43 protein-coding genes and 1 pseudogene (1 of these 44 running past the window's edge) are annotated in these 57,671 nt (G+C 54.0%); 24 read left to right on the forward strand and 20 right to left on the reverse strand.

Annotated elements, in window-relative coordinates:
• The 6 genes and pseudogenes from BLX24_RS32860 to BLX24_RS26945 form a co-directional block, all read left to right on the forward strand.
• Positions 1–1,131 (forward strand): annotated as a pseudogene (locus BLX24_RS32860) (hypothetical protein); the annotation flags it as partial.
• A 1-nt stretch (position 1,132) separates the two neighbouring features.
• Entirely contained in the window at positions 1,133–2,341 is a 1,209-nt protein-coding gene (locus BLX24_RS26925; protein WP_071506336.1) for a zinc-dependent metalloprotease family protein, read from the forward strand.
• Positions 2,342–2,482: 141 nt separating this feature from the next.
• The gene (locus tag BLX24_RS26930) at positions 2,483–3,418 is read left to right on the forward strand and encodes a Kelch repeat-containing protein (protein WP_071506337.1); all 936 of its coding nucleotides are present in this window, start codon (positions 2,483–2,485) and stop codon (positions 3,416–3,418) included.
• Positions 3,419–3,519: 101 nt separating this feature from the next.
• Positions 3,520–4,398, forward strand: a complete 879-nt coding sequence (gene lipA, locus BLX24_RS26935) for a lipoyl synthase (protein ID WP_071506338.1) — start codon at positions 3,520–3,522, stop codon at positions 4,396–4,398.
• A gap of 64 nt (positions 4,399–4,462) precedes the next feature.
• The gene (locus BLX24_RS26940; RefSeq protein ID WP_071506339.1) at positions 4,463–5,614 is read left to right on the forward strand and encodes a lycopene cyclase family protein; all 1,152 of its coding nucleotides are present in this window, start codon (positions 4,463–4,465) and stop codon (positions 5,612–5,614) included.
• A gap of 451 nt (positions 5,615–6,065) precedes the next feature.
• Positions 6,066–10,241 (forward strand): hybrid sensor histidine kinase/response regulator transcription factor, encoded by a 4,176-nt coding sequence (locus BLX24_RS26945; RefSeq protein WP_071506340.1) that lies wholly within the window; start codon positions 6,066–6,068, stop codon positions 10,239–10,241.
• A gap of 69 nt (positions 10,242–10,310) precedes the next feature.
• On the opposite strand, the gene BLX24_RS26950 is transcribed toward BLX24_RS26945, so the two are convergent.
• The 4 genes from BLX24_RS26950 to arfB all read right to left on the reverse strand — a co-directional run bounded on the left by BLX24_RS26950 (position 10,311) and on the right by arfB (position 15,693).
• Complete coding sequence (locus tag BLX24_RS26950; RefSeq protein WP_143092827.1) at positions 10,311–12,098, reverse strand: hypothetical protein; 1,788 nt, start codon at positions 12,096–12,098, stop codon at positions 10,311–10,313.
• A 62-nt stretch (positions 12,099–12,160) separates the two neighbouring features.
• Positions 12,161–13,990, reverse strand: coding sequence for a LamG domain-containing protein (locus BLX24_RS26955; RefSeq protein WP_071506342.1), 1,830 nt, complete (start codon positions 13,988–13,990; stop codon positions 12,161–12,163).
• An 81-nt stretch (positions 13,991–14,071) separates the two neighbouring features.
• On the reverse strand, positions 14,072–14,707 hold the full coding sequence (locus BLX24_RS26960) for a hypothetical protein (RefSeq protein ID WP_143092828.1): 636 nt from the start codon (positions 14,705–14,707) through the stop codon (positions 14,072–14,074).
• 581 nt (positions 14,708–15,288) lie between these two features.
• Positions 15,289–15,693 carry an alternative ribosome rescue aminoacyl-tRNA hydrolase ArfB gene (gene arfB, locus BLX24_RS26965; protein ID WP_071506344.1) on the reverse strand — a complete coding sequence of 135 codons (405 nt, stop codon included), beginning with the start codon at positions 15,691–15,693 and terminating at the stop codon, positions 15,289–15,291.
• 186 nt (positions 15,694–15,879) lie between these two features.
• Between arfB and BLX24_RS26970 the strand changes: the two genes are divergently transcribed.
• The 8 genes from BLX24_RS26970 (at position 15,880) to BLX24_RS27005 (ending at position 24,786) form a co-directional block, all read left to right on the forward strand.
• Complete coding sequence (locus tag BLX24_RS26970; protein WP_071506345.1) at positions 15,880–16,830, forward strand: hypothetical protein; 951 nt, start codon at positions 15,880–15,882, stop codon at positions 16,828–16,830.
• 160 nt (positions 16,831–16,990) lie between these two features.
• Complete coding sequence (locus BLX24_RS26975; RefSeq protein WP_071506346.1) at positions 16,991–17,683, forward strand: hypothetical protein; 693 nt, start codon at positions 16,991–16,993, stop codon at positions 17,681–17,683.
• Between the two features lie 24 nt (positions 17,684–17,707).
• The gene (locus BLX24_RS26980) at positions 17,708–18,052 is read left to right on the forward strand and encodes a hypothetical protein (protein WP_071506347.1); all 345 of its coding nucleotides are present in this window, start codon (positions 17,708–17,710) and stop codon (positions 18,050–18,052) included.
• A gap of 12 nt (positions 18,053–18,064) precedes the next feature.
• Positions 18,065–18,409, forward strand: coding sequence for a hypothetical protein (locus BLX24_RS26985; RefSeq protein WP_229201903.1), 345 nt, complete (start codon positions 18,065–18,067; stop codon positions 18,407–18,409).
• 30 nt (positions 18,410–18,439) lie between these two features.
• A complete protein-coding gene (locus BLX24_RS26990) occupies positions 18,440–19,366 on the forward strand; it encodes a 1-phosphofructokinase family hexose kinase (protein ID WP_071506348.1) in 927 nt (308 codons plus the stop codon).
• Between the two features lie 340 nt (positions 19,367–19,706).
• Positions 19,707–20,324 (forward strand): leucine-rich repeat domain-containing protein, encoded by a 618-nt coding sequence (locus tag BLX24_RS26995; protein WP_071506349.1) that lies wholly within the window; start codon positions 19,707–19,709, stop codon positions 20,322–20,324.
• Between the two features lie 59 nt (positions 20,325–20,383).
• Positions 20,384–20,908 carry a phage tail protein gene (locus BLX24_RS27000; protein ID WP_071506350.1) on the forward strand — a complete coding sequence of 175 codons (525 nt, stop codon included), beginning with the start codon at positions 20,384–20,386 and terminating at the stop codon, positions 20,906–20,908.
• Between the two features lie 722 nt (positions 20,909–21,630).
• Complete coding sequence (locus BLX24_RS27005; protein ID WP_218160723.1) at positions 21,631–24,786, forward strand: beta strand repeat-containing protein; 3,156 nt, start codon at positions 21,631–21,633, stop codon at positions 24,784–24,786.
• A gap of 108 nt (positions 24,787–24,894) precedes the next feature.
• Here BLX24_RS27005 and BLX24_RS27010 read toward each other — a convergent pair whose 3' ends face one another.
• The 5 genes from BLX24_RS27010 to BLX24_RS27030 form a co-directional block, all read right to left on the reverse strand.
• Entirely contained in the window at positions 24,895–25,968 is a 1,074-nt protein-coding gene (locus BLX24_RS27010) for a phosphotransferase family protein (protein WP_071506352.1), read from the reverse strand.
• 58 nt (positions 25,969–26,026) lie between these two features.
• Positions 26,027–27,241 (reverse strand): acyl-CoA dehydrogenase family protein, encoded by a 1,215-nt coding sequence (locus BLX24_RS27015; RefSeq protein WP_071506353.1) that lies wholly within the window; start codon positions 27,239–27,241, stop codon positions 26,027–26,029.
• A 23-nt stretch (positions 27,242–27,264) separates the two neighbouring features.
• A complete protein-coding gene (locus tag BLX24_RS27020; RefSeq protein ID WP_071506354.1) occupies positions 27,265–29,058 on the reverse strand; it encodes an acyl-CoA dehydrogenase family protein in 1,794 nt (597 codons plus the stop codon).
• A 111-nt stretch (positions 29,059–29,169) separates the two neighbouring features.
• The gene (locus tag BLX24_RS27025; protein WP_071506386.1) at positions 29,170–30,378 is read right to left on the reverse strand and encodes an FG-GAP repeat domain-containing protein; all 1,209 of its coding nucleotides are present in this window, start codon (positions 30,376–30,378) and stop codon (positions 29,170–29,172) included.
• Between the two features lie 103 nt (positions 30,379–30,481).
• On the reverse strand, positions 30,482–32,275 hold the full coding sequence (locus tag BLX24_RS27030) for an acyl-CoA dehydrogenase (protein WP_071506355.1): 1,794 nt from the start codon (positions 32,273–32,275) through the stop codon (positions 30,482–30,484).
• Positions 32,276–32,401: 126 nt separating this feature from the next.
• On the opposite strand from BLX24_RS27030, the gene BLX24_RS27035 reads away from it, so the two are divergent.
• Positions 32,402–32,926, forward strand: coding sequence for a DUF2911 domain-containing protein (locus BLX24_RS27035; protein ID WP_071506356.1), 525 nt, complete (start codon positions 32,402–32,404; stop codon positions 32,924–32,926).
• A gap of 62 nt (positions 32,927–32,988) precedes the next feature.
• Here the strand turns inward: BLX24_RS27035 and BLX24_RS27040 are convergent, their stop codons facing one another.
• The 3 genes from BLX24_RS27040 to BLX24_RS27050 are packed head-to-tail and all read right to left on the reverse strand — an operon-like array spanning position 32,989 to position 36,064.
• Complete coding sequence (locus BLX24_RS27040; RefSeq protein WP_071506357.1) at positions 32,989–34,074, reverse strand: Gfo/Idh/MocA family protein; 1,086 nt, start codon at positions 34,072–34,074, stop codon at positions 32,989–32,991.
• Positions 34,071–34,331, reverse strand: a complete 261-nt coding sequence (locus BLX24_RS27045; protein ID WP_071506358.1) for a putative signal transducing protein — start codon at positions 34,329–34,331, stop codon at positions 34,071–34,073. The genes BLX24_RS27040 and BLX24_RS27045 overlap by 4 nt, the downstream gene beginning before the upstream one ends.
• Positions 34,332–34,363: 32 nt before the next feature.
• On the reverse strand, positions 34,364–36,064 hold the full coding sequence (locus BLX24_RS27050) for an ArnT family glycosyltransferase (RefSeq protein ID WP_071506359.1): 1,701 nt from the start codon (positions 36,062–36,064) through the stop codon (positions 34,364–34,366).
• A gap of 54 nt (positions 36,065–36,118) precedes the next feature.
• On the opposite strand from BLX24_RS27050, the gene BLX24_RS27055 reads away from it, so the two are divergent.
• On the forward strand, positions 36,119–36,595 hold the full coding sequence (locus tag BLX24_RS27055; RefSeq protein WP_071506360.1) for a Uma2 family endonuclease: 477 nt from the start codon (positions 36,119–36,121) through the stop codon (positions 36,593–36,595).
• A gap of 92 nt (positions 36,596–36,687) precedes the next feature.
• On the opposite strand, the gene BLX24_RS27060 is transcribed toward BLX24_RS27055, so the two are convergent.
• Entirely contained in the window at positions 36,688–38,664 is a 1,977-nt protein-coding gene (locus BLX24_RS27060) for a c-type cytochrome (protein WP_071506361.1), read from the reverse strand.
• A 6-nt stretch (positions 38,665–38,670) separates the two neighbouring features.
• Positions 38,671–40,524, reverse strand: a complete 1,854-nt coding sequence (locus tag BLX24_RS27065) for a 3-keto-disaccharide hydrolase (RefSeq protein WP_071506362.1) — start codon at positions 40,522–40,524, stop codon at positions 38,671–38,673.
• A 136-nt stretch (positions 40,525–40,660) separates the two neighbouring features.
• On the opposite strand from BLX24_RS27065, the gene BLX24_RS27070 reads away from it, so the two are divergent.
• From BLX24_RS27070 to BLX24_RS27080, 3 genes are all read left to right on the forward strand, one after another.
• The gene (locus BLX24_RS27070; protein WP_071506363.1) at positions 40,661–41,443 is read left to right on the forward strand and encodes a 3-keto-disaccharide hydrolase; all 783 of its coding nucleotides are present in this window, start codon (positions 40,661–40,663) and stop codon (positions 41,441–41,443) included.
• Between the two features lie 111 nt (positions 41,444–41,554).
• Positions 41,555–42,454 carry a ChaN family lipoprotein gene (locus tag BLX24_RS27075; RefSeq protein ID WP_071506364.1) on the forward strand — a complete coding sequence of 300 codons (900 nt, stop codon included), beginning with the start codon at positions 41,555–41,557 and terminating at the stop codon, positions 42,452–42,454.
• A gap of 1 nt (position 42,455) precedes the next feature.
• Positions 42,456–43,640 carry an MFS transporter gene (locus BLX24_RS27080; protein ID WP_071506365.1) on the forward strand — a complete coding sequence of 395 codons (1,185 nt, stop codon included), beginning with the start codon at positions 42,456–42,458 and terminating at the stop codon, positions 43,638–43,640.
• Here BLX24_RS27080 and BLX24_RS27085 read toward each other — a convergent pair.
• Complete coding sequence (locus BLX24_RS27085; RefSeq protein WP_071506366.1) at positions 43,637–44,086, reverse strand: GNAT family N-acetyltransferase; 450 nt, start codon at positions 44,084–44,086, stop codon at positions 43,637–43,639. The two genes, BLX24_RS27080 and BLX24_RS27085, sit on opposite strands and share 4 nt — an antisense overlap.
• Before the next feature lies 1 nt (position 44,087).
• Positions 44,088–44,744, reverse strand: a complete 657-nt coding sequence (locus BLX24_RS27090; RefSeq protein WP_071506367.1) for a Uma2 family endonuclease — start codon at positions 44,742–44,744, stop codon at positions 44,088–44,090.
• A 183-nt stretch (positions 44,745–44,927) separates the two neighbouring features.
• On the opposite strand from BLX24_RS27090, the gene BLX24_RS27095 reads away from it, so the two are divergent.
• A complete protein-coding gene (locus tag BLX24_RS27095; RefSeq protein WP_071506368.1) occupies positions 44,928–46,310 on the forward strand; it encodes a TolC family protein in 1,383 nt (460 codons plus the stop codon).
• A gap of 152 nt (positions 46,311–46,462) precedes the next feature.
• Here the strand turns inward: BLX24_RS27095 and BLX24_RS27100 are convergent, their stop codons facing one another.
• Positions 46,463–47,404 carry an alpha/beta hydrolase gene (locus BLX24_RS27100; RefSeq protein WP_071506369.1) on the reverse strand — a complete coding sequence of 314 codons (942 nt, stop codon included), beginning with the start codon at positions 47,402–47,404 and terminating at the stop codon, positions 46,463–46,465.
• 186 nt (positions 47,405–47,590) lie between these two features.
• On the opposite strand from BLX24_RS27100, the gene lacZ reads away from it, so the two are divergent.
• The 3 genes from lacZ to BLX24_RS27115 all read left to right on the forward strand — a co-directional run bounded on the left by lacZ (position 47,591) and on the right by BLX24_RS27115 (position 53,353).
• Positions 47,591–50,827: a beta-galactosidase, LacZ type gene (gene lacZ / locus BLX24_RS27105; RefSeq protein ID WP_071506370.1), complete on the forward strand. Its 3,237-nt coding sequence runs from the start codon at positions 47,591–47,593 to the stop codon at positions 50,825–50,827.
• A gap of 16 nt (positions 50,828–50,843) precedes the next feature.
• Entirely contained in the window at positions 50,844–51,881 is a 1,038-nt protein-coding gene (locus BLX24_RS27110; protein ID WP_071506371.1) for a WD40/YVTN/BNR-like repeat-containing protein, read from the forward strand.
• Between the two features lie 89 nt (positions 51,882–51,970).
• On the forward strand, positions 51,971–53,353 hold the full coding sequence (locus BLX24_RS27115; RefSeq protein ID WP_071506372.1) for a CotH kinase family protein: 1,383 nt from the start codon (positions 51,971–51,973) through the stop codon (positions 53,351–53,353).
• Positions 53,354–53,357: 4 nt separating this feature from the next.
• Here the strand turns inward: BLX24_RS27115 and BLX24_RS27120 are convergent, their stop codons facing one another.
• From BLX24_RS27120 to BLX24_RS27130, 3 genes are read right to left on the reverse strand one after another with little or no spacing between them, the layout of a single operon-like run.
• Positions 53,358–53,771, reverse strand: coding sequence for a Fur family transcriptional regulator (locus BLX24_RS27120; protein ID WP_071506387.1), 414 nt, complete (start codon positions 53,769–53,771; stop codon positions 53,358–53,360).
• A 55-nt stretch (positions 53,772–53,826) separates the two neighbouring features.
• On the reverse strand, positions 53,827–55,635 hold the full coding sequence (locus BLX24_RS27125) for an ABC transporter ATP-binding protein (protein WP_071506373.1): 1,809 nt from the start codon (positions 55,633–55,635) through the stop codon (positions 53,827–53,829).
• 44 nt (positions 55,636–55,679) lie between these two features.
• A complete protein-coding gene (locus BLX24_RS27130) occupies positions 55,680–56,684 on the reverse strand; it encodes a gliding motility protein GldB-related protein (RefSeq protein ID WP_071506374.1) in 1,005 nt (334 codons plus the stop codon).
• 40 nt (positions 56,685–56,724) lie between these two features.
• Here BLX24_RS27130 and BLX24_RS27135 point away from each other — a divergent pair, with 40 nt between their 5' ends.
• Positions 56,725–57,671 carry the 5' portion of an outer membrane beta-barrel protein gene (locus tag BLX24_RS27135; RefSeq protein WP_071506388.1) on the forward strand. It continues 7 nt past the right edge of the window, so only the first 947 of its 954 coding nucleotides appear in the window; its start codon is at positions 56,725–56,727; its stop codon lies off the right edge, out of view.

A 57,671-nucleotide genomic window follows, 5' to 3' on the forward strand; every position in this document is an offset into this window, starting at 1 on the left:
CATCTGGGCAGCAAAGGGCACTGGCTGATCCGGTCGGCGGCCGACTCGGGCCATGTAGTGATGCAGGACATCAATCGCGGGCGTGTCGGCATCGGCACGGCTTTTCCGAACTCGACGCTGTCGATTGTAGGGCGTCAGGCAACGAATGATGCTACCAACACCGTCGATATTTCGAATACGGCCGTTGGCCCCAACGTGAGTTTTATCCATTACGGCCGTTACGGCGACTGGTATATCCGGTCGGCGGCGAGTGCCGGTACGGTGGCGATACAGGATATGACCGGAGCCCGGACCGGCATCGGCAACGGGTTTCCCGGCTCAACGCTGAGTGTGCGGGGGCGACAAACGGGCACAGAAAGTAATACGGCCGATTTCTGGCACCCGGGGCTGGGGCCTAACCTGAGTTATATTCATTACGGCCTCAAAGGGGATTGGTTTATCCGGTCGGCAGCCAACGACGGGAAGATCGTGATTCAGGATGTTGGCGGAACGGGGCTGGTAGGCCTTGGCACGGCTTCTCCGATTGCTAAACTACACCTTTCGACCACCGGCGAAAATGCCATGCGCGTAGACGGAATCAACCCATACATCGTCTTCCGGAACGTAAACGATGCGGCCCGCACCGATAACGGCCATGAGCTGGGCTTTATCCGGACCTGGACCACCAACCCGTTTAACCCCGCCGGGTATTACGGCTTTGAGATCGGTGTGCCGCCTGCCGCCTCGGCTCAACCAGCCAAACACCTGATGTTCTCAACGTCCTATAACCTCCGGATGGTGATTCTGGACAACGGCAACGTCGGTATCGGTACCAATATTCCGACCACGAAGCTGGCGGTCAACGGGACAATCCGCGCCAAAGAAGTGATTGTTGATACCGACTGGGCCGATTTTGTATTTGCCCGCCGTTACCGGCTCCGGCCGCTGCCGGAGGTAGAGCAGTTTATCCGGACACACCGCCATTTGCCGGATATTCCGTCGGCCACCACGATTTCCGGTAATGGGGTCGCTCTGGCCGACGTAACGACAAAAATGATGCAGAAAATCGAAGAACTGACCCTGTATGTCATTCGGCAGGATAAGCAAATCCGGGCCTTACAGCGTCGTTTAGCTACGCCAAAACGCCGTTGATATGAAAACGATATGGATCCTTCTATGGCTGAGTAGTGCGTTAACGTCGTTTGCTCAGGTCGTTACCCCGCCGAATGTAACGGAGCCTGTGCAGCGGTTCGGGCAGTTGAGTAAGCCGGAGCAGGGGGGCGGACCGGTTCCCGGATGTGGTACGCGTCCGAAAAAGCCGCTGACCCCGATTCCGCCGGACCGGCAGGCGCGGATTGCCCAAAAAAGCGGTGCGCTCCCGTATTGCGTCAAAGTGGTACTGACTGTTTTTGCCGATAACGACGGCTCCAGCCGAGCGTCGACCGATGCCGATCAGCTGCGGCAGTTCAACGCGATGGTTAATTTCTACCGGCCACACAACATCTGCTTTGTGTTGATGGGCATCCGGCAGATCAACAACAGTGACCTGAACATTCAGGACAGTTCGGAAGAAGATGAGTTAACACCGTTTCTGCTGGCGAATGTCTTCAATATCTTTACCCATAAGGAGGTCTATACCGATGGTAAGCGCATTGGCGGGACCGCTTATGACATTCCGAATACGGGAGCGTATGTGAGTCTTGATCAGGGAAATGTCTCGAATGCCAGCGATAACAGCACCATGGCCCATGAAGTAGGCCATGCATTCGGGTTGCTGCATACGTTTGAGCGGCATCCGTGGGACCCGCTGCACGGTACCGAAAGTGTTGAACGAAACCCCGATGCCGATTGCTGGGATTGTGATGTCGACGGGGATTACGTCTGCGATACCCCCGCCGATCCGGATCAGGATGAGGACGATGTACGCTACCTCAGAAACAACACTACTATTCCGGCAGACGGTTGCCGGTACATGGGTAACCGGCGTGACGAATGCGATGTCCCTTATGTCCCTCAGACCTATAACATCATGAGCTACGGCCGGCCTGATTGCATCTCCCTGTTCACCAATGGGCAAGGCGCCCGGATGCGCTACTACCTGGCAGAAGAGACCGACTTTGCACCGGTGCTGGCACCGGAAGCCTTGTATATGCCGCTCTTTTTTTCGCAGACCTATGCGAGCGGATCGTTTGTCGGCGTTTCCCGCGATGTGTATACTCTCGGCGAGTATTATCCGTTGCGGGTACAGCAGACGGCAACCTTTACGGTGTACTCAAAACGGATTGTGGTTAAGCCCGGCACGCGGTTTTCGCCCGGCAGCGGCGGACGGGTCCAGCTGACAGGTAATCCGAACTGCCCGTAAAAGTAAGTTTTCGATTAAATAAAACAGGTAACAATACGCATACCCTATACCGGACTTCTACGCTAAAACCTACGTCTGAATGTATCGATTTTTGTAGTAAAAGTAAATTGATTTACAGGTGTTTAACGGATAGTCATGTGTATGAAAGCTATTGTTTTGTGTGTGCTGGCAGTAATCATTTTCAGCTGTAAGAAAAGCGGCGATGAGGCAGGGGTAACGGCAGCGAAGAAGCCGGATGATGTGGTGTTGACGCTGAAATCGCTGAATGTGCCGATCAGTACGTTTGATATCGGTAATTACAGTTTTCAGTCGGTCATGGTAGGTAACGATATTTACTATGCCAGCTACTCGAATACCGCAAAGACCCAGTTTTTGGTCCGGTATAATGTAAACAGCAATTCGTTTTCGTCGGCACTGGCCAAATCGGCCAATGTTTGCGCGTGTGGCTACATGAACCGCCTGTTGTCCGATGGCACCAATGTTTACTACATCGCCAACGATGCCACGAAGTATGTCGCTTCGTCGAATACCTGGCAGACCCTGACCTATCCATCCACGGCCAAAGATAATGCAGGTGAAGCCGGTTCGGTTTACTATAACGGGAACCTGTATTTTGTCGGTGGCCGTACGGCTTCGACCATGTTTAAGTACTATAATATCAGTCAGGACAAGTGGTTTACGGTGCCTAACTATCTGTATCCGACAAGCCGCAGCGAGCTGGCGGTATACAAGGACCGGATCTATGTATTGGGCGGCGACGGGGCTAAACGCAAGTTCGCCTGGTTCTCGGTAGGCAGCAACAGCTGGACGGCACTGCCGGATACGCCGTTCGACGTGTCGGCTTCTTACGAAGGGGTGTATTCGGCGGTGTTAAACAACTATCTGTTCCTGCTACAGTCGAAAAATGTGTATGTCTACGATCTGGTAAACGATGTCTGGGCCGCTGCGCCAATCACACTGAGTGAAGCGCCTGCCTACGCCAATCTGTTTTCAAACGGGCAGAAGCTGTACCTGTCCGGTAAAAACAGTGCCAATATTCCGGTAGCGTATGAGCTGACGATGTCGTTTAAACCCTGAACCGGCAATCGAGAAAACTGACCGGTTTTGCTGATTAACTGGCAATCGTTTCCGAACTTTACGGGCAGAAAATTCCTTTTGAGAGAAAGACTGAGGTTGCTATGATCGAACTACCTGTCATCCCCTCCACCGAACAACGGAAAAAACGCCCTGACTGGCTGCGCGTTAAGCTGCCAATCGGCCCTGAATATGCTAAAGTACGTAAGCTGGTCGACACGTATAAGCTGCACACCATCTGCGAAAGCGGCAATTGCCCGAACATGGGCGAATGCTGGGGTGCCGGTACGGCCACGTTTATGATTCTGGGTAACGTCTGTACCCGCAGCTGCACCTTCTGTGCCGTAGCGACCGGCCGCCCGAACGAATACGATACCGACGAGCCGCGCCGTGTGGCCGAAGCCATTGTGCTCATGAAGGTCAAACACGCGGTGATTACCTCCGTAAACCGCGATGAACTGAAAGACCGTGGTGCCGAAATCTGGTACCAGACCGTGCGCGCCGTAAAAGAGGCCTCCCCCGAAACGACCATTGAAACGCTGATTCCGGATGTGAAAAACAACTGGGATGCGCTGATCCGGATGATCGAGGGCGGCCAGGAAGTGGTATCGCATAACATGGAAACCGTCGAACGCCTGTATCGCCGGGTACGGCCACAGGCTAAATATGACCGAAGCCTGGAGCAGATCCGCCGGACAAAAGAGTATGGGCAGCGCACCAAGTCGGGCATCATGCTGGGGCTGGGCGAGACCAAAGAAGAAGTAGTCAAAGCGATGGACGATCTGGTCGTCAATGGGCTGGATATCCTCACGCTGGGTCAGTACCTGCAGCCGACGAAGATGCACCATGAAGTGATTGAGTGGATTCATCCCGATACGTTTGCCATGTATCAGGAAGAAGGCCTGAAGCGCGGTCTGAAATACGTGGAGTCAGGGCCACTGGTGCGGTCGAGCTATCACGCTGAACGACACGTTCATGTCTAAACAGAAATGAGTGGTTTGTGGTTAGTGAAGTAATCAAGAGCCACCAACCACAGACTACTCATTCATGAAAAAATACGACTTCATCATTGCCGGTGGCGGCATGGCGGGTCTGAGTCTGGCATATCACCTGAGTCAATCCCCCCTCCGCGACCGGTCAATACTGATACTGGATAAAGAAGACAAAAAACAGAACGACCGTACCTGGTGCTTTTGGGAGGAAGGTGAGGGGCCGTTCGAATCTATTCTATTCCGGAAATGGCAAACGGTCGAATTCCACGGAACCGGTTTTGCCGGCCCGCTTGACCTGGGCAATTATCAGTACAAAATGCTGCGCGGGATCGACTTCTACGATCATGTCCGGAGTCACCTTGCGCAATTTCCCAACATTGAATTTCGTCAGGCTACCATCAATCGGGTCAAGGAAACCCCGCAGGGAGGGTTCGTCATTGCCAATGATGAGCCCTACATGGCTACCTATGTTTTCGACAGCACCTTCCCGCTGGATCTGAAAGACCCCGACCGCCATAATCTGCTGCAACATTTCAAAGGCTGGGTGATTACCACCCAAAAGCCCTGTTTTGATACAGGCCGTCCGCGCATGATGGATTTCCGGACCGATCAGCGGGGCGACTGCCGGTTTGTCTATGTGCTGCCCTTTAATGAAACAACGGCCCTGGTTGAGTATACGATCTTCAACGAACGCCTGCTGCCCGAGGCAGATTACGAGCAGGCGTTAAAGCAATACATCGCCAATTTTCTGGACACAGGCAGCTATCAGATCAGCGAGACCGAGTATGGCGTTATTCCGATGTCGGATGTACCGACCAAAGAGCGGCCTTCGAAACACATTGTCCGGATCGGGACCGCAGGCGGGCATACCAAACCGTCGACCGGCTATACGTTTCAGCGCACCCAGCGCGCCATGCAGGCCATCGTCCGGAGTCTGGTTACCCGGGGGAAACCCCGCCGACGGCCTTCATGGCTACGCAAACGGTTTAAGTTGTATGATAGTATTCTGCTCAATGTCCTCGAACAAAACCGCTACCCCGCCGACGACATGTTTACCCGCCTGTATGAGGACAATCCGCCGACAAAGATTTTTAAATTTCTTGACGAGGACACGTCGTTAGGTGAAGAATTCCGCATTATCAATTCAATGCCGAAAAAGCCGTTCACCATCGCACTCTTACATGTACTGTGGCGCCGGGCGTTTTAGTCACCGACGCCTGAAGCCGGCTATCGGGCTTCCTCCGTCTTAGGCTGTGTTAACTTAATCAGTTGGCTGTCGATCCAGCGGGCAACCCGCGTAATGGCGTATGGAACAGGAATCATATCGGTAACATGAATTTAAACATAAACTGATGTGCAAATAACGTCAGGAGGCATGCTATTATTCTGCCAATCGATACCCCGATTCTGCCAAAATGCTTTTTAAAGCCATTTTTTTTTAGATTTCCTGCTGATTAGTTAAAGAAAGTTGGCGTGTGGTTACGAATCGGGGATGGATTGTTTGGTCGACAGGCAGGCCTTACATTCTTTACGTTATTTACTGATACATATACTAAAGTGAAGACATGAGAATGGATAGTTAGATTTAAGTAGCTTTTTCGGTTTACAGTTGTTTATTTAGATGCTGATTTGTACTGAACAACTACTGAATTTGCCGGATGCGGGTTTTGCTGATTGTGTTAGGCGTATTGTATACCTGGTTGGGTTATGCTCAGCCAGCAAATACGAATAGCCCTTACCGGGTGACTGTCCGGCACATCGGAGTCGATCAGGGATTGCCAAACCGTACAGTGTTACACATCGGTCAGGACGGTGACGGCTTTATATGGATCGGTACAATTGAAGATGTCTATCGGTTCGACGGGCGGCGATTGATTCCGCTACCCGCTTTAGATTCTTCGGCCAGAAACGTGAAGACGATCAACCTGGTCATGACAGATGATTTCGGAAATCTCTGGTTAAATGGCGGTGGTACTGAAGACGGGCGTAACCAGTACGTTATGTTAAAAGGCCATAAGAAGCCGGAGGTTATTCAGGAGGCCTTCAAAGGCACCCCTTTTACAAAGAGCCGGGTGAATATTTTTGCTGCTTCTCCCCACAACCGAATCCGGTTTTTCCGCACAAAAGATGGTACGATCTGGTATCAGAAAAAGCCCGGCACATTCAAAGCGGTATTCAGCCATCCTTATCTGCGTAATAATTTCAAAAATGGTTTATGCGAAACGACACGGAAAACCCTGCTCATCGCTCTGCCGTCGGCACCCGGGCAGCCATCAGGAACCATAACAGAAGTAGATACGAATGGCCGTATTCTTCATCAGCAGTTTATGCCGCAGTTGCTGAATCCGATTTATCAGGAGCCCGACGGAACCATTTACTGCAATAAATTTATCGATTATGCGCAGGCCGCCCTGATGCCTGAGGGTGCTGCTGATGTTGTCTTATACCGGTTGAGGCCATCCGGAGCGCTTGAAAACGTATTTATTCCCTTCATCCGGGATCATAAAGACCCCGTTTTTAATACGCTGGCCAACGTCAATTCAAGTTATGATGCGTTTCACGGGCTCTTCTGGCTCTGCGGGCCTAATAAGCTCATTGCCTGGCATCCGCAGCATGGTGTTGTATTTGATATCCGCCAGACAAACTTTCCGTCAGCAAACATCGGTGAATACCGGAATGTGTTTGTTGACCGTACGGGGGCGGTCTGGGTATCAACGCTGAACGGTGTGGTGGTACTGACACTGGAAGAAAACCATTTCCGCCGTTTTCTCTACCTGGATGAACCGAATAAGACCGGCGAAAAACTGGCTATCCGGGGCATGGTTCAGAACGGCCGGGACTTGTGGGTGAATGCCAGTAAGCCCTATATCGTTGATCTGAAAACAGGCACCGGCCGGCTGGCCCTGAAGCTGACGGATCCGAAGCTCATGTATACGCTGAACCTGTATCCGGCCATCCGCGATCCTAAAGGAAACATCTGGGCGTCGGCGGGCGATATCATCAAGGTGAATCCGGCGACGTATGCTTTCGAAACAGGAACGCTACAGATAGACAACAGTACGGTTTCTTTATGGCATGACGGCAAAAAACGGATATGGGTAGGGCACATCCATGGCATATCCGTCTTTGATACTGATACCAGGCAAGACCGGCTTTTTACGGGCTGTAATCAGTTTAAAAACCTCGCCGAAAGTCAGATCAACGGCTTTTTCCCGGACAAACGTTCAGGGAAACTTTGGCTGGCTACCACCTCCGGACTCTATCTGCTGGATACCCTGAAAGGTGTTGAAGCACGATACAGTGTTGCCGGGACGGGAAACCGTCATCTGCCATTCGATAACATTACGTTTTTGTATCCGGATCCGGATCAGCCTGATACATACTGGCTGGCAACCCGTGGGGGCGGTCTGCTGAGGTGGCATAAACGCACCGGACAATACCGGCAGTTTACCGATAAGCAAGGGTTATCAGATAATACCCTGTATGCTATTTACGAAGACCGTTTCCAGCGATTGTGGCTCCCGAGTAACCGGGGCCTGATGAGCTTTCACCGGAAAACCCACCAGGTGCAGATTTACCATAAGGCCGACGGAATTACCGATGAGGAATTTAACCTGCTGGCACACCTGCGTGGTGACGACGGGCAGTTATTTTTCGGTGGCCTCAACGGGGTGACTGCCTTTTATCCGGATCGTATCCGGCCGCAAAAACCGCAGCTGGTACCGTTACTGGTCACTCAATACCAGAAACTGGATACCGAAACCGGTGCCATGGCCGATCGTTTTGCCGATTATGAAGCTGATAAGGCCATTCACCTGTCTGCGTCTGACCGGTTGTTCACCCTGTCATTCTCTCTGCTTGATTTCCGTGAGCAGGGCACCAACCGGCTTTGGTACCGGATTGATGGCTGGCAGGATAACTGGGTGATGCAGGAGCAGCTTGATTTGCGGATCAATGGGCTACCGGCCGGTGATTACACGCTTCAGGTACGGGCTCAGGCGGGTAACGGTATGTGGGCGTCGGGCATAGTCAGTATTCCGGTCTCAGTAGATAAACCGGTCTATTTACGGACCTGGTTTTTATTGCTGAGCCTGCTGCTGCTCATGGGGGCCGGGCAGGCTCTTTTCCGGTGGCGGAACCGCCAGCTGGTGACCGAGAAAATCCGGCTGGAGCAGGAAGTCGCCCGCCGCACGGCCCGGATTGAACGCGATAAGGCAATTATCGAGCACGACAAAACGATTATTGAAAAACAGGCCGCCGATCTGCGGGCTAACGATACCCTTAAATCCCGTTTCTTTGCGAATGTATCGCATGAGTTCCGGACGCCATTGACACTGCTGTTGGGACCGATTCAGTTTTTGTCCCGTCAGGTCAGTGAGGCTAATGCACGCCAGCTGTTGCAGACGATGGAGCGCAATACCCGGCAGTTGCTGACACTGGTCAACGACCTGCTCGACTTAAGCCGTCTGGATGCAGGGGAGCTCGTATTAAACGAAAAGCCGGGTGATTTGTCGCTGGGTATTACGCAGGTTGCTGCCGATTTCAGGCCTGCTGCATCCTATGCAGGGATTGACCTGCAGATAGCCGGGACCGATGCCCCCGTCTGGATGTTAGTGGATCTGCCCCGGTTTGAAACCGTTTTACGGAATCTTCTGAGTAACGCTGTCCGTTATACGCAGGCAGGTGGTTCTGTCTGTGTCCGGCTTTTGTGTCGGGAGGGGGTCGCAACGGTGGCGGTGGCAGATACCGGGCCAGGTATTCATCCGGATGATTTACCCTATATCTTCGACCGCTATTTCCAGACCAGACAGGTCGACAAGCCGCTCCAGGGCGGTACCGGAATAGGTCTGGCTTTGTGCCGGGAATACTGCACCCTCTGGGGAGGCACCCTGACGGTGAGCAGTGAGCCAGGGCAGGGGAGTACGTTTACCATAACCTATCCGATCCGGCAGGTGTCTCCTCCCGTTCTGCCGCCGCGAAGTACCCCGGCGGTTATAGAGGCATTCTCTCTACCGGAGAGCGCAGGTCCTGAGCAGGAGCCAACCGCCGGACAAGTGACTGTGCTGGTGGTTGAAGATCATGCCGATCTGCGGTTTTACATCCAGACCGTTCTGGCGCCTTACTACGATATTCAAACGGCCCGGAACGGGAAGGAAGCCCTTGACTGGCTGAAAGCACAACCTGACAACCAGTTGCCGAAACTCATTGTATCCGACATTATGATGCCTGAAATAGATGGTCTGACGATGAGCAGGCTGCTGCGCGAACAGGCTGTCTGGCGCCATATCCCGATTGTGCTGCTTACGGCCCGCGCCGACCTGGACAGTCGTTTACAGGCCCTTCAGCTGGGCGTTGCCGATTACCTGACCAAGCCGTTTCAGGAGGCAGAGCTGATTGCCCGTGTCCGCAATCTGCTGGTGCGCAGTGAGGAGCTGATCAACTGGCGTACCTACGCTGCTGAACCGGAGCCGGCTTTTGCCGCAGAAGCGCCCGGGGATGACCGTTCGCAGGATACCGGCTGGATCAGTACGGTACAGGACATCATCCGGCAGCACCTGAGCAGCTCAATGCTGAATGTCAGATACCTGGCAGAAGCCGTCGGTATGAGTGAACGCCAGTTCTACCGGCAGTGTAAAGCCCTGACCGGCATGTCGCCCAACCAGCTGATCCATGAGGTCCGGTTGCAGGTTGCCCATGAGTTGCTCCGGAAGAATCCGGAAGCGCTGGTAAAAACGATTGCGCTGGAAGTCGGGTACAGCAAATCATCCTACTTTATTCAGCTCTACCGCGAACGGTTCGGCGTTCCGCCCGGGCAGTATCTGACTCTTCTTTAGCCCTTGTTGCAGAGGAGGCCGGCAGTTCTGTGTTGCCGGGTTTAACACAGAACTGCCAGACCCCTGAACTTATTTACATGCTGTTCCGGTAACGACGTATGTTATGGTATCATCACTGATTTCCCCGCAGGCATTCTGGTAGCTTACCTTAAAGGTATAGGCACCCGGCTGTTTCACATGTAACCCGGTAATGGCATAGGAGCCGACCTTGCGATATACCGCACTGAATACGTAGCCATCCGGTCCTGTGATGGTATAGCCCGTCCCGAAACCCGAGCCGGTGAGCTGCACCTGACAGTTATCGGGGCCAAGTATGGCGCTCTGGGTGATGGAGACGGCATCGGCAATGATGGTTTGGTCGCAGGCAACCGAAACGGTGGTAGAGGCCGTAGCGGAACACTGACCGGTGGTGCCGGTGACGGACAGTGTGCTGGCAGACGTGACATTGCTGACGGTGATGGCCGATCCGCTCATGCCGTTGCTCCAGGTATAGCTGTCAGCACCTGAGGCTGTCAGCGTAACACGCTGCCCGATGGCCACAGCCGGTGCTGGTGTCGCGGTGATGGCCACAGAAACACCGCTACCGCCGAGCGGCCCGCAACCCACGACAATTTTAACGCCATATCCTCCGAATTCACCACAAGGCAGGGCAGATACAGATCCGGCTTGTGTAATGCCTGCCTCATTTATAGAGGACTGATAAAACTCCCAGCCGCTGCCGTTCCAGCGCAGCTGATTGCCGTTTAGTACCCACGAAGGAGCCCCCTGGTAGGTTTCGCCCGGCGTGTAGGTGCCGCCCAGCCCGTTTGTCTTATCGCTTACGATTATGGTACGGGGAACATAAGGGGCACAGGGGTCGACCGGCGGAGTAAAGCGAACCGTGCCATCAGCCGTAGCGGAACATGTACCACTCGTCCCTGTGACGGACAAAGTGGTCACTGAAGTAACATTGGTCAATGTAATACTTGAACTTTGAACACCATTGCTCCAGGTATAAGACGTTGCACCCGAAGCGGTCAGCGTCAGGCTACCACCCGATGCAATGGTCAGGCTGGGTGTTGCCGAAATACTGACCGCAGGACACACAACCGTAAAAAGGCCGGTAACCTGCTCATGTGAAAAGTCATGGTTTGAGACACCCAGCCGGCGGTTTGCTCCGACAGCCTCCGGGGTGAATTGCAGCACCCACTGCCCCTGAGTTGTGCCCGAACTCCAGACAACTGTGTTGCCGGGGTGCTCTACACCCTGTACCAGCAGATTCAGCGAGATATCATTGGCGTCGGAAGCCGTGCCATTATAAAGCGAGGGATAATAGGTTTCCCCTGTGATGCCTCCGGTTATGGTTGCTGTAACACTTTGCCCGACGGTATAACTGGTTGAGGCCGGAGAAAGGGTAAGGTTTAGTGCTGGTTTGGGCTGCACCGTAAAACCGTTCAGGTCCGTGTCGGCAAATTCGTTATTGACCGCATTACCAACGTCGAAGACACGATTACTTCCGGCCCCTTTAAAGCGTACTGCGAACCAGACGGATGTTTGCCCGCTTTGCCAGGTAATGTTATTATTGGTGTTTCCTTCGCTGTTTCCGAGGATTATTACATCAGAAACAGGCTGTCCTGATGTATTCGGATCGCCTTCATACAGCGATAAGGTATAGTTACGGGTACCGGTACCGCCTGTCACCGTTACGGTGACGCTTTGCCCGACGGTATAAGTACCTGAAAGGGGAAAAACCGAAACAGACAGCGAGTTTGGCGCTGAGCGTTCAGGAGCGGTATGTAGGCTGGACCTTTGGTCTGCCAGACTGACTGTGGCCGTGATCAGCCACAGTAAAAAACAAGAAAGAAGAACTGACTTCATGGAGGGCGAAGTGATTAACACGCGTGATGATTGAAGCATGAGATCGGTGGAGCCTGTAAACCTTATGGACAGCTGCCGGTAACCTGAAAAGATGTGATATAAGGCGGTATGCCCGGCGTATCATACACCACGATATAGTACGTACCGGCTGTCCGCAGGTCGCTGATGCCGAGGAGCCGGTTAATTACGGGGCTGCGGAAGCCCTTAATCCCGAGGTAGTTTCCGGGTCCGGTAACCGCAAACCAGCGCCCTGTACCGGTAAACGTAGTCCGGCCGGGACAATTGGTGCCGCCGAGTACCACTGATGCCGGCGGTGTCGCTGTCAGTGACAGGGTACCCGTACAGGTAGCTGATGAGGATACTCCCCCTGGCGCAACCCAGTTGGATGTACTGCCACTGAGGCTGAAGTTTTTTAGTGTTCCCGGGCTCTGGGCATTGGCCAGATTGGTCAGACTGGTGATACCGGTATTCGCACCGCCGTCGTCTCCCTGATTGAAGGTGTAATAAGCCCGTAAACCGGTCTGCGTTGCCGGATTGAGCTGGCAGGCATAATTCAGGGCCACTTCATAGTCAGCAAGCGCGCGGTCCCAGATGCGTACTTCGTCCATCGTACCCACAAAATAACTGCCCATCGATTTGGTGGCACCCAGATAGATTTCGTCGCCAACCGTATTCAGGGTTGTCAGACTGGCGGGCAGGGGTTTGGTTTCTTTCAGAACGCCGTCAATATAAAACGCGACGGCTGTGCTGGCGGATGGGTCGGTACTAACGGCTACATGATGCCATTTTCCGTCGTTTACCGCGAAACTGCCTGTTACGTTGGCACCACCGAGGTAGACGGCCAGATACCCCGTATTCCGCATCACAAAACCCCAGCGACCACCGGTGCCGGTATTTCCCCAGTCCATGATGTAAGAATCAGCAGTCGCTGAGGTTTTAATCCAGGCTTCAACGGTCCGTGCCGAATTCCCGGCAATACCGTTTACGCCCGTTGCGACATAATTGCCGCTGGCGAAGTTAAGGGCCGCACCTTTGGCGCGTACGGTGATAGCCGCTGTTGCGGTTGCCACACAGTCGCCGGTCCGGGCTGTTACAGACAGGGTCGTTGTGCTGGCTGGAGCGACAACTACTTCGGTACTGGTCTCGCCATTGCTCCACAGATAAGCGGTTCCTGTACCGGTTGCGGTGAGGGTGACGCTTTGCCCGGCGCTAATCGTCGGGGCGTTGGGCGTAACCCGTACCGACGGGCTCGACAAGGCACCGCAGCCTACTGTCAGGTAGGGAGAACCGGAGCCAGACCAGCCGTCACAGGGAATATAAGACGCCGATCCCGTTTTATTTGTTGCCAGGATGGTATTGCCGATATTCCGGAAAATCTGCCATTCCGTACCTGTCCACTGAATAATCTGGTTATCCATTTTCCACGAAGGAGCACCGTTAATGGTACCATTGACGAGGTATGAACCATTATAATTGTCATTACCAAAACCATATACGTCAATCCGTGTGAGTGTGACCGCACACGACGATGTCTGTAGATTGGCGGTGTTATCTGCTGCACGGGGAGTCGCAGGCTCATTCGGGCGTATGGTCTGCCGCTGTGCCACGGCAATTCTGCTTCCCGGACCTGATACAAGCATCAGTATAAAAACTGACAGCCGCATCAGGTTGGCAGGCGCGGTATTGCTGCGGGTAAGATGTTGAATGAGAGGATAGATACTGTTAATTCCGGACATAAAGTCTGTTCCCTTGTTTGATTCGTGAAGATGTTTGTGGCCTGTACGGCCATCGTTGTCGGTGCTGAGTGGCTGATGGTTCGGTTTCAGGACTATCAGCCACTCAGCACCGACAGAAACAAAAGGTTTATTTACAAGCCTCGCCTGTGACGACATAGGTCATGGTGGAGTCGCTGCTCTCACCACAGGCATTTATATAGCTTGTTTTTAGTGTGTAGGATCCCGGCTGAGTCACGTTTAAGCCGTTGATGGTGTAGCTGCCCACCCGCCGATAGCCACACCACGGCCGCCGGTACAATAACTGCCACCGCCCGTAACGGTGTATACCGTAGGCGGAACGCATGAAACGGTGACGGTGGCCGTGCCGGTACAACCATTGGTGGTACCGGTAACGGAGTAAGCGATTGTCCGGGTTGGCGATACGCTTATGATTGACTTGGAACTGGCGGGTGTGGTATCCCAAAGGTATGTATCAGCCCCGGATGCTGTCAGCGTTGCCGACTGACCGCCAGGGATGGTTTGTGAAGAAGGGGTTATACTGACATTCGGCGCATCAGGATTTACCAGAGCCCCACACCCACCGCTGAGCGTAAGTGCACCAAATCCACCCCAACCCGTACAAGGCAGGTTGGTTATTGACCCTGAATTGTTGGTCGCAAATGTCCCGTACTTGTTGTAAACAATTTCCCATTGGGATCCCGTCCAGCGGATGGTAAACAGTTCACCCTGCCCTGGGGTGCCGGAGCTGGTCCATTGGGCGGCGCCGTTGTAAGTACCGGCAGGCGTGTAATCTTCCCTTACATTTTCTGGTAGCTGATCACTGGACAATACAATTTTCCGGGGTACAAACGCACACGGAGATTGAACGTTCATCGCAGCGAGCGCGATGAGCATAATAAGAAAGGTAGCTGTTACTTTTTTTAGTAACCGGTACTTGAGTAAGTATCTGTATTTCATTGTGTTAAAAGTGGAATTGGGTTGGTTGCTTACCGATTTGGCCAGTGACCACGCAGGTCATGTGTTGTCGCTGATTTAGCCACAGGTGTTCTGATGGAGCAGCAACCAGAACGCCTGCATCTGTAAATAATACCAGGTCGTTTGATTTCACAAAGTAACATCATGTGTACCTGAGTTGGGGGGAAATCGATACCAGGATCCTGCCAATCGGTACCCGAATCCTGCCCGCGATACCCGAATCCTGCCAGGCGATACCAGAATCCTGCCAAATTATATTTTAAAGATACTTATTGCGTTAAAAGGAGACTTATGGGAAGGGTTTGTCCGTGTGGGATAGCAGTGTGAGTTTACTGTTTCGTGTATTACGAATAGACTAAGTGAACAGGTGTGGCGGGGCTAAAGACTCACAAAAAAAGCCGTGGTATCTTGAGCGGAACCACGGCTTTCAGGAGCTTGTCGAAGGAATACGGTTGTCTGGTGTTCATTGGTAGAGCTGGTTAGTCGATGGAAACTCTGCGGCGGTTGGCTTTAAGGTCGCCGCGCTTCTTCTTGTCGGTCTTGCGGGCCTCCTGCGACGCCCGGGTTGGCCGGGTGGCCTTGCGGGGCTTCGGCACCTCAAACGCCTTTGCAATCAGCCGGAGAAATTTCTGCGTCACCTTCTCTTTGTTGGCCAGCTGCGTACGCTCGGTCTGGTGCGTCAGTACGAGCTCGCCTTCGGTCGTTAATTTGCCGGCCAGTTTCTCCAGCAAAACCGCCCTTTCCTCGTCGGTCAGTAAGGCGGAGCCCGCTACGCTGAACCGTAGTTCGGCTTTGGTCGAGACCTTGTTGACGTTCTGGCCTCCCTTGCCGCCGCTGCGGGCAAACTGGTACGTAATGTCGGGTACTAATTTTTGTGTATCCATAAATAGCCTGTTACGGCAGGAGAACACCATAAGCCCGCCAATATGTTTCAACCTGAAGCACCTGAGCCGTTACTTTTTTCAGTTCAGGCTGCCGGATTGACGCTTCAGCAACAAGGGCGCTGGGAATCCACAGGCCGCACGCCAATTTTGAGCCATCAAACAACAAATACTTTCCTCTTTTTTACCATGAATAAGTTAATCGGTCTGGGCGTGGCGCTGGCAGCCACGTGGCTTATGGCGGCCCGTGTCGCCGATGTGTTGTCCGACACAGGCGTCACCATGGACAACGTGCGTCAGGGAACGCTGCAAAACCTGACCGAAGAACGCTGGTTTCGTTTCAGCAGCACAGCGGCCATGCGCCAGATGGCCCGCCGGATTCCGGAGGGCTCCCGCGCGGCGGCAGTACGGGCTCTCGGTAAGGTGGTCCGCTCTTACTGCGAGTCAGCGGCCTTTAAAAAAGAGTTTCTGGGTTGGGTAAAGCAAAAATACCCCTACGATGACCGGTATAGTGATGAAAGCATGGCGGCGCAGGAGCAGGCCGTCGGGCAGATGGATGGCATGGTGAGCCAGCAACTGGGTATGATGCAGCAGGCCTATGCGCAGATTGATCCGGCGATGTTGCAGCAGGTAATCCGGACGCAGCTTCAGCAACAGGAGCAGGAACTGGCGTCACTGGAAGGCGACGAACGGACGACACTCGCCACGGAAATCAGCGATGTAAAGAAAATGCTGAGCGCCACGGCCGGTAAACCGGCAGAATTTAAAAAGCAATACCTGGCCTACCAGAACCGCAAACTACAGAAGCAGGCTGCGGGCAACATCGCAGGCGAAAAGGAAAAAATAGCAGATGCCAAAGTACAGAATGCAGAATATCACCGGCAGAAGGCTGCATTCGATGCCCACTCGGATGCCCGTCCGTTACTGAAAAAACGCTTAAACGAATTTATTGCCCTGTGTAATGATGTGGATTTCGGCGCGCAGACCGTACAGAAAGGCTACCGGCAGGAGTTTGTGAACCCGATACACCAGCGTAAACCGGCGGAGTGGAAATTCCTCTACCGTCTTGGCAAAGAACCGGTAACCGAAGCTAAAGCGGTTGCACAGGCGTGGCTGACCGATCTCGGAAAAGAACGATAAACGCTATTTATTTTCATAGGTTAGGGAGTTTCTACAGTCCGTCGGCGCTTATCGGCGGACTGTTTTGTTTTTACTCTACCATTTATGTAGTCATTGACTCGGAAACAAAAACAATCGTTCCCGGAACGGGTTCTGTCTGCATAAACAACAAAACAACGTTATGAACCCGAATCCGCATACAGGTCAGTTAGTAGACCGTACGATTGATGCCTTCAACGGAGATGTAATTGCCGTTTCGGCTCAGGATGGAATCTCCCTGATTGATAACTGGATCAGCTTTCTGCATAGCGGCGACGCATCGGCAAACCCGGTTGCGAGTCTGCTGAGTGAGCTTAAACTCGAACTTCAGCGGGGAAATCCCGACAGCAATCATATTCAGGACGTGCTGCTTCAACTGTCTGACCAGGCCTATGAGGCTGCGAAGGAACAGGAAGAACTTACGCAGCATCAGCTGAAACAGCTCAGTGCGGCGCTACGGGAGTTCAGCCGGCAACTGGGCGGCGAACGCGGAGACGCCAATACTGCTGGCCGTGCCCCAATGACCAGCACGGTCGGTCAGACAGGCATCGCCGGTGTCGCCAATATAACGACAGAAGAATCGACCCCGACCAGTACTCTCAGCCAGCAGTACCGTACGCAGTCGGATGCCGGAAATACGCTGGCTAAACCCGGCGAAGATGATGCCATGACCGGAAATACACAGGGGGGCGGAGCATATGGCTCCGGTTACGGCACGGGTTCTTCGGCAGAAGACGGCAACGAAAACTCAGGTACCGACCGTAGTACGGCCGGTGATATGGACGACAATGCCATCCGCCGGGAGGAAAATACAGAACTGCACGGAAACGAGTAACAGAAACCAAAACACATCATTAACATGGCATCAAACGCAGTGGCGTCACGTTTGTTTGAGGAAACAACGGCGCTTTTCCATACAAAAGACAATCAGTACCCATCGGCCCATGCCGGTGCGGCGCTGGTAGAAGACTGGCTCAACTTCCTCAAGGAGGTCGATAATACCGGTACTCTTTCGACATGGCTCGAAGAGCTCCGGACACAGTTGCTCAACAACCATCCGGATCCGGACCGGATCGAAGAAATTATGTTTACGCTGGCCGAGCAAACCTCGCAGTTGTCGCAGGGCGCCAATGTACAGGAGGATACGGCGGCTAAGCTGGAACAGGTGGCAACGGCGCTCCGGCAGGTAAATCAGGAATCGTAAAATCAGATCACTATGGGCTCAAACATCCTGGAACAAAGCATGCTCGACGATACGCTGACCCTGTTTCGGGAAAACGAATCGTCGGCTATTTCGTCGGCTCAGGGCGTCATGATGATTGACGGCTGGTTGCAGGCGCTTGATAAAGACGCGAATCTCGGCCACATCAAAGACGGCCTGACGGCGCTTCGGAATCACCTGAATGCCGGTCATCCCGATCCGGGAAAAGTCAGGGAGCTGATGGGCCAACTGGCTAATCAGGTCGAAGACGTAGCCCAGGGGCCTTATTCGCAGGGACAATGGACCGGTGGTTTACAAAGCATGGCCCAAATCATACGTCAATTCGGGAATAGCCTGTAATTTGGGGCTTCATATCAACCTCCCGAACACATGATTGTTACATTAACCTTAAACCCTGCCGTTGATACCAGCACAACTGTGGATCAGTTTGTGCCGGAGCAAAAGCTGCGCTGCGCCGCTCCGCGCCATGATGCGGGCGGGGGCGGGATCAACGTCTCAAAAGCCATCCGGCGGCTGGGCGGCGATTCGCTGGCCTTGTTTACGTCGGGCCGTACGCAGGGGCTGCTGCTGCAGGAACTGGTAGAAACCGAAGGGATTACGCACCAGATTATCGGTATCGAAGGCAGTACGCGGGAAAATTTCATTGTTACAGAAACATCGACCAATAACCAATACCGGTTCGGGATGCCCGGACCGGTGCTGACCAGTGCGGAGGCAGATGTATGTCTGGCGGCGCTGCGCAGCCTGAAAGAGGCAACCTATGTAGTCGCCAGCGGGAGTATGCCTGAGGGATTACCTGCTGATTTCTATGCGGTTGTTGCCCGCGAGGTGAAAAAGCTGGGCGCCCGGTTTATTCTGGATACCTCCGGCGAACCGTTGCGGGCTGCGGCCAATGAAGGTGTATTTCTGCTGAAACCCAACGTCGGCGAACTCGCGAAAATGGTGGGGGCCGACAAACTCGAACTGAACGATGTCGATGATGCGGCGCTTGACATTATCCGTCGGGGTAATTGTGAGGTCGTGGTGGTCTCGCTCGGTCCACAGGGGGCCATGCTGGTCACGAAAGATGGTTATGAACACATTCCTGCCCCGCCGGTGAAAAAACTAAGTACCGTCGGAGCAGGGGATAGCATGGTTGGCGGTATGGTGTATGCCCTGTCGCAGGGGAAAACGTATGCTGATATGGTGCGTCAGGGGGTTGCCTGCGGATCGGCGGCCACGATGAATCCCGGCACCGAATTATTTAAAAAAGACGATGCAGAACGGTTGCTGGCCTGGATAAACCGGGGTCAGTAACTACCGCATCTGCTGCTCAAAAAAAGAGCGCCGGCTTTGTCTGACAAAGCCCGGCGCTCTTTTTTTGAGTACTGGCAGAATTGATCCGCACGGTTTTAAGAGTATAGATCGTCTTTCCGGTAACGAAGTATTCATGCTTTTACATTACTAATTTGACTATATCGGTCTTTGAATTCGTATTTATGTAATATAAAATCTTGTATTTGTTTATATATAAGTATACATTGCTAAGATTAACATAATTTAATTTAAAAATTATGACTATATGTTAAAAAATACTTGATTTTAATTAATGGAATACTCACTTTTGGTGCAGTATTGCACCCATTAAGAACCAAAAATGGACACCATTAAACCTTGTCCGCCCATTGCCGATACGTTTGCCAAACGGTATATGTGGTGGACAAACTTAACACCATCCTGGAGAGCGGCTTTCCAGCAAGTACTTTCCATACATGGATCATCACCATCTGACGAAGAGTTGTGCCGCATCTGGCAAGCACCAGCCCTGCGCTTTGCAGGCCCGCGGGCGATGTATCCCAACATGAATTTTGAACTAACAGATTGTAGCGGGTTGGCCGGCTTAACTAATCTGGACATTCTGGTGGTCATCAACCATCGTGTGGAAAGCATTGCCGAACTCAGCACACTGACTGATCTGAAAGGTCTGTTTGTCAATAATAATGCGCTGACCAGCCTGGCAGGAATAGAATCAATGAGCCAACTGGAACAGCTCTACGCCCATATAAATAAACTTCAGAGTTTGACGCCGGTTCGGAAGCTGACCCGGTTGCGCGAATTGTATGTCAGTTTCAATGCCTTGAACTCGCTGGAGGGCCTCACCTCGTCGCATACAAAACAATTGAAAAGGCTGGTCTGCCTACCCAATGACGAATTGCCTGACCGGGAAGTGATCCGGGTGGAGCAGCGGCTGGGTATCCGGTGCCAGCGTGGTTGATGGATCAGTACAGTGCTGATTATATAGCTTACTATTTTTAAACCCAACATTTTATCATCATGGATCCTATTCTTGGTACAATCGTCATGTTTGGCTTCAACTTTGCCCCTGTCGGCTATTTGTCCTGTAATGGACAGCAGCTGGGTATCCAGCAGAATGCAGCGTTGTATTCTCTGCTGGGAGTTACCTACGGAGGAAATGGTACCACAAATTTCAACCTGCCTGATCTGCGGGGCAGGTTGCCGATCGGCTTCGGGCAAGGTCCTGGATTATCAAACTATCCATTGGGCCAGAAAGCCGGTTCTGAAACGTCAACGTTAACGGTAGCCAACCTGCCGGCACATACGCACGCGCTGAATGCGTACGCAGAAGGCCCGGCTGGTAACGTAGCGGGCCCGGCCGGGGCTTTACCAGCTAATACTGGCGGTCTCGACCCTGAATATCGTACATCAGGAACGATAGTGCAAATGGCTCCGCAGGGAGTAGGCTTGACGGGTGCCGGCCAGGCTTTCAGCAATATGCCTCCCTATCTGGCTGTTAATTATTGTATTGCTTCAGAAGGGATATATCCTCAACGACCTTGATAACCGGTAGGTCCGGTGTAAAATAGCCGCCGGCCGGGATAACTCCCCGGCCGGCTTTTCCTATCCTGTCTCTCTGACCATTGATTGACGTGACGTTTTGGTTTAACAACTGCAATGGTCAGCTAAATCGTAATAAGGGATTTATAGATCACTAATCCTGAAATAATCCCCGACGCGTAGCGTGCAAAGTCTGAATTCGTATTCATAATTAGGTAGCTAGCCCGGCTGGTATATGAAGAGTCAGAAGCCTTGATTACGGCCATTGTAGATATTGTGGGTCTTTCTTTTGATAAGCCATAGAACCAATTATGCTCCATTCTTTACAGAAAAAAAATCGTCAAAGGCTAGTAACGCCCTTTAGTAGTATCCTGATCATTACATTGTTGTTTTGTTGCCTGACTCAGACTGTTTATGCGCAAACGATTAACTGGAAAGATGCCAGTTGCTCTGGATCAGGGGTAAACGGAGACGTATTAACAAAAACCGGTACGGTGGGTTGTAGAAACACATTTGAAGGTTTATCGGGTAATGGAAATATTCCTTTCCGGGTTATTTGGAGTACAGCCAATAACCGTTGGGAGATGCAGGCTGACCCTAACTGGCAAGGTACAGGTCCTAAATCATACGATGTGTTGGCCTGGTATAATACATTCGCTTCTGCACCTAATCCGCCAGATCTTGGAAGCGGTACATGGGTTGATGCAGGCGTTCCGTGCGGGCCAATGTCCAAATTCGATGGTACAGGTACACAAAATACGCTTGGAACCTGTGGGGGTGGCTCTCCTGCCCTCACCCTCACCCCGGCCTCGGCTACGTATACCGAAGGGCAGAACGTAACCGTTTCTGTTTCAAATCTCAGCGGCAATACCGGCACTAACTATGGCGTTGACCTGACGCTCTTTGATGATGATTTTACCAGTTTTCCGTTTACCATACCGGCAGGGCTAGTTGTTCCGGTCAGTGGTACGTTTGTCGCAACAATAGGTGTAGGGGCTGCCGGTAGCACGCTCCGCAAGTTCCTGATTTATGAGTCTGGTAATGGGGGAGCGACCGTTGCGTCCTCTTCCGGTTTTTACATCATCCCCTGTCCGTCTCTGACCGTTACGGCGACACCGTCGTTCACCATCGGTAGCGGACAGAATGTAACGCTGACTGCCGCAGCCGTGGGCCAGGTAGTCAGTCCGGTCGTATTTCAGTGGCAGGGGCAGCCGGTAAGCAGTACCTATGCCATCAGCAACCTGACGGGCTCGAACACCTATTCCGTAACCGGAACAACCGGCAACTGCAGGGCAACAACGACGGCTACCGTAAGCGTAACAACAGCATTTAATCTGACCACTACTGCCGGTTCGTCGAACCTGTGTGTAGGCGCGACAACCACGCTGTCGGTATCTGCTGCCGGCGGCACTGCTCCCTATAGCTATACCTGGACAGCACCGGCAGGTGTGAGTATTACTGCCGGCGGCAGCAGCAGTGTCGTCTCGGTCAGTATGCTTACGTCGGGGACCAAAACGTTTACGGTTACCGTTGCCGGTTCGGGGGGCAGCCCTGTGAGCACCACCACTATCGGGATTACGGGATATGCCCTGCCCACGCCCGGCATTACGGTCAGCCCTGGCCTGACGTTCTGTTCGGGAGCCAGTATTACACTGACGGCTACCGGAGCCGGGGCCGCAGGCAGCTACTACTGGAGCACCACCGAGCAATCGAGCGCTATCAGTGTAAGCCTCGGCCAATTGTATAGTGTCACCGTAATCAGCTCGGCCAATTGCCAGTCAACAACTTCCGTGACCACTGTGCGCCGGTCGCTGCCAACGGCGACCGTTAGTGCGCTGCCGTCGCTGACGGTGTGCCCCGGCCAAAGCCTGACCTTAACGGCCAATGGCCTGGCAGGTGCTCCCGAAGCACAGGGCGGAGCGCGTGTGGCAAACGTACTGGCCCCCGCGGGCTTGACGTATAACTGGTCAACGGGCAGCAATGCGGCGTCAACGATACTGACACCGGGCAGCAGTACGGTCATTAGCCTTACCGTTAGTGACGGGTACTGTTCTACGTCGGCCATCAGTACGTCGGTGGTTGTGCGGAATCCGGTTTCGGTAAGCATTACCGTGCCCGCATCGCCGACGCTGACGTGTAGCCAGACTAATCTCTCGCTGACGGCTGTTGCCGGTAATGGCAGCACGTACCGGTGGGATGACAACAGCACGAACGCTACCCGTGTGGTGAGTGCCTCAGGCGTTTACTCGGTAACGGCTACTGAAGGGGGCTGCTCAACCACGGCGACTACGTCGGTCAGCAGTAATACCACCGCTCCGTCGCTCAGTATCAGCGGTAATCTTACCATTTGTCAGGGAGGTACTACCACCCTGACGGCATCCGGCGCAGGGGCAGGCGGGAGTTATACATGGGATCTTCCGGCCTCAACGTCGGCGATCAGCGTTAGTCTGGGCAATACCTACTCGGTAACCGGTGTGGCTTCGAATGGCTGTCGGTCAACCACGGGGGTAACGGTAACCGTAATTCCGGCAGTGACCGCTACCATCAGTGGCAATCTGACCGTCTGCCAGGGAATGAGTACGACGCTGACTGCCGGTGGCGGAACGTCGGCACTTTGGTCGGATAATTTTAATGGTTTGGTTAATACAGTCAGTCCGCAAAGTACGACGCCTTATACCGTCACAGTGAGCAGCGGGGGCTGTTCGGCCACGGCCACGGCTACCGTAACGGTGAATCCGGCGGTGACGGCCACCGTATCGGGTAATCTGACGATCTGTGCGGGGCAGAGTACGACCTTAACCGCCACGGGCGGCAACAGCTTCCAGTGGTCGGATAATGTTGCCGGTTCTGCTAATGTGGTGTCTCCGGTCAGCACCACAGCTTATTCGGTAACGGTGAGCAATACAACTACGGGCTGTTCGGCTTCCACGACTGTAACGGTGACGGTCAACCCGGCAGTGACGGCCACGGTGTCAGGCAATCTGACGATCTGTGCGGGGCAGAGTACGACCTTAACGGCGGCGGGCGGCAACAGCTTCCAGTGGTCGAATAGTGCAGGCAATGCGGTTAATGAAGTGACCCCCGCCAGTACAACCGTGTATTCGGTGACGGTAAGCAATACAACTACGGGTTGTTTCGCGCCCACAAGTGTAACCGTGACGGTCAATGCGGCCGTGACAGCCAGCATTAGTCAGAATCAGACGATCTGTTCGGGTAAGAGTGCCACCCTAACGGCCGGCGGCGGCAGCACCTACCGCTGGTCAGATAACGTTGCGAATGCCACCAACATCGTGAGCCCGGTGAGTACCACCGCTTATTCCGTTACGGTGAGCAGCGGAAATTGTTCGGCTACGGCCATTGCTACGGTAACGGTCAACACCTCGCCTACGGTGAGTATCGCGGCTTCGTCGACGAGTCTGACCGGCGGCCAAAGTGCGACGCTGACGGCATCCGGAGCGGATAGCTATACGTGGAGTACGCCCTCAAACGCAACGGCCATAACAGTATCGCCCGTCACCACGACGGTATACTCGGTAAGCGGTACTCAGAACGGGTGTTTGGGAGAGGCCAGCACAACGGTATCAGTAAGCTGTGTAGATGCCATAGCGAGGGCAATCTCAGTGACGCTGGCGAGTGCTCTGGGGCCGGGCAACTGTACGGTAAGCCTGCAGGGCCAGGGTACGGGTTCGTCGTTTATCTTTACGGGCCCCGGCGGGTATGTCTTCAGCACAGTATACCGGCGTACCGGCACGTATTCGCTCAATGCGGTAAACGTTACCCAGCCGGGAACCTACACAATGACGGCCCGGGCAACCAATGCCTGCGGTAAGGAGAGTGTTGATACCATAACGTATGTTGTGACAGGAACCGCGTGTCCGTAGAAAACCGGTTGGCCTGAGCAGCACGCATGAAATGAGAAGTCTGAAGGTATCCGGGATATCGCCGGGGTCTCCGGACTTCTCATTTTTTTGACCCCTATACGGCAGTAACTAACGCATCTGCTGCGCATCGAGGGAGCGCCGGGCTTTGTCGGATAAGGCCCTGACACCCATCAACAGGCCGGCAAAGCGCGGGTCGCTGGTCAGCCCTTTCTTGTAGCGGCTGTAAATCTGCTGCAACACCACACTGTTTTTGAACAACCCGAATACATAGTAATACAAAATCCCCGACACATCGCGTCCGCTCTTCGCCGCATACCGGTCGGCAAATGCCTGACGGGTCAGGTTGCCGGGTAGCCATGACAGGTTGAAGCCCTTTTCAAAATCCTGATCGGTAGCCTCGGCCCAGTAGGAAAGGGTGGTGCCCAGATCCATCAGCGGATCGCCGACGGTCGTCATTTCCCAGTCCAGTACGGCTTTGATCCGGGTCAGGTTCTGCGCATCCAGTACCACGTTGTCGTATTTGTAATCGTTATGAATCAGCGTGGGTGCCTGTCCGGCCGGTACATGCTGTTGCAGCCAGTGAGCTAGTTGGTCCATAACGGCGATTTCGTCGGTTTGGGCGGCCTGGTAGCGTTTGTGCCAGCCCTCGACCTGCCGCTGCACATAGCCGTCCGGTTTCCCGATCTGAATCAGCCCCGTTGCCTGAATGTCAATGGCGTGCAGTTCGGCCAGGTTGTCGCAGAGTGCTTCGGACAGATGGCGCATGGTATCGGCCGTCAGCGTTTGGGCCAGCTGCCGTGCCTGATGCGCCCGCAAAATAACCCCTTCCACCCGTTCCATGATGTAAAACGGGTAGCCCAGTATGGCTTCGTCATCGCAATAGAGTAAGGGCGCGGGTATTTTATGGTAGCCGGTCTGTTGCAGGGCCGACAGAATCCGGAACTCGCGGCCCATGTCGTGCCCGCCCTTGATGGCTTTAGCCCCGGCCGGTGGTCTTCGCAGGACATATTCCGCCGCATCGGACCGCAGAAAATACGTCAGGTTGGAATAGCCGCCCGGAAACTGCGCTACCGACGCAACAGGCCCGATGGCCGGGTTTGCCTGTGCCAGGTACTGATTCAGCCGGCCGGTATCGAGTTCTTCGCCCGTCCGGACCGACACGGGTTGATCCACAGAAAGCATATAGCTGATTTACGAATTACGAATTACGAATTACGAGGTACGAATTACGAGGTACGATTTACGATTTAAGGTCCGATGCTCTAAACTGTTTCAGGATGGTTTTGGCCAGCGCCATTTTATGAACTTCATCGGCGCCGTCGTAGATACGGGCCGCCCGCTCGTGCGAATACCAGAATGCCAGCAGAACATCACTGGTCATACCGAGGGCTCCGTGGGTCTGAATGGCCCGGTCAACAACGCGCAGCATCATGTTGGCCGTAAAGAACTTGATCATCGAAATTTCGCCCCGGACGGCGGCGGCTCCCTGTTCGTCGATGTGTTTGGCTGTGCGGAGCACCAGCAGGCGGGCGGCATCAATCTCAGCACGACTTTCGGCAATGAATCCCTGAATAAACTGCATGTCGCCCAGGAATTTATCGTCCGACAAGCGGCGGCTCACGGCATACTGACACATCAGCTCAAAACTCCGCTCGGCGATACCGATAAACCGCATGCAGTGGTGAATACGGCCAGGGCCGAGCCGTTCCTGCGCCAGCAGAAAACCGGCACCTTCCGGCCCGATCAGGTTGGCCTGCGGCACCCGCACGTTTTCATAGCGCAGTTCGGCATGGCTGGCCCAGCTGTCGCCGGCATGGCCCATCACCGGGATGTTGCGGATAAACTGCACGCCCGGCGTATCCATCGGCACCAGAATCTGGCTGGCGCGTTTGTGGGGGGCAGCCTCCGGATTGGTCACGGCCATCACGATGGCAAACGCCGCACCGTCGGCGGAGCTGGTAAACCACTTGTGACCGTTGATGACGTACGCATCGCCGTCTTTTACGGCAGTTGTGCCCATCATGGTTGGGTTTGAGCCGGCAAACTCCGGTTCGGTCATGCTGAAACAACTCCGGATCTGCCCGTCCATGAGCGGATGCAGGTAGGCTTCCTTCAGGTGGGCGGGGGCGTATTTGTGCATGAGTTCGGTGTTGCCGATGTCGGGCGCCTGCGTGTTAAACACAAAATGCCCGAACGGACTTTTCGCCAGAATCTCGCTAATCTGCCCGAACTCGCACAGGGTCAGGCCGAGGCCACCGTCTTCTTCCGGCAGGTGGAGGCCCCACAGACCGGCGTGTTTCACCCGTTGCCGTTTTTGCTGCAGGACCGGCTCAATGGCCGAGAAGTTATGCGTCAGGTTATCAGTCGTTTCGAGGGGGTACAGTTCCTGCTCAACGAAGGCCTTTATTGCAGGCAGCAGCGTTTGCAGCCGGTCGGTAAGGAATAGCGTTTCCATATGTTAAAATGACTTATATAAAATCAGAACCAGTCGGGTTGCATCGCCAGCGTAACGTGGGCCGACGCGCTGAGGCGGTGGATCAGTGCGTCGGTTTTAATCAGTTCATAGTCAAAGAAATAGCGGACGGTCAGGATCTTGCCCTGATAAAACGGCTGATCGGCCGCATGGGCGTTGGCCAGCGCCTGACTGGCCGTGATGGCCTGTTGCAGCCATCGCCAGCCGATGGTTACGAGGCCGAACAGTTCCAGATACAGGGTGGCGTCGGCCAGAAACGCTTCCGGATCCTGCCGTGCCTGACCGAGCAACTGACCGGTTAGTTGCTGTACGCGCCCGCAGACGGTGTTCAGCGTATCGGCAAGGGGTTGCAGGGACGGTATTTGCTGCGCTTCCGCGATGGTTGTCATCACGGCCTGAAAATAAAGCTGCGCCGCTTTTCCGTGTTGCAGACTGATTTTCCGCCCCAGCAGGTCCAGCCCGTGAATGGCCGTGGTTCCCTCGTGAATCGGGTGGATCCGTGCCTCGCGGTAATATTGTTCAACCGGAAAATCGGTCGTATAGCCTGCCCCGCCCAGAATCTGAACCGCCGCTGAGGTTGTCAGGCAGCACATTTCGGACGGATACGACTTGGCAACCGGGGTGAGCAGGTCGAGCAGGAGCAGGGCATTGTCCCTGGCTTCGCCCGTTTCGACATGGGCAAGGTCAGCGAGGTAGCTGCAATACAACAGCAACGACAGGGAACCCTCAACAACTGATTTCTGGAACAACAGCAGCCGTTTGACATCGGCGTGGTTGATGATGAGCGTTTGCGGCAGGGCAGGGTCCTTTTCCGTAATCCGGCGCCCCTGCGGCCGCTGGCCGGCATAGGCGAGCGACGCATGGTACGCGGCCGTACCAATGGCCGTCGCGTTCATGCCGACACCCACGCGGGCTTCGTTCATCATCTGAAACATGTAGGAAAGCCCCTTATTCGGCTCGCCGACCAGATAGCCTTCGCAGTTGCCGTTGTTGCCCATACTCAGGTGCGCAATCGGTGCGCCCTTGTAGCCCATCTTGTGGTAGACTCCGGCCGTCAGCACATCATTGGGTTCCAACTGCTGACCGGCCCCGATGCGCTGCTGTGGCACCACAAACAGCGAAATACCTTTGACGCCGGCCGGTGCGCCGCTGATGCGCGCCAGCATGAGGTGCACCACATTAGTGCAGGCATCATGGTCGCCGCAGGAGATAAAGATTTTTTCGCCCCGGATGTGATACACGCCTTCCTGACCGGTTGGCGTGGCGGAGGTAGTGATGTCGGACAGCGAGCTACCCGCGCCGGGCTCAGTCAATGCCATAGTGCCTTGCCATTCGCCGGTATACATACGGGGCGTGTAGGCGTCGATGAGCGCCCGCGATCCGAACGTCCGGATCAGATTGGCGGCTCCGGTAGTCAGAAAGGGATACACACTGGCCGAATAATTCGCGGCCTGGAAGATAAATCCGGCGCTGTTCTGGATAGTCACCGGCAACTGTTGTCCTCCTTCGTCATAGCTGAAGGTGGCGTTAATCCAGCCATCAGCCCCGAACTGCTTTACAATGGCTTTCATCCCCGGATGCACCCTGATTTTTCCATTGGCCAGCTGTGGTTCGGCGCGGTCCATTTCCGTAAGCAGGGGATACAGGAGCTTCACGGCAATCTGATCGGCGGCGTCGAGTACCAGGTCGAACGATTCCCGGCTGTGATCCTGAAAGTAAGGATAGTTCAACAGGGTTTCAGCGTGTTGTACTTCGTATACATGAAAACGGAGATCCCGCTTCGAATAAAATAAGGCCATACGGGTAAAGCATAAACCATAAAGGTAGTATGCAAGCATACTTAAGTAAAGCCACAAAGGGATTTTTTGGACTTTAGAGCCAAAAAACTAAAAAATACGGGGAGGGGGTAGTTAGTTTTCGTTCCAGTAGATCAGCACATTCAGCGTCGCTCGGCCGGAAGCAATGAGGTCGAGATCGCCGTCGCCGTCCAGGTCAGCAGCCTGTAAGTCCTCACAGGCCATCCGCACGCTGTCGTTCACTACCTGTTCGGTCCAGCGGCCATCGGGTTGCGGCACAAAGATCCGGATACCGACCTGCTGCGCGGCATTCGGGTTACGCCAGCCCACCACAATCTGGTCACGTTCCATTTTCAGAAAGTCCCCGCAAACAAGCGCGTGGCCCTGACTGAGTTTGTCGGTAATCTGCGTCGGCGCCTGAAAGGTGGAGTCATCGTCCATTTCGATCAGCGGCGCGTCGGCATCGTCATCGTGCATGGTCTGAATAAATTTAAGCTGATTGCCATGCATGGGCATGATGGCGGCAATGCCTTCGTCATAGATTTTGACTTCGCCGACGCCCTCGCCTTTAAAATAGTCGTCGTTGCTGTCGGTGCGGTTCCATTTTTTATTCCGCCATGCATACACAGCCGTGCCCTCCTTTCCGCCAACGATGATGGCCGGATGCGGGAGGTATTCCTTTTCCCAGACTTCGAAATTATGGGTCATGTGCATGGTGGAGTCGATGAGGTGGCGTGGCCACGGCCCGCGCGGGTCTTTCGGGAACTCATAGCCCCAGATGCGGACACCGGCGCCTTCGCCGTTTTTGTTATGGCGGCCATGCAGCGGAACCACAATGAGCTGGTGGTTATTTTTCCCGAGCCTGGCCCAGCGCATGCGGTGAGTGGTCACCTCGTGCGGGAGCCGGATGGCTTCCCACTGTTGGGTCGGGTCGGCGGGGCGGTTGAGGTAAAACACGGCCCCCGATTTGGTCGTATCCGACGTCTCGGCCGGATTCCAGCCCGCACCGACGGCGACTTCCACCTTGCCGTCGCCATCAAGGTCGCGGGCCGCAATGCAGACATTGTCCTGCGGTGTCAGGTTACGCGCCATGATGTAGCGGGCCCAGTTGCCGGTTTTGTTGCCCGGGTTTTTGTACCAGACAACGTCCTTCTGATCGGCCAGCAGAATATCAGGCAGCTTATCTCCGTCGACATCGCCGATGGCCAGGCCATAGCCGATGTCGATTTTGTTATCAACGACCTGAATCCGGAAATTCGGGGTTTTCGGTTGGGCCAGTGTTAGGCATGGCCACAGCAGGAGGGCGCAGAGACAGGCTTTCATGAGTTGATACATGTAGGGGCGACCCCACGTGGTCGCCCGCTTTACGGATGTTATTCTTATTTTAAATATGTACGTACAATCGGGCGACCACGTGGGGTCGCCCCTACGGGGTTACGATTGTCAGCACCTCGGGGTCTTTCAGGCGTCGGGCCAGGCCGAGGGTTTTGGGCACTTCGTAGTGGAAATAAAACTTCATCGTGTGCAGTTTGCCTTCGTAGAACGCCAGCTCGTCGCCTTCGGGATTGTGGGTCAGCAGGGCTTGTTTGGCAACCGTTGCCTGTTTCAGCCATTGCCAGGCCACGCACACCGTGCCGAACAACTCCAGGAAAAGCGTGGCATCGGCCAGATACCGCTCGATGTCGCCGGCCATGGCGTGCGGCATCAATACCGCCATAACTTCCTGAATTTGTTTTAGTTCAGCAGCCATCTGTTCAGCATAGGGCTTCAGGTCATCATGCGTGCCGGCCTCGGCAATGGTTTTGCCGATCTCGGCAAAGAGCAGTTTGGCCGCCTTGCCGCCTTTCATTGTCATTTTCCGCCCCAGCAAATCCTGGGCCTGAATACCGGTGGTGCCTTCGTAAATCGGCGTAATCCGGATGTCACGGTACAACTGCTCGACCGGGAAATCTTCGGTGTAACCATAACCGCCGAACGTCTGCATACTCTGACTTACCGACTGCACCCCCATTTCGGACGGGAACGTTTTGGCCACCGGCGTCAGAATTTCCATCAGCAGCGTGTACGTTTCCTTGTCATCCCCTTCGGCTACCGACGACAGGTCGAACAGCCGGGCCGTTTCGAGCAGAATCGAGAGGGAGCCTTCCGTAACGGCTTTCTGGAACAAGAGCATCCGGCGCACATCGGGATGGTTGATAATCGGCGTTTGCGGGGCATCCAGCAGGTTTTTCTCGTTCAGACGGCGGCTTTGCGGGCGTTCTTTGGCGTATTGCAGGGCGGCGTGATAGGCCGCCGTCGCAATCGCTGCGGCGGTCATACCCACCCCGATCCGGGCTTCGTTCATCATCTGAAACATATACGACAGACCGTGGTGCGGTTGCCCGACCAGATAGCCGGTGCAGTCGTCGCGTTCGCCCATGGTCAGGTGCATGGCCGGTACGCCGTGCTGCCCCATCTTGTGGTAAATGCCCGTTGACGTAACGTCGTTGTCCACGAACTTACCCGATTCGGTTGGCCGGTATTTAGGGACGACAAACAGCGAAATGCCCTTTGTGCCTTTAGGGGCTCCGTCGATGCGGGCCAGCATCAGGTGGATGATGTTGTCGGTGGCGTCGTGGTCACCGGCGGAAATAAACACCTTCTGGCCGCGGATTTTGTAGACACCGGCTTCAGCGTCGACCGGCGTAGCTGAGGTGGTAACGTCGGACAGCGAACTGCCGGCCTGTGGTTCGGTAAGGGCCATCGTACCCTGCCAGACGCCCGAAAGCAGGTTAGGTACATACTGCTCCTGCAATGCTGCTGTTCCGAACGACGTAATCAGGTGGGCCGCTCCGGAGGTCAGGCCGGTATACATCATGCCGTTATTGGCTGCCATCAGAATAAAGCCGACGCTGGAACTGATCAGTTCAGGCAGTTGCTGACCACCTTGTTCAAACGAAAAACCGGCACCGATCAGGCCCGACTCGCCCATGGCTTTCAGATAAGGTTTTATTGCCGGATGTGCCTTTACCCGACCGTCTTTCAACTCAGGTTGGTCTTTGTCAACGGCCTTAAGGTGCGGGTGCATCAGGTTCTCGGCAATGTAAGTCGCTGAGTCGAGCGCCATGTTAAACGTTTCGCGGTCGTGAGCACTGAAGTAAGGATATTGGGCCAGTTTTTCGGCCTCAAACACCTCATGTAGCAGGAATTGTAAATTTCGTTTGCTAAAAAAAGTAGCCATGGCGTAAGGTTAGTTAGTAGGGGTTCGTAGTAAAAATACAGGTATTTGCCCGAATTATACCATTGGGTCAGGAATTATAGCTTACTTTATGGCGTTAATGCAGCGTTAAACAAACTAATTTCTATCATGAGAAAGCTAACCGCTTTTATCCTTGTTTTCTTGTCAGCCTTTTCCTTTGTGATGGCGCAAAATCCATCAAGTCCTAAGATTACGGCCGAGAGCCCTAACAAAAACATTAAAGTAGTATACGGCCAGCCTTCGAAGCGTGGTCGGGTGATTTTTGGTGAAGAAAGTTCAAGTAGCCTGGAAAAATTCGGTAAAGTGTGGCGTACCGGTGCCAATGAGGCCACGGAGATTACGTTCAAAAACGACGTAATGTTTGGTGGTAAGCACGTAAAGGCGGGTACCTATACGCTGTTTACGATCCCGAATCCGAAAGAGTGGACCGTTATTCTGAATAGCCAGCTGGGTCAGTGGGGGGCTTATGACTACGAAAAGATTAAAGGCAGCGATGTGGCGCAGGTGAAAGTACCGGTAACCGCCAACAAAGCTCCTGTAGAAAAACTGACGATTACCCCGGCCAATAACAGTGTTGCCATTGCATGGGATAACGTGAGCATTTCCGTACCGGTGATGGATCACGGCAAGTAATATCTATGAACTTCCAGGAACAGGGCCGTCTGGCGGTTTAAAACTTCCTGGAAGTTCTTAGATTATAGGTGCACTACCTTACCGGTCTTCGCCGATTCGCGGGCGGCCGACAAAATCTCGACGACTACTTCATTCACCGGAAACGACGACAGGTCTTTGTCCGGCTTTATCTCTCCCCGCACCACCGCCGCCAGATACGCAAACACATTGGCCCGCGCGTGTGGCAATGGCTGTAAATCGAGCCAGGTTTCTTTCCCGAAGCGTTCGCCGGAGACGTATTTCATTTTGCTTTCCCTATTCGCTACCAGCGTGCCCTTTGTGCCGTATACTTCGGTGTCCTTACGGTCGAACGGCCAGTTCCACGACGCCTGAATAATGGCCTGGCAGGTCGGATAGGTCAGGACGATGGTCGCTTCGTCATCTACCTTAGGGTATATGGCCGGTTTCAGTTGCTGGGTAACAGCCATGACCGAAGTCGGGCGCTGCCCGTCCATGAGCCACGTCATGATGTTGGCACCGTAGCAGCCAAAGTCGATCAGGGCTCCGCCGCCGTTCTGCACCGGATCGGTGAGCCAGCCGGTGAAATCACGGCTGCACCCGATCTCAACCGGACCACGGTGGCCGTCCATAATCACCACTTTACGCAGGGTGCCGAGGCTTTGCTCGGTTTTGACCATGTCCCACACTTTTGCGTGTGAGGGGTACCATGTGGTTTCAAAGTTGGTCAGCAGGTGAATCCCGTACTTTTTCTGAAGCGCCCGCATCTGGTTCAGGTGATCGACGCTGACCGCCAGTGGCTTTTCGACAATCACGTGCACCCCTTTCGGCGCACAGGCTTTCACCACCTCAAGGTGCTGATAAATCGAGTTGAACGCGCAGACTGCTTCGGGTTTTGTTTTCTGAATCAGCTCATCCAGGCTGGCAAACCACAGTGATTCGGGCAGATTGTGCCGTTTCAGCAGGCGCATGGCCAGTTCTTTATTGGGTTCGGCAAAACCGATGATCTCCACATCGTCGGGGTGTTTCATGTAGTCGAACACCAGGTTGATGTGGTCGTGGGTCATACCGGCAACACCCACACGGACCGGTTTGGCGTAGGTGAGGCTGGCAATGAGCAGGCCGCAGAGAAGCGATACGATTGTTTTCATGATTCCGTGTCTTCAGGCTCGTTTTGCTGATAAGCCTCAATAATAGCTTTCGCTTTGTCCACGTCTGTTTTTGACACAATTACCTTAACGGCTCCCATGCCGCCCGGCGACGCCCACCACGGAGCCAGCGTTCCCAGAAATCCGTCTTTCAGGAACGCGTTGATTTCTTCGTTTTCCAGCAGGCTTTTCACTACTTCGGCCTGCATGATGCTGCCGGCATAAACCTGTACAAACTCGATATTGTTCGGTGTTTCCATATGCTTTAAATCAGAAGGATACGCTGTTCTACTTATTTCCGGACTTCGGCCACAACAAACGGTTCCACGGCAGACGCCCGCGTCTCGTAGTTGAGGAAATTGCCCTTTAACTGACTGACATGGAAGTACGAAAATGACTTCAGTTGTTTCACCGTCCAGCCCTGCTGCTGAAGGGAATCCAGCCGTTCGGGACGGGTAAAGACAATGACCGGTTGCCTGGAAGCAGCGGCCTGTAAGGTATCTGTATTGCGCCAGTAATGTACCGGCTGATTGAGGTAAAATTCAAACGAATACGAGTTGTCGCGGTACATGCCGATGGGCTGGTTTTTCGGGCCGGTCTCGTTGAGGTAAAACGCCGCCTCGCCCCCCGCCTGATACGGCAGCAGCTCAGGCAGGAAAAACAGGTTGTAGAAGCCGAATGTCAGCAGGGATGCACCGACCGTACGCCCGACCAGGGTCGACAACAGGCTCGTATGCCCCCAGACCGGGCTGATGGCTCCGGTACGGAACACGACGAAGATAACCAGGAGAAACACGCCGATCCAGATGGCCGCACCGGTCAGCTGCGAGGGCCGGAAAAAGAACAGCAGCGCGATAGCTACGATGGCCAGCAAGACGGCAATGCCGGTCTGTACCCATAGCCAGCGGCGCAGCACCGGCTCCGAACGCAGGCCCGTCAGGTAATGGGCCGTCAGGACGGCAAAGAACGGGAAGACGATGTTCATGTAGTGCGGCAGCTGAAAACCCGACAGCGAGAACAACAGAAACGTCATCAGCCCCGACCCGAAGGAAACGTATTCGGGCAGCGGGTTTTGCCGGCGAACCAGCCTTGTGAAGACCTTCCCGACGCTGGCGTACAGCAGCAGCGACCACGGCAGAAAGGCCCAGAGCAATGTATGTACAAAAAACAGTTTATCGCCCTGGCCTTTGATCGGACCGGTATTAAAAAAGCGCCCGAACTGACTGTCCCAGAAGAAAAACCGGATGCCCGACACATCGGTTTTGCCAAAGACAATTTTCTCCGGATGCAGGTCAAATTGTTGATAAAGGGTGTATAACTCCGGCAGGGTAAAGGCAATGGTCAGGACAATGGCCGCATACCAGCGCCATTTCAGGAGTTCTTTCCAGTTTCCTGTCAGGAAAAAGTGGATCACCAGCCCCGCTCCGATCGGGACAAGCACAAACGGACCTTTGGTCATCAGCGCGCAACCCGCCCAGAACGAGCCCGCCAGCAGGTCGGTCGGGCTCGTTCTGGGCCGCAGGGACATACGGTAGAAATGGAATACACTGCCGATGATCTGCCCCAGCAAAAACGGCTCGGCCCGCACGTCGTTGTTGGACATGATCAGGTGCATGGTCGTCAGCAGGATCAGGGTGGCGACCTGCGCAACGAGGCGGCTGTACGCCAGCAGGGCAAACCGGTAGGTATACCAGACGCCGATGCCGAAAAAGAGCAGGCCCGGCAGCTTGTAGGCAAACGAGTTGATACCGAACAGGTTGTAGCTTATCGCCGTGATCCAGAACGGGAAATGCGGTTTGTCCAGCCAGTCGTAGCCTTCGACATAGAGGTTGATAAAGTCGCCGGATTGCGCCATGGTTTTGGCAATGGTGGCGTACAGGGCACCGTCGGGTTCGAGGATGTACGAGCCCAGACCAAGTGCATTCAGGATGACGCCCAACGCGACAAGGCTGTAGAAAAGCCGGTCCGGAATATGGTCGGAATGGTTATTCATTTTTTGTTATATTTGACCTATAATCAAAGTTGTCATCTTGAAACCGGTTGCGTTATGGAATCTGTAATCGAACAATTGTCGGAATACGAACTCGAACGCGGGAAACCTGTGCCAGATACAATACATGGGATTGTACAAACCAACATTGCCGGAGAACTTTTTATCCGTTACCGGTCTGTCTACCGGATCATGTCGGAGGTGACTCTGGATACGCAACCCGTCGGCACAACGCCCGATGTACTTGTCTATCCAACATTTGAGCCGGACTTTCAGAATCGTTCGGCCCGGCGTTCAGACCCGCCTTTGCTGACTATCGAAATTCAATCGCCTTCGCAAAGTTTGGAGGTTATGGTGGAAAAAACAGCAATCTATTTCCATTTTGGTGTAAAATCGTGTTGGGTGGTCTTACCGAGTATCAAAGCCGTGATCGTGTATACAGCGCCGGATACCTACCGGTTCTTCCATGATAAAGACCTGCTTACGGACGAAAACGCAGGTATTGAGCTCCCGGTTGACCTGCTTTTTGCCTGAATAAAATGCTTTAACAAAAAGGTCGGTTTAGGGCGTAACTTTCTGGAAGTTACGCCCTAAACCGACCTTTTTGTTATTAACTATGCCGTTGGTTACGGCTTTGGTTCCGCCGGTTTTGACGCTTTGGCCGGGGCAGCCAGCGAGTTAATCCAGGCGGCAATTTTCAGCGCATCGGCGCGGGGAACCTGTGGCATCGGCGGCATTTCTGTCGCGTAGTCAGGCCAGTTCGCCGGCTTCGGATTGTAGATCAGGTCTACAATCTGCTCGTTGGTATAGCCCCGTTTGGCTACGTCGCGGTAAGCCGGTCCCACCTGCCGTTTGTCGGCCTGATGGCAGGCCAGACAGGTGTGGCGGGTCAGGAGGCCTTTGACTTCTTCGTAGGTCGGGGCTTTGGTTGCTGCCGCTGCTGTGGCAGGGCGACCACTTGGGGTCGCCCCTACGGATGTTTTGGGGCCTGGTTTTACCGTTGGCCTGGTGGCCGGCCGGACAGGGGCCAGTTCGCTGGCAGGCAGTTTGGCACCGTCGGGAATGTTGTTCAGCGTGTAATAGGCAATCGGGTGTACCAGTGAGTGTGACCCTTCAACGGCGCGGACACCGTCGATTGTCAGCTGATGGATGTAGTATTGGCGCAGGTTATCGACCACCAGACGGGCTTTCATGCCGTCTTCCGATACTTTGATGCCTTTAACCGCGTGCTTTTCCTTGTTGATCGTCGGGCTGCCGTATACGGGATGGTACTTGTAGATAAAGCTTTCGACATTGTAGGAGGCCGGATCTTCGGCTGATTTGCGGTCAACCGGTTTGGTGAACTCTACTTCAAACCCATCCGGCATAGCCCGTACCGCCCGCATTTCAAACGGTGTCTGCCCGTTCCAGACCAGGCGCTGAAGGCCTTCATTGGCTTCACCGGCCGAGCCCCAGCCCCGGTTGGTTTCACCGACAAACAGCGAGCCGTCTTTGGCCCATGCCATCCGCAACACACCCGACTGGAAACCATTCCGGAACTCGATGGCCGCACCCTGGTACTCGCCTTTAACTTTTTCCAGGAATACCCGCGAAATCTTGCTCATGCCCTGGTCACCGACCAGCAACTGACCGCCAAACGGCCCGAAGTTGCCTTCCGGAATAGTCAGGATTTCAGAGTTTGAAATACCCAGGATACCGTGAGGCAGCCAAACCGCCGGCAACTGCACCTGCGGAATCGACTTCTTAACCTCAAACAGCAGGTCCGGCGTTTCATTAACCACGTTTTCCGGTTTGATATACCGGCCGTTGGCGTCCTTGTTTTGACGCGGGCTTACTTTCGCATACAGCTGCTCGGTTGTCAGGTTCAGCGGAGAGCCCGGCATGTTGGTCCAGCGCAGACCACCCGGATGACCGGTAAACGCGCCTTTCTTCACATGGATGATCCCGCCCGATCCCTGCCAGTCGCCCTGATTGTCGGCGTAGAAAAGCTCCCCGTCAACAATGCCCAAGCCACACGGAGACCGCATACCGGTTGCCCACGGCTCCATTTTACCGTCTTCGCTGATTTTCATGGTCCAGCCGCGCCACGGGACACGACTTTCGCCCCGCCACCATTCTTCGTCGCCGAAAGCCACGTTGCCCGTTACGAAAAATGTACCATCGGGCGCGATTTTAGGCCCGAAGCTGTATTCGTGGTAGTGCCCTGAAATCGGCCAGGCATATACTGTTTCAAACACATCGGCCTTACCGTCTTTGTTGGAGTCAACCAGCTTGGTAAGCTCGCCGCGCTGTGCACAGTATAACGCGCCGTCTTTATAGACCAGCCCGAGAATTTCATGCAGCCCGCTGGCAAATTTGCGGAAATACGGCTTGCGGCTCGTCGGATTTTCGACAATCCAGATGTCGCCCCGGCGGGTGGCTACGCCCAGATCGCCGTTTGGCAGCACCGTCAGGCCGCCTACTTCGAGCAGGGTGCCTTCGGGTGCCGTTACTTTCAGAATTTTAAAGAAATCTTCCTCTTTCGGAGACTCCTGTGCAGCGGCCGGCAGCACCAGCGCAGACGCCAGGCAAGCGGATAACAGGAATTTATGTAGTTTTTTCATGGACGTTTAGAACAAGAGTGAGTAACTAACCTTACCGTTGGCAACGGGAGCAATCAGCTCCTGCCGGCCATTGACGGTCCGGATAACCGGCGATGTGCCGCTGTCGGGACGGATATACCACAGGCCGTCGATCAGATACAGCCCGTTGTCGAGTTGTTTGATCACACCGGCTTCGGCAAGGCGGGCGGTCAGGCCGCTGCCTGCATTTTCGATGGTCACTTCCCGATGCACCCCCTGTCCGTTTTCCAATGGCCGGACAGCATCGTTCACCAGCGAGCCGTTGGTATAATACCGGAAGGTTGGTTTGTCATTGGCGTCGAGCACATAGCCTTTCGGGCGGAAGCTGCTGCCGGTCGTGTCTTTCGGCCATTCGGCCTGATTATTGGCCAGTTTGGTCAGGAACAGGGCTGGTTTGCCCATATGTTGCACCATGCCCATTGGCCGCGAGGAGCCGTCGCCACGGTCGTGCCACATCGGCGTTGAATCCAGGAACTGACCGCGCCATACCTGTACCAGTGCGCCGTTGTCGAGGTCATAGGTATAATACACCTGCTCCGGACCGCTGACCGAAACGGCATGTACCACGCGGTAGGGCCCGCCTTTCGGTCCCGGAACGCCCGACAGATCCATAAAACTGCGCAGGATCGGAGTTTGGTTGGCATCGACCAGAATCGGATCGGTTTCCGGCTCCTCGCCGATGGCACTGCTCATCACAAACTGACGGAAGCCCGGGCCCGATATGGCCAGCCGCATCGACGGCGGAAGCCAGTCAACGGTTTTGGTGTAGGTCAGTTCAAACGGCAGGTTGCCGGCAGGCAGGGTCGCCGTTCCTTTGCCTTCCCACTGGAACGGTTTTACGACCGTCTGGTTGTTGATTTTGAGGTTGCCGCCACCGCTGTGCAGGGCCATATCGAAGGCATATTCGCCCGGTTCGGCTACTTTCAGAATGCCTTTGTATTGTACCACAAAGTCATTGCTCAGGTGGCTGACCGACGGGGTGAGCTCAGGTGCAGTGCCTTTCTCTTCGAAGGCCAGTTTGCTGAGTACCGGTTCCTGGTCAAACTTGTCGAATCGGCCTTTGTAGACCGAAAACGAAATATCCGACAGTGCCGGCCGCACTTTGTCGTACGATGTATACTGAATATTCCGGAATGCTACCGAACCATGATCGCCCTGCAACATCAGCGGACCAACGGCTTTTTCGTCGGTGAAGGCTGCCGCGCGGGTTGGGCCATAGAGCTCAACGTTTTCGTGGAGCAGCACGCCGTTCAGCTCCACGCGCAGCATGCGGGCATTGGCAATTTTCTTACCGGTGGCATCGAACCGGGGGGCCTGAAACGAAATTTTCAGGTGTTGCCATAGGCCGGGTGCCCGACCCGCATTCTGGTGGGCCGGATAGCCTTCGAAGCCCTTGGTGCCTTTAGGGCGTGCCTCGTCCCAGCGCTCGTAGATGGAGCCGTTGTCGGTAACCGTCGGATTTTTGACACCCCAGCTGTCGTAAAGCTGTACTTCATAACGTCCCTGCAGGTAAACGCCCGAATTCGACCCTTTGGCAATCATGTAATCGAGTTCGATGTCCAGATCGCCATGCTCCATGTTGGTCAGGAGATTATACTGGTCGCCGTAGGTAGGCTTCGGCATCTGGTTGGCCAGTACGGAAGTACCGGGTTGTACAGTCAGCGCGCTTTCCTGATAAGGATTGGCCATCACATCGCCCACAACCGACCAGTTGGCCCGGGCAGGCCGGAAGGCACTGAGATCGTTGAGTGGTAAACGTGTTGGCTTCGGTCCGGTTGGCTGGGCGCTTGCCAGGCCTAAACCCAGCAACCAGCAACTGACGCTTGCAAAACGTAGCAACATTGTTATAGGTAGTAATGAGTAAGAAAAGAAAAAAACAGGGTTGAAATTATCGCTTTTCGGCGAAAGAGCGGCTACATACCGATTAGAATTTGGTTACGATTCGCTTATTTTGGAGCAAAATCCAGTCAAGAGCGTAATGAAAAAAGTAACGACAACCCTATTCCTGAGCCTGTGTGCCATGAGTTTAGCGATGGCGCAAACGCAGCCGGCCAAACAAACCCCTGAATCAAGCGAAATCTGGGAACCGGTACCACCGGTAATCACCCCGGGTACCACCGGCCCGAATGCGTCCGGTATTTCGGCACCATCGGATGCAATTGTCCTGTTCGACGGTAAAAATTCGGATGCATGGGTAGCCGCCAGAGGTTATTCGCCGGACAGCCCGAGCATCGGCCGTCTGGAATGGCCGATTACGGATGGTATCCTGTATTCGACAAAGGGTTCCTCGGCCCGTACCAAGCAGGAGTTCGGTGACTTCCAGCTGCATATCGAATTTAAGACACCGGAGAAGGTAGAAGGCAACGGTCAGGGCCGTGGCAACAGCGGTATCTTCCTGCAGGGCCGCTACGAGCTGCAGGTGCTCGACAACTACAACAACGCGACCTACGTAAACGGTATGGTTGGTTCGATCTACAAACAAGCAATTCCACTGGTAAACCCAAGCCGTAAGCCCGGCGAGTGGCAGACCTACGACATCATCTACAACCAGCCTAAATTCAACAAAGCCGGTATGATGATGGAGCCTGCGTACGTGACGGTACTGCTGAACGGTATTCTGGTGCAGAACCACGTAGCGATTCGTGGTACGACCGAGTACATCGGCTATCCGAAAGTGAAAGCCCATGACAAAGGCCCGCTGATTCTGCAGGATCACGGTAACCCCGTTGGTTTCCGGAACATCTGGATCCGCGAGCTGTAGTCAGATCCCGTAATGGATAATGGACAATGTATGATGCATCACGAAGAGAGCTTCTCTTACCCATCATACATTGTCCATTATTCATTTTTCATCATACATCATCGGCAAACTATGCGTTACCTACTGATCCTTTTAACGGGCATCTGCCTGACGGCCATGACGGATAAACCGGCCTATCAGCTTTACGACAAAAAGCTTAAAACCCTTTCGTATGCCAAACTGGTACGTCAGGCGGCGGAAGCCGACGTAGTGTTGTTTGGCGAATTGCACAATAACCCGATCTGTCACTGGTTACAGTTGCAGGTAACGCAGGATATCTACAAAGCCAAAAACGGGAAACTGGTGCTGGCGGCCGAAATGTTTGAAACCGATAACCAGCAGGCGCTGACGGACTACGTACAGGGAAAAATTACCGATAAGGAACTCGCCGAAAAAGCCCGCCTCTGGAAAAATTACCAGACCGACTACCGGCCGCTGGTCGATTTTGCCAAAAAGAATAATCTGGTTTTTGTGGCGGCCAATGTGCCGCGCAAGTATGCCAGCCTCGTTGCTAAACAAGGTCTGCCGGCACTGGACGCGCTGCCGGCCGACGAGAAAAAACTGATAGCCCCGCTGCCGCTTGAGGTCGACCTGAACCTGCCGGGCTACAAGGCCATGCTCGACATGATGGGTACCCACGGCGACAGTAAAGCAACAACGCCGGTTGACCCGGCTCAACACCCTGCCGCTAATTTTGCCCGTGCCCAGGCTGTTAAGGACGCCGCTATGGCTTATTTCTCCCTACAGCAACTAACACCCGGTTCCGGCAATACCCTGCTGCACTTCAACGGCGATTATCACTCTAAGAATTTTGAGGGGATTGTCTGGTATATGCGGAAGCAACGACCTGACCTGAAGATATTTACCATTTCATCGGTTGAGCTCGAAGACATGAGCAAGCTGACGGACGAATGCCGCAACCGCGCCGATGCCGTGGTGACGATTCCGGCCGACATGACGAAGACCTATTAGTATGGCAGCCCCCGCTACCCTCAGCAATGGCCACTTGCTGGTTATTGTCGTGGCGCAGTTTGCCGGTACGTCGCTCTGGTTTGCCGGCAATGCGGTGTTGCCTGACCTTCAGCCACTATTGCATTCGCCTGGCCTGAACGGCTGGATTACGTCGGCCGTCCAGCTTGGATTTATTGCCGGTACGCTGACCTTTGCCTTACGGTCCATCGCCGACCGCTTCCCGACAACCCGCGTTTTTTTTAGTTCCGTGCTGATTGCGGCGCTGTTTAACAGTCTTCCGCTGCTGTTGCCGCTGAATGCCGGTGTGGTGCTGCTGAGCCGCTTCGGAACGGGTTTTTTTCTGGCCGGGGTGTATCCCGTCGGCATGAAAATCGCCGCCGACTGGTTCAGGCCGGTGCTGGGGCGGGCCATGGGTTTTCTGGTCGGAGCCCTGGTATTGGGCACGGCTTTCCCGCACCTGATCCGTGGTCTGGGCACGGCGTTGCCCTATCAGCATGTATTGCTGGCGGTCAGTCTGCTGGCCGTTGCCGGGGGCGTGCTGCTGCTGGTATGTATTCCGTCAAAGCCGGTATCCGGTGCCGCCATGCGGTTCAGCATGCAGGCATTTGGTCTGCTGATGAAGCCGGGCGGTCTGCGTTCGGCGGTCTTCGGGTATTTCGGGCACATGTGGGAGCTGTACGCACTCTGGGCCTTCCTGCCGGTCTTGCTGACGTTGTATACAACGGCCCATCCTGACGCCGGTATCAACCGGCCGGTCTGGGCCTTTACCGGCATTGCGGCCGGTTTTGTCGGTTGTACGGCAGGGGGATTATTGGCCCTGCGTATCGGCAGTCAGCGGGTGGCGGTTGGTAACCTGATCGTATCGGGCTGTTGTCTGCTGCTGGTGCCGGTGACGTTGTCGATGCCACCGGTTGTGTTGCTGCTCTTTCTGGTGGTGTATGGCATGGCGCTTGCCGGTGATTCGCCGCAACTGACCACGCTGGTATCGGTCTACGTCCCGAACGATATTCGCGGGAGTGTGCTGACGCTGGTTACCTGTCTGGGTTTTTCGATCACCATCGTGTCGATTCAGGGCCTGGCGTGGCTGTTAGATCAGACGCATCAATCGGTTTGGGCATTTTATCTGCTCTTGCCCGGGCCGGTGCTGGGAGTGTGGGGGTTATTGGCTGCGCCGAAGCAGAACTAATCTATTTCCCACGATAAAATACTCCGGTTCAGATCACGGAAGCCCAGCGATTCGTAGAGTTGTTTGGCCCTGGGGTTGTAGGACTCGGTCTGGAGGTGGAGGGCTTGCAGCCCCGACTGCCGGGCTTTCTGCTGAATTTCTGTCAGTACGGCACGCCCGAGCCCGAGACTGCGGTAAGCTTCGCGGATAAAGAACTCATCGACAAGGGCGTAGTGGCCGCCGAACTCAAAACTATAGCCGTTGGTAAGGGCCAGGTAGCCCACAAGCGCCGATTCGTGGTAGACCATCCAGATAGAACCCAGGGCAGGATTGGCCAGAAATTCGGTCAGCATGCGCCGGTGCCGCTCCTGTTCGTAGGGATACCCGAAGAGGTCGTAAAATTCCTTGATAATGCTTTGTATGGGTTCCAGATCGGCGGGGCCGGCCTGTCGGATAGTCGGGGACATGTTACTGCATCAGCGTTTGTAAAGCCGCAAAGTTAAGTGCTTCATCGAATAGGGCGCGGACAGGAATACCAAAGCCCTCAATAACCGTACTGTTGATGGTGCCATCGGCGGATTTCTGCAACAGCTCATACCGGCCATCGGTGAGGGTGTATTGCTCGACAACCTCGCGAATGGGGTCAATGATCCAGTATTCACCGACACCATGTGTTTCATAATCATCAAATTTGATACCCCGGTCATTTTTTTCAGTACTCGCTGACAGTACCTCCACGACAAAGTCGGGCGTCGGGAACAACGTTTGCCCTTTTTTGAACAGCCGGGCTTTTTCGTTACCGAAGAAAACCAGGTCCGGCTCGTAATCATTGCGGGAAAAAACCGTCATGATTTTCTCAAAGCCTACAAAACCCAGTTTGTTTTTCCGGACAAACACATTTAGTAGCTGATACAGAAAGCCCGTGACCTCATTGTGTTCTTTCCGGACAGGCGAATGGACAATGGGCTCGCCGTTGATGAATTCGGCTTTGATCGACTCATCAATGTCGTTATAAAACTGTTCGCGGCGTTTGCGTTCGCTGGCCAGATGATCCGATACGCGCTGAATGAGCAATGGTGCGTCCGGCAATTCAAGAATCTGGTCGACTAAGTGTTGATGTAACATACCCGATACGTACTTTACTTCTTTAAAGTTAACACCAATCCCGCTTGCCCCACAAAGGATAGTCGATAAAAAATAGCCGCCTGTCGATTTATTGCCATGATTAAGAGGATGGTAAACACAAACCTTGAGGCTTGTACCACTTTTATTGTATTTTTGACGGATTTACCCAAAAAGTGTTCATCAATGAAATACACAGCCTGGTCGCTTTTGTTTTTGCTTCCTGCTATAGCGTATAGTCAACAACAGCCTACCCCCGTTCAACGTGCCCTTCAACGAACCGAAACGGTAGCTTCCGTTCCTCAATTGGGCGAACAACTGACCCTGAAAGATGCCATTACCATGGCGCTGGAAAAGGACTATCAGATTAAGGTCGCCAAAACGCAGGAACAGATTGCGCGCAACAACCGGATTCCGGGTAATGCCGGCCTTTTGCCTGTAGTGACCGGTAACGTCAACAGCAACGGATCACTGCAAAATCTGAATCAGGGTTTCCTGGATAACATCCGGCCACGACAAACGGCAAACGGTGTATTTAACCGTACCGGTGTGTTTGGTGTGACGGGTACCTATACGCTCTTCAACGGATTTTCTAACTTCATTACCTATGACCAACTGGGCGATCTGGTAAAAATCAGCGAGGTAAATACCCGGTTAAATATCGAAACCACCATTGCCAACGTGGCTACGGCCTATTACGATGTGGTCCGGCAACTGCAGCAGATTCTGGCACTACGCCAGGCACTGAGCATTTCACGCGAACGCCTCGATCTGGCCAAAGCAAATTATGAAGTCGGTACCCGGTCGAAGGTAGATTTCCTTAGCGCGCAGGTCGATTACAATGCTGATAGTTCGGCGCTGGTGTCTCAGGAACAGACCCTGCGAAATGCCAAAATCCTGCTCAACAGCCTGATTGTGCGGGACCCGTCGACGGAATTCGCCGTACGGGATACCATTCTGGTGAAAACCGACCTGGCGGCTGACCAGCTCCGGCAGTCGCTGTTCGAGAACAACCCGCTGCTGGTAAATGCCAAGTTGAACCGGCGTGTTGCCGACCGGAATACGCAGATTGCCCGGGCATCGCGGCTGCCAACAGTTAACTTACAGACGGCCTATAACTATACCCGGATCGATAACCAGGGGGGCTTTGGTATCGGTAATGCACGCAACACCGGTCTGACCTACAACATTCAGGCCGCCATTCCGATCTTTAATGGCGGCAACATCAAACGGACTATCGCAAACGCCAAGGCTAATGAACTGATTGCTGAATATCAGGAAGCCGACCAGAAGGTTTTGCTGCAACAGGCGTTCGATCAGACGTATACCCAATACCGCAACAGCCTGACGCTGTTGAACCTGGAAGTACAGAACTACCAGATTGCGATCCAGAACATTGATATTGCCTATGAACGTTACCGCGTCGGAAACTCAACAGCCGTTGAATTCCGCGATGTGCAACGGAATGCCGTGGCCGCTCAGGCGCGTCTGATCAACGCGGAATATGCGGCCAAAGCCGCCGAAATCGAACTCCTCCGCCTGAGCAGCACCATTGCACAGGGACTGTAATAAAGAGCGAAAGAGATAAAGAGTGAAAGAGCGAAGGAACAGGTACAAGCCGCTTCTTTCGCTCTTTCACTTTTTTGCCGCGAACCCGGTCGCTCTTTCACTCTCCCACTCTTTCACTCTTTCACTCTTTCACTCTCCCGCTCTTTCACTCTTTACCTTTCAAAGCCCTTCGCAATAAACTCCAGGGCAAGGGGGAGGCCGGTGCGCCAGTAGACCCATGTGTGGGCACCGTCGCGGGCGCGGTACTCGTGCGGAATCTTCCGCTGGAGTAAGGCGAGATGTAGTTCGGCATTGCCTTGCGTGAGCGCATCGTCATCGCCGCAGTCGAGATACCAGCGCACTTGTTTTAAATCACCTTCCGGTGCTGACTTTGACAGCGTCAGCGGGCTGTTCCGCTTCCAGTGAACCGTAATCCGGTCTTCGCCTTTCAGATCGGGCCCGAGCAGCACACTATACCGGCGGTTATAACCTTCGTCGTCCATCGCCTTCAGGGTCTCGTCGCTCCGGACGGCGGCGCTCATGGCCGCTGAAGCACTGAACAGGTCGGGGTGGTGCATCGCCAGCAGCAGTGCTCCGTGACCGCCCATCGACAATCCCGAAACCGCCCGGAACTCGCGACCGGCACGCGTGCGGTACGTCTTGTCGATGTGCGGAATCAACTCCTGCACAAACATATCCTCGTACCGGTATTTATTCTGATAATCATTCATGTACCACGTTTTGGCGGCGTCGGGCATCACAATGATCATTGGCGGCAGATGTCCTGTCCGGATGTGTTCGTCCATGATGCGGTCTACCTCCCCGAACTGAATCCAGCTAGTCTCATCGTCGCCGAGGCCGTGGAGGAGGTACACCACCGGATAACGCCGGTTTGAGGTGTAGTAATCGGGGGGCAGATAAACCGAATATCTGACCTGTGTATTGAGCAGCGTGCTGCCCATCGACATGCTTTCGAGGAGGCGCGTCTGAGGAGCCGTGACTACCGGAATCGGGCCATTTGAGGGCTCCGGCAACGAATTCCGCCGCCGCGTTTGACCGTTGCCGGTCACAACAGTCAAAATAAGTAAGGATAAGGTCAGAAAAATATGTTTCATATTGAATGTAGACTATTGCTGGCTATGTGGTTAATTTTAGGTTGTTTTATTGTTAATTCATAAACCATAGGCAGTGTAGCATGATGCGTAACTGCTTGTTTTAACGAAATTTGCCTTAAAACGCATCTATAAGAAAACGTACATATAGTTATTTCCGTACCTGTTGAGGCTATTGTAACTTATCTCATGAAAAAAAGACATCTACTCGTTCTCTGTCCGTTAGTACTATCAACATATTGCTTTGCTCAGGTGCCCGACTGGGAAAATCCGCAGGTTATCAGCAAGAACGTGGAAAAGCCACATGCCAGCTTTGTACCTTACCAAAGCGAGGCCCAGGCCTTTGACGGTAAAAACTCCCCTTTTGTTAAAAGCCTGAACGGTACCTGGAAGTTTCGCTGGATGAAACATCCGGGCGCTGTGCCTCAGAATTTCTATGATCCTGCTACTCCCGACCAGACCTGGGATAATCTGCCCGTACCGTCGAACTGGCAGGTGGTAGGTGCCCGTGAAGGCCGCCCGTATGACCGCCCGATCTTCACCAATATCAAACACCCGTTTCCGGCAACGCCGCCACGCATACAGGCGGATACCAACAGCGTTGGCCTGTACCGGACACGGTTTACGACACCGGCCAACTGGCAGGAGCAGGAAGTATATCTGCATTTTGCCGGTGTGCAGTCGGCCTGTTATGTCTACCTGAACGGGCAGTTTATCGGCTATCACGAAGACGGCATGACACCGGCCGAATTCCGGATTACCGATCAGGTACGGCCGGGCGGCGGCGAAAACGTGCTGGCGGTCGAGGTGATTAACTGGTCTGACGGCAGCTACCTCGAAGACCAGGATTTCTGGCGGTTATCGGGCATTTACCGCGATGTGTTTCTGGTGGCTAAGCCGCGCCTGCATATCCGCGATGTTCAGATCATTACGGATCTGGACGAGCAATATAAGGACGCAACCCTCAAGGTATCAGCCTATCTGCGTAACCTGACCGGTCGCGCAGATCTGACGAACCAGTTCCGGATTACGTTGTATGACCCCGCCCGTAAGCCGGTGTTCAGTGAAAAACTGATGGCTGCCGATGCCGTGGGTACTGATATGGACAAAATGTTCCGGATCACGAAGCCGGTTACAGCTCCGGCGCTCTGGACGGCCGAAACCCCTAATCTCTACACCCTAAGCCTGCAACTGCTGAATGCCGACGGGCAGACCATTGAGACCGTAACGCAGCGCGTCGGTTTCCGGGAAGTGAACATGAGCCGTGGCCAGTTGCTGGTCAACGGCAAGGCCGTTACGTTCAAAGGCGTCAACCGGCATGAGTTTGACCCGACGACCGGCCGCGTGATCAGCCGCGAAAGCATGGTCCGCGACATTCTGCTGATGAAACAACACAATATCAATGCCGTACGGACCTCGCATTACCCGAATGTGACGGAATGGTACGACCTGTGCGATGAATACGGGCTCTATGTGATTGACGAGGCCAATATCGAGAGTCATGATTTATGGGGCAAAAACGTGATTCTGGCCAACATGCCGGAGTGGCGGGATGCCTTTATTGCCCGTGGCCGGGCGATGGTCGAGCGGGATAAAAACCACCCGTCTATCGTGATCTGGTCATTGGGTAACGAATCGGGCATGGGCCAGAATTTTCAGGACATGGCCGAACTGATTCGCGTTGTTGACCCGTCCCGCCCGATCCATTACGAAGGCCGCGCGCCCTATACACCGACTTCGCTGTCGAACTTCGACATCATTTCGACTATGTATCCGTCGGTGAATGACATGCTGACGCTGATGGAAAAAGACCCGAACCGCCCGGTTATTGTCTGCGAATATGCACACGGCATGGGTAACAGCATTGGCAACCTGAAAGATTACTGGGCGGCTATCGACAAATACCCGCGCCTGCAGGGCGGTTTTATCTGGGACTGGGTTGATCAGGGACTGCGGCTGAAAAATAAGGCCGGGCAGGAGTATACAGCCCACATCAATTACATCGACGGGGCCAATGCCGGAGACGGATTAGTGAACCCTGACCGTATGCCGCAGCCGGAGATTAACGAAGTAAAATACGTTTACCAATATGTCAAAATCGGGACACAGGGGGCCGTTTCTGCCGAACAGCGGACGGATATTTCGGCACGGATTACACTCAAAAATACCTACGATTTCCTTGGTCTTGACCAGTTCAAACTCGAATGGACGCTGATCCGCAACGGGGAAGCCGTCCAGAAAGGAACGGTCGATAACCTGAATGCTCAGCCGGGACAGACCCAGTTAGTGGCCTTACCGCTTCGTTTACCGGCGGGCATGAACAACGGCAGTGAATATTTCCTGAATGTCGCGGTTGTGACCAAACAGGCAGCTCCGTGGGCACCGGTGGGCCATGTCGTAGCCTCAGAGCAAATCCCGATCCGTACCCGTCCGTCGGGCATGGTGCCAATGGGCATCAGCAGCCTGCCACCGGTTAAAACCACGGTTTCGCCGGATAAGGTGGTCATCCGCACGAAGGACCTGGCCATGATTTTCGATAAAAAGGCCGGTGGTTTGGCCGAACTGTTCTATTTCGGGAAAAAGGTAATCGAGCACGGTTTGCAACCCGGTTTTTGGCGGGTACCGACCGATAACGACGAAGGGGGTGGGGCGGCTTCCTTTGCCGCACGCTGGCGCAAAGCCGGGTTAGATACTGCGCTGGCCACACCGGTTGACATGCAGGTGCTGGTTAATCAGCGGCAAATGGTGACAATCCGCAGTACCAACGAGGTGCGCCTGACGGAAGGTAAGCTGATTCAGCAGACGGATTATACGGTGTTTGGCACCGGCGATATTCAGGTATCCACAACCGTGACGGCAGAGGGCACTGTGCCACCACTGGCGCGGGTCGGTACGCAGCTGGAACTGGCTCCGTCATTCACAAACCTAAAGTGGTATGGGCGCGGACCCTTTGAAAGCTACTGGGACCGCAAAGAATCGGCACGTGTTGGTTTGTATAGTGGAAAAGTGGCTGACCAGTATTTTCCATACATTATGGCACAGGAGAACGGCAATAAAACCGATGTACGCTGGGCACAGATTACGGAAGATTCAGGGCTGGGCGTGCTGATCATCAGCAATCCGGCCAGTATGTCGTCGACCGACCGGAACCTGATGAATATAAATGTCCGGGATTATACGGATGAAGCCTTGCTGGCAGCGAAAAATCCGGCGCAGCAAACACCGGAGCGCGGCAACATTACCCTGGTCAACATTGATATGCAACAGATGGGGCTGGGTGGTGATGACAGCTGGTCGCCACGGACGCATCCGGAGTATCAGTTACCGGCGAATAAAACCTATACCTACTCATTCCGGATACGGCCCATTGATGCCCGTACGAGCGTAACCGATGTGGTAGCAATGCCGCTGCCCATTTCGCGCTGATTAATCCTGAAACCGTATGAAAAAACTCATGCTGTGTTTGCTGTTCCCGCTGACAGGGTTTGCGCAGTGGCAGCCACAACAAAGTAATACCGATGCCAGTTTCCGGGCCGTATCGGCCGTAAGTAAGGCCGTCGCCTGGATTGGTGGTACGAAAGGTACATTTGTCCGCACGACCGACGGCGGCACGAACTGGCAGGCCGGTACCGTAAAAGGCGCCGAAGCCTGCGATTTCCGCGATGTATATGCGGTGGATGCGCAGACGGCCTATCTGATGGCGGCAGGCCCTGCCGAACAGGGGCAGGCGCGTATTTACAAAACAACGGACGGGGGCAACTCCTGGCAGCTGCTCTGCGAAAACAAACAGGCCGGTGTCTTTTTCGATGGAATCGACTTCTGGAGTCCGGATGAAGGGATTGTGTTCAGCGATCCGATTGGGGGTAAATGGGTTGTTTTACGCACGCAGGACGGTGGTAAAACCTGGCAGCAGGTTCCTGCGGATAATCTGCCGGCAATGGCTACCGGCGAAGCTGCGTTTGCCGCCAGCGGGACGAGCTTGCTGGCGCGGTCTGGCAAGCAGAAACAGGTCTGGATTGGGTCGGGCGGTGCTACGAGTGGCCGTGTTTTCCGGTCGGCAGATGCCGGGGTGACCTGGTCGGTCGCCGAAACAGGATTGGCAGCCGGACCGAGTGCCGGGGTGTTTGGCCTGTGGTTCAGCAAGGACGGCCGGAAAGGCATCGCCATTGGCGGAGACTATAAACAGGAAAAGCTGGCTTCCCGCAACGTAGCCATTACGCAGGACGGTGGTAAGACCTGGCAACCGGGGGGCACGACCAATCCGGCGGGACTCAAGGAAGCCATCGGCACGCTGACTGCCAACCGGCTGGTGGCGGTCGGGCCGTCAGGAACCTGTTACACCGACGACTTCGGCAAAACCTGGACACCGATTGATGAGTCGGGCTTTCATGCCATCAGCTGTGCGGGCGGTGTTTGCTGGGCGGTCGGCAGTAAGGGCAGAGTCGCGATGCTGACCCGTGTTCCGAAGGCGGGGAAGTAAGGAGGATGTTTTTTTCATGATTGGTTTGCAACGGAAGGGCCTTTGTTTGGCGTAATGCCAGTAACTCCCTTGTAATCAGTTGAACCAATATGAAACCTTTTTCCCTTACCACCTTATGCCTCATCGTGTGGGTATTTGCTGCCTGCCATAAAACGGTAGATCCGACAAACAGCTCCGGCTCTACCAATGCTACGGAGGCCAATCCCGACTGGACAACGGCTTCACATGGCAAAGACGCCGCTCCGGATTACACCATTATTTTCCCTCAGACACAGGTTAATACGCTCGAGATTACCATGACGGCCGACGACTGGACCGCGATCCGGACCGATATGAAAAAAATCACCGGCAGCGATTTCGGTACCGGCGGCACGGGTGGCGGCGGCGGCGCTTTTTCGACGACCGAACCTGCCTATGTGGCCGTTACGATGAAGTTTAACGGCAAAACGTGGAACAAGGTTGGCTTCCGGCTTAAAGGAAACTCCAGCCTGTCGTCGACCTGGCGATCCGGGATTTATAAACTACCGTTCCGGCTGAACATGGACGAGTTCGAAGATACCTACACGGAGATTAAAGACCAGCGGCTTTATGGCTTTAAAGAGCTTTCGATGTCGCCGGGCTTTAAAGATAACTCATTGATCCGGGAGAAGGCTGCGGCTGATATTTTCCGTATGGCCGGCATACCGGCGGCCCGGACGGCGTTTTATAAAGTATACATTGACTTTGGGGCGGGTAAAAAGTACTGCGGGGTGTATACCATGGTAGAAGTTGTCGATGATACCATGGTACAAACACAGTTCGGAGAAGATAAGGGCAATATTTACAAACCCGAATCAACGTTTGCCTCGTTTGTACAAAGTCAGTTCGAGAAGAAAAACAATAAAACAGAAGCCGATTACAGTGATGCTCAGGCGTTTGTTACGGCGCTGAACGCCGCAAACCGTACGACAGATGCTGCCGGGTGGCGGGCAAATCTGGAAAAAACACTGAATGTAGACCACTATCTGCATTACCTGGCGGTTAATAATACCATCGTTAACTGGGACGCTTACGGAGCCATGGCCCACAACCATTATTTCTACAATGCCCCCTCAAAAGGGCTGACGTGGATTCCGTGGGACTTAAATGAGTCGATGACAAGCAGTAGCGGTGCCGGCAGGGCGGTGTCGCTGGAAATGACGGAAGTCGCCAGAACATGGCCGTTAATCCGCTATGTGGCCGATGATCCGGTATACTATGCGAAGTATAAACAGTATGTGAAGGAATTTAACGAGACCGTTTTTACACCGGCTAAAATGAATGCGTTGTTTGAGCAATACACAACGCTGATTACTCCATACGTAAACGGAACGGAAAAAGAGCAGGCGCCCTATTCGCACCTGACGAGCCTGACGAACTTTACAAGTGCATTGGCTACCTTAAAACAGCACGTGACGACCCGCAATCAGGCCGTAGCCAGCTTTGTGAAATAGCCGCTTATCTGGTGCAGTCAGAGCAGACACCCTGAATCAGCAGGTTCATTTCTTTGGATTCGTAGCCTGTGGGCAGTGATACCTGCGGAATCAGCACCTGATCGAGACAGGTCGTCTGTCCGCATGCCTGGCACTTGAAGTGTACGTGCTCATGGTGGTGATGGCCATGTGCGCAGGTCTCACGGCAAAGGGCATATTTAGGGTTACCTTCGTCATCAAGGACCTTGTGCAACAAGCCTTTGTCGAGGAATGTCCGGAGGGTGCGGTAAATCGTAACGCGGTCATGATCAGGGCCCAGACCTTGTTCGATATCACCGTGGGAGAGGGCGTGGCCAGCCTTCAGAAACAGATCAAGCACCTCTTCGCGGCTGCTGGTATGCCGGAGATCAAAGCTTTTGAGCATTTGTGCTGTAGTCATGGCTGTATCGGTTTTAGGTATCGGGTAAACGATCATCGTTTACCCGATAACAAATTTAATCAATGGTTTCGAACTGTAGCTTCACCAGATTAGCATAAAGGCCATCGTCGAGGGCGGCTAATTCGTCGTGTGTACCGGTTTCAGCAATCTGTCCTTCGCGAAGCACGTAAATGGTATCAACCTTCCGGATGGTTGCCAGCCGGTGCGCGATGATAATGGTCGTGCGGTTCTGCATCAGCTCATCAAGTGCTTCCTGTACCAGCCGCTCCGATTCGGCGTCAAGCGAGCTGGTCGCCTCGTCGAGGATCAGAATGGCCGGATCTTTCAGAATGGCGCGGGCAATGGCAATGCGCTGACGCTGCCCGCCCGATAACTTAACACCCCGTTCACCTACCAGGGTTCCAAACTTTTCAGGGAATGACTCGATAAACTCCAGTGCGTTTGCTTTACGGGCTGCTTCGATGATGTCGGCCTCTGTCGCGTCCGGTTTACCGTATGCGATATTCTCGCGGATCGTACCGCCGAACAACATCACTTCCTGCGGCACAATGGCAATGTTCTGGCGTAAATCGGTAATGTCAAAGTCCTGAACGGGTTTGTTATCGACCGTAATGCGACCGCTCTGAATCGGGTAATACCGCATCAGCAACTGAACAATGGTCGATTTGCCGGCGCCGCTCTGGCCCACAAGTGCGATTTTGCGACCTGCTTCCACCCGAAGCGATACGCCTTTCAGTACCTCAATATCGGGCCGGGCAGGGTACGAGAACCGGACGCCTTCAAACGCTACGGTACCCTGTACGTCGAGCGGCAACGCAGGCCGTGGCGTTTCGACATCGACTTCCGGCGTTTCTTCCAGAATCTCCAGCACGCGCTCCGACGAACCGATGGTTTTCTGGATCTGGGCATACATATCGCCCATACCCCCTACCGAGCCGCCAATGAAGCCGGTATAGAAAATAAAGGTAATCAGATCGGATAAGGCCATCTCGCCCGACAAAACCAGACCGCCCCCGTACCAGAGTACGCCGATTATCCCGCCGAAAAGGGCAAAAATGACAAACGACACAAAGCCGCCACGGAATCGTGATGCCCGCAGGGCAACATTAACGACCCGTTGCAGGGCATTGGCGTACCGGTTAATCTCAAAGCGTTCGTTCGTAAACGCTTTGACCACATTGACCGATTGCAGCGTTTCTTCCACAATGACGTTGGCCGTAGCCAGTTCATCCTGTGCCTGCTTCGACATCTTCCGGATATACCGGCCAAACACAATAGCCGAGATAATCAGCACGGGGAAGGTCGCCAGCATAAACAGCGTCAGCTTCCACGATACATACAGGATAATGGCCGTACCAACAACCAGCGTCGCAATCTGGCGGAAAAACTCAGCCAGTGTCAGCGACAGTACATCCTGCAACTGCGATACGTCGGCCGAAATCCGGCTCGTCAGTTCACCAACACGGCGCTTCTCAAAAAACGAAACCGGGAGGGTAATGATTTTGCTGTACACGGCCCGGCGGACATCGGCCATAGACCGTTCGCTGACCTGTGCAAAAAAGTAAATCCGGCTGAACGAAAAAACGGCCTGGATAACCAGAATACCTACGAAAAAGAGAATAATTTCGTTGATGGTGTAGGTTGATTTGCGTTCGAGAACCTTGGTTACCTCTTTAATAATCAGTCCGAAGCTCAGGGTTGTGCCGGTTGAGAGTACCAGAAAACCAAACCCCAGTATGTACTGTAAGCGGTAAGGTTTGATAAACCGAAAAATTCTGAAGGTCCTGGTTAAACCTTCGCGGCTGATTTTCTTCTTATCCTCGGGGCTTGCTTCACTCCCAAACCCTCTGCCATGCTTTGCCATTGTACTAAGAGACGGCAGGCTTGTCGCCTGACCATTTTATGTGTTTATTCCTTTTCGTCGGCCTGACCTTTATAGCCCGATTGCTCAAAAAGCTGGCGGGCGTTGGTTTGGGCCATTAACTCCTTTAAGGAAGGTTGTTTTTCGTCAAAATAGCGTCCTGCGATGCGCCAGCCCACCCAGCGGCCAATCGCACCGGGGCACCGGGCACCGATTTCGGCCGTAAACGGACGTTCATTCATGTAGCGCATTTTAACGGATGGGCTAGTTTGGTATAACAATTGATTGTCAATAAAGTGCGCCCACACAAGGTCCTGCGCATTGTAGGTCTCGGTGAGCTGCAGATCGCTGTATCCGATCAGGAGGCTGTCGGCCAGGGGCTGACCGTCTGAGCCGGGTAAAACGGATTTGGTAAAGACATAGCCTTTACCATAATACACCATATCGGCCAGTAACGTTTGATCCTGACGGTCCGTTGCATTGTATTTGTCGGAAATCCCGAACACTACGGCCGGAGCGATGTACTCTTTCTGGTAGCGCTTGAGGATGTATTGCGGAAATTCCGGGCCGCGTGGCCGGTATGTGGCTTTCGGGCCGGCAAAAAAGTCAAGACCAATCACGATCAGGCTATCAGTGATGACAAGGTCCGGACCCATAAAGCCGGTTACCATCGTTACGATACGCGGAGACCGGAAATCCGGAAACTCCCTGTGAATGTTGGTGAATGCCGTTGCCAGCTGTTCGCGCAGCTCCTTTGCCGGGCCGAACTCGTTTTGAACCTGCCGGTACAATACGTTGAGGGTACTGTCGTTAATCCGGTTGTATAACTCGTTGACAAGGGCTGTATCATTGCCGGGCTGCTGCGGAGTAGTCGTGTTAAAATACAATCGGGCCACATCAGCGTTGGCGTTCAGAAAAGCCTGGATGCTGTCGCGCGATTTGGCTGAAAACAGGGCCTGATCGAGCCGATGGAGGGTAACTTTCTCACGTTTGGTACATGAGTTGATCAGGAGAATACAAAAAAAGCCCCACAGGGCAACCCGTAAATGCATGCGTGTAAGCAGGTTTTCTTTCTTGAAAACGTACAAAATTATGAAAAAAGTTGCAGCCCTGACCTTAATCTTTGGCTATTTCCTGTTACCTGGTCTGGTTACAGCACAAAAGCCGGCCTGGCAATCGGGTAACTACAGTACGTCGGGTACGGATGATTTATCGCCGGTGACGAAGCGTCGCCTGAAAAAGATTCTGGGCCCATCCTACGATCAACGTCAAACCGAACCACAGTCGTATGTCGATGAGCGGGATGACCGGAAAGGAAAAAAGAAAAAGGGGAAAAATAACACCGCCGACCGGCAGTATCAGAGCGAACTGCGCCGCCGGCAGCAGTCCGGTCAGGATAACTATCCGGACTATGAGCGGCCGAGTCACCTGATTGAAATGAGTCTGCGGTTCTCGCCGGTTTTCAACGTAAACACCGCCGAAGGGCAGGGGGCTTATCAGAATTTTGCCCCGAATGGGCTGGGCCTTCGCCCGAGCATCGGCGTTTCGCTGGATTATTTCTTTTTCAAGGACCGCTATGCCTTTAGCTCAGGAATCTGGTATACCATCAAGCGTTCGGGATATGTAATGCCCGGATCGTTTGGCCAAACCCGCTGGGATCCGGCAGCCCCGGCAAAGCGTTCGGTCTATAACATGCAGTATGCACAAATACCGGCGACGGTGAAAATGTTTGCCAACAATGTATTTCCTAATGCCCGGCTGTATCTGCAGACCGGTGGGCTGATTGATATCAAACTGGCTGAAAAAGCGGTTGATCCGGAGCGGAATGGCTTGTATCTGGCTGCTGAACAAAGCGGGACACGCCGGCAATACGGCTTTGCTGATTTTACCTGGCTGCTGGGAGCCGGTGTGCAGTATAAGCTGAATCAGACAAATGCACTCAATCTGGGGTTAAGCTATCAGCGTGGTTTACTGGATGTTGCCCGGGGGCGTGATCTGGTGTCAAAACAACGGATCCTTGCACTAGAGGTAGGCTTTAA

Source organism: Arsenicibacter rosenii (assembly GCF_001870735.1).
Classification (GTDB): Bacteria; Bacteroidota; Bacteroidia; order Cytophagales; family Spirosomataceae; genus Arsenicibacter; species Arsenicibacter rosenii.

Bases quoted from the DNA above. Each gene is read 5' to 3' on its own strand.
- BLX24_RS26925 (WP_071506336.1), top strand. From the start codon at position 1,133: ATGAAAACGATATGGATCCTTCTATGGCTGAGTAGTGCGTTAACGTCG.
- BLX24_RS26930 (WP_071506337.1), top strand. From the start codon at position 2,483: ATGAAAGCTATTGTTTTGTGTGTGCTGGCAGTAATCATTTTCAGCTGT.
- lipA (WP_071506338.1), top strand. From the start codon at position 3,520: ATGATCGAACTACCTGTCATCCCCTCCACCGAACAACGGAAAAAACGC.
- BLX24_RS26940 (WP_071506339.1), top strand. From the start codon at position 4,463: ATGAAAAAATACGACTTCATCATTGCCGGTGGCGGCATGGCGGGTCTG.
- BLX24_RS26945 (WP_071506340.1), top strand. From the start codon at position 6,066: ATGCGGGTTTTGCTGATTGTGTTAGGCGTATTGTATACCTGGTTGGGT.
- BLX24_RS26950 (WP_143092827.1), bottom strand. From the start codon at position 12,098: ATGAAGTCAGTTCTTCTTTCTTGTTTTTTACTGTGGCTGATCACGGCC.
- BLX24_RS26955 (WP_071506342.1), bottom strand. From the start codon at position 13,990: ATGTCGTCACAGGCGAGGCTTGTAAATAAACCTTTTGTTTCTGTCGGT.
- BLX24_RS26960 (WP_143092828.1), bottom strand. From the start codon at position 14,707: ATGAACGTTCAATCTCCGTGTGCGTTTGTACCCCGGAAAATTGTATTG.
- arfB (WP_071506344.1), bottom strand. From the start codon at position 15,693: ATGGATACACAAAAATTAGTACCCGACATTACGTACCAGTTTGCCCGC.
- BLX24_RS26970 (WP_071506345.1), top strand. From the start codon at position 15,880: ATGAATAAGTTAATCGGTCTGGGCGTGGCGCTGGCAGCCACGTGGCTT.
- BLX24_RS26975 (WP_071506346.1), top strand. From the start codon at position 16,991: ATGAACCCGAATCCGCATACAGGTCAGTTAGTAGACCGTACGATTGAT.
- BLX24_RS26980 (WP_071506347.1), top strand. From the start codon at position 17,708: ATGGCATCAAACGCAGTGGCGTCACGTTTGTTTGAGGAAACAACGGCG.
- BLX24_RS26985 (WP_229201903.1), top strand. From the start codon at position 18,065: ATGGGCTCAAACATCCTGGAACAAAGCATGCTCGACGATACGCTGACC.
- BLX24_RS26990 (WP_071506348.1), top strand. From the start codon at position 18,440: ATGATTGTTACATTAACCTTAAACCCTGCCGTTGATACCAGCACAACT.
- BLX24_RS26995 (WP_071506349.1), top strand. From the start codon at position 19,707: ATGGACACCATTAAACCTTGTCCGCCCATTGCCGATACGTTTGCCAAA.
- BLX24_RS27000 (WP_071506350.1), top strand. From the start codon at position 20,384: ATGGATCCTATTCTTGGTACAATCGTCATGTTTGGCTTCAACTTTGCC.
- BLX24_RS27005 (WP_218160723.1), top strand. From the start codon at position 21,631: ATGTCCAAATTCGATGGTACAGGTACACAAAATACGCTTGGAACCTGT.
- BLX24_RS27010 (WP_071506352.1), bottom strand. From the start codon at position 25,968: ATGCTTTCTGTGGATCAACCCGTGTCGGTCCGGACGGGCGAAGAACTC.
- BLX24_RS27015 (WP_071506353.1), bottom strand. From the start codon at position 27,241: ATGGAAACGCTATTCCTTACCGACCGGCTGCAAACGCTGCTGCCTGCA.
- BLX24_RS27020 (WP_071506354.1), bottom strand. From the start codon at position 29,058: ATGGCCTTATTTTATTCGAAGCGGGATCTCCGTTTTCATGTATACGAA.
- BLX24_RS27025 (WP_071506386.1), bottom strand. From the start codon at position 30,378: ATGAAAGCCTGTCTCTGCGCCCTCCTGCTGTGGCCATGCCTAACACTG.
- BLX24_RS27030 (WP_071506355.1), bottom strand. From the start codon at position 32,275: ATGGCTACTTTTTTTAGCAAACGAAATTTACAATTCCTGCTACATGAG.
- BLX24_RS27035 (WP_071506356.1), top strand. From the start codon at position 32,402: ATGAGAAAGCTAACCGCTTTTATCCTTGTTTTCTTGTCAGCCTTTTCC.
- BLX24_RS27040 (WP_071506357.1), bottom strand. From the start codon at position 34,074: ATGAAAACAATCGTATCGCTTCTCTGCGGCCTGCTCATTGCCAGCCTC.
- BLX24_RS27045 (WP_071506358.1), bottom strand. From the start codon at position 34,331: ATGGAAACACCGAACAATATCGAGTTTGTACAGGTTTATGCCGGCAGC.
- BLX24_RS27050 (WP_071506359.1), bottom strand. From the start codon at position 36,064: ATGAATAACCATTCCGACCATATTCCGGACCGGCTTTTCTACAGCCTT.
- BLX24_RS27055 (WP_071506360.1), top strand. From the start codon at position 36,119: ATGGAATCTGTAATCGAACAATTGTCGGAATACGAACTCGAACGCGGG.
- BLX24_RS27060 (WP_071506361.1), bottom strand. From the start codon at position 38,664: ATGAAAAAACTACATAAATTCCTGTTATCCGCTTGCCTGGCGTCTGCG.
- BLX24_RS27065 (WP_071506362.1), bottom strand. From the start codon at position 40,524: ATGTTGCTACGTTTTGCAAGCGTCAGTTGCTGGTTGCTGGGTTTAGGC.
- BLX24_RS27070 (WP_071506363.1), top strand. From the start codon at position 40,661: ATGAAAAAAGTAACGACAACCCTATTCCTGAGCCTGTGTGCCATGAGT.
- BLX24_RS27075 (WP_071506364.1), top strand. From the start codon at position 41,555: ATGCGTTACCTACTGATCCTTTTAACGGGCATCTGCCTGACGGCCATG.
- BLX24_RS27080 (WP_071506365.1), top strand. From the start codon at position 42,456: ATGGCAGCCCCCGCTACCCTCAGCAATGGCCACTTGCTGGTTATTGTC.
- BLX24_RS27085 (WP_071506366.1), bottom strand. From the start codon at position 44,086: ATGTCCCCGACTATCCGACAGGCCGGCCCCGCCGATCTGGAACCCATA.
- BLX24_RS27090 (WP_071506367.1), bottom strand. From the start codon at position 44,744: ATGTTACATCAACACTTAGTCGACCAGATTCTTGAATTGCCGGACGCA.
- BLX24_RS27095 (WP_071506368.1), top strand. From the start codon at position 44,928: ATGAAATACACAGCCTGGTCGCTTTTGTTTTTGCTTCCTGCTATAGCG.
- BLX24_RS27100 (WP_071506369.1), bottom strand. From the start codon at position 47,404: ATGAAACATATTTTTCTGACCTTATCCTTACTTATTTTGACTGTTGTG.
- lacZ (WP_071506370.1), top strand. From the start codon at position 47,591: ATGAAAAAAAGACATCTACTCGTTCTCTGTCCGTTAGTACTATCAACA.
- BLX24_RS27110 (WP_071506371.1), top strand. From the start codon at position 50,844: ATGAAAAAACTCATGCTGTGTTTGCTGTTCCCGCTGACAGGGTTTGCG.
- BLX24_RS27115 (WP_071506372.1), top strand. From the start codon at position 51,971: ATGAAACCTTTTTCCCTTACCACCTTATGCCTCATCGTGTGGGTATTT.
- BLX24_RS27120 (WP_071506387.1), bottom strand. From the start codon at position 53,771: ATGACTACAGCACAAATGCTCAAAAGCTTTGATCTCCGGCATACCAGC.
- BLX24_RS27125 (WP_071506373.1), bottom strand. From the start codon at position 55,635: ATGGCAAAGCATGGCAGAGGGTTTGGGAGTGAAGCAAGCCCCGAGGAT.
- BLX24_RS27130 (WP_071506374.1), bottom strand. From the start codon at position 56,684: ATGCATTTACGGGTTGCCCTGTGGGGCTTTTTTTGTATTCTCCTGATC.